Below are 57671 nucleotides of genomic sequence, written 5' to 3'. Positions count from 1 at the left end.
TCATGTTGGGCAGGTCCGCACTCTTCCCGCCAGCACCGGCGATGAGCACGTCGATTCCGCGGTCCTCGGCGGTCTCCGCGTATGCGTACATTAGCTCCGGCGTCCGGTGGGCGGAGACGACGAACGTCTCGAAGGTGAACTGCGCGTCAGGCGCGTCCCCGTAGTCGGTCTGTTCCGCGAATCCGAGTTCGTCCGTGAGCGCGTCGTACGCGCCCGGCCGCTTGCCCTTCCCGCCCGCCATCGTCGGGAGGTCAGAATCCGACCCCATCACGATTCCCACGTCGGGCGTCTCCTCGCTGGGCAGGTCCATCTCCGCCTCGTCGTGGAGCTGGTCGATCAGCGATTGCACCGAGTCGGCGTTGGTCATGTCTGGCCCTCTGCGTGGCGCCGACGTAAGTGTGGGCGATCGATCGCCGCGAGAATCGAGTTCGGGTCCGGGGCGGACCGAAGGCAGTCTGCGACGGGCGCTACTTCCGGAAGGTCAGCTCGTCTCGCAGCGTCCGAATCTCCTCGAGCAAGTCGTCGATTCCGCCTGACTCGTCGGATCCGTCTTCTCCGTCCACCAGGGTCACGTGGCCCATCTTCCGCAGCTCGTAGACGTCGTGTTTCCCGTACCAGTGGAGGTGCGCCCGCGGCGTCGCCAGCACCGACTCCTCGCCGGAGAGGGTCCCCGGCTGGCGCTCCTCGACGTCACCCAGGATGTTGGCCGACACCGTCGGCGCGCGCCGTTCCGTCGTTCCCAGTGGCATGCCCATCACGGCGCGGACGTGCTGTTCGAACTGAGAGGTGTGACAGCCCTCGATGGTCCAGTGGCCCGAGTTGTGTGGCCGGGGCGCGATCTCGTTGAGGAGGACCTCGCCGTCCGTCGTCTCGAACAGTTCGACGCCGAAGACGCCGCGGCCGTCCATCGCGTCGAGGACCTCCAGAACGACCTCACGTGCGCGGTCCAGAACGGCGTCGTCGTCGGTCCGCGGCGGTGAGACCGACTCCCGCAGGATCTCTTCCTCGTGAACCGTCTCGGTGACGGGGAAGGTGTCGCGCTCGCCGTCCGCGCCGCGACAGCCCATCACCGCGAGTTCGCGCTCGAAGTCCACCATCTCCTCGACCATCGCCGGGCCGTCGATGGCGACGAACGCTTCCTCGACGTCGTCGGGCGACTCGACGGGGACGTTGCCGCGACCGTCGTACCCGCCCTCGCGAGCTTTCAGCATCGCGGGATAGCCCAGTTCCGCGCAGGCCTCGCGGAGGTCGTCCGCGGAATCCACCTGCCGGAATTCCGGGACCGGCACGCCGGCCTCGGACAACCGGCGCTTCTGAACGAGTTTGTCCTGGATGGTCCTGAGCGTCTCGGGGTCCGGGTGGACCGGCGTCCCGGTCTCCTCGGCGACGCGTTCGAGCACGTCCGGGTCGGCCAGTTCGATCTCGTAGGTCAGCACGTCCGCCCGCTCCGCCAGCTCGCGGAACGTCGCCTCGTCGTCGAACTCGCCGACGAGGGCGTCGCGGACGACCGGCGCAGCCGGCGGGTCCGGCGTCGGGTCGGTGACGACCAGTTCGACGCCCAGCGGCGCCGCAGCCTCGCCGAGCATCCGCCCGAGCTGTCCGCCGCCGACGACGCCCAGCGTCGGCCCCGGTGTGGAGAGTGTCATGTGCGACGGATTCCGACCTGCGCGCTTAAACGTTGCCTCACGTGACGGCGAAACGTTGCAGGGGGATCGTACGTCGCGCTCGAAAACGGTCCCGCAAACACGTCGAAAGCCCTCGGCCATTTCCGGTCCCGGAAATGGCCTCGCCCTTTCAGTCCACCAGGATGCCGGATTGCCGGTTCAGCGTGAAAACCGGTTGGTCAGGTCGGTGAAAGTCACTACTCGCCCTCGGTCTGGACGTCCTCGTGAATCCAGAACGTCGTCTCCTTGCCCCAGGCGCGCATCTCGTAGGTCGTCCCGGTGTAGGACGATTCGAGCGCACCGGTCGGCACCGTGGTATCGTCGTCCTGGGTGATGATCACCGGCGGCGGGTTCGACTGGATTCTGGACTCCAGTTGCGCGCGTTCGCGCGAACAGTTCACCTGGACGTCGTCCTTGGCGAAGTACCACGGGAACGGCAGCGAGTTGTACCACCGCGCACACAGCGGCCTGGTATCCAGCGAGGAGGAGTCCCAGTCGTTCGGGTCGTCCTTGACGAAGGCGAGGTTGTCGTCGTACGCGTCGCCCTGTTCGCCGTAGTAGAGGAGGACGTCTGTCCCGTTGCCTTCGCGGTCCGCGACGGCGCCGATTGTCTGGAGTTCGGCGCGCGGGTCGCCGCCCGGCTGGGCGTACTGGACGAGGTTGTTGTCGTCGGACTGGTCGTTGACGTACACCGCTGGCACCGCGACGGCGGCGACCTGGGCTCCGACGAGCAACAGGAGGACTGCGGCGATGGCGACGCCCACCGAGTCGTCGAGGACGAACGCCTCGTACCCCCAGTCGAAGATGCGCGCGAGACCGACCGCGGCCGGGATGGAGAGGGGGACCAGCGCGTGGACGACGAGCCAGGCACCGAAGATGTCCGTCCCGAGCGGGTAGCCGAGCACGGAGACGAAGCCGCAGTAGGCGGCGAACATCACGAGGTTGCGCGAGCGCTCGGCGCCGTAGCGCTCGAGGACGAACCCGAAGATGGCGAAGGCGGTCAGTGGCGCCGCCTTCTGTATCATCACCTGGACGAACTGGTCGAAGAAGTCCACGTACACCGCGGCGAGGCCCTCGTCGCCCGCCTCGGTCGAGCGTTCGAACCACGTGCCGAACTCCTCGGCGGAGTGGTTCCAGGTGGCCTGCACCATGTCGACGAAGTTCGACGGGCTGGCGAAGCCCTGCCAGAAGCCGACGGTCCCCTCCGCGGCGGCGGCGGGCGGGTACGTGATTCCCTCCATCCCGGCGCCCCGCGGCGCGTAGAAGAACAGCAAGAGGCCGAAGAGGAGTATCAGGGCCCAGGCGGTGTCGCTGGCGTAGTGGAGGACGAACGAGAGAACCTCGTCCCGTGAGGAGTCGAAGCGGTCGCGGACGCCCCTCGCTTTCGAGCGCAAGAGGTCGTACCCACTGGCGTGGTTTCGGGGCCGGTAGAGCGCCTGGTCGGCCAGCAGGCCGGCGGCGCCGAGCCACGTCAGGACGTACACCGCGGCGTTCTCCTTCGAGGCGAACCCGAAGGCGACGAACGCGGCCGCGGCGTAGAGGTAGCGCGTCCGGCGCGTGTCGTAGAACCGGACGAAGAAGCCGAAAGCGGCGAACATGAACGCCGCGACGAGCACGTCGCTGCGCATGAACCGCGAGTAGTACAGCAGGACGGGGTTGAAAGAGAGGAACAGGGCCATCGCGACTACCTCGACGCGCCGGAGATGTTCGCGGAAGAGGAGCGCCGAGAGGGGCAACAGGCCGCCGACGACGGCGACGGGGACGCGCATGGTGAAGTCGTTGGCGCCCCAGATGGGGAACAGCCAGCGGTTGACGTGCTGGATGAAGGGACCGTGGATGATGCGCCGGTACGCGAACGACCCCGTCTCCTGGTAGTGGACGATCCAGTAGGCGACGCGCCCCTCGTCCCAGTGGGCGATTCGGTCACCCAGCAGGACCAGTCGGGCCAGGAGGGCGAGGAGGGTGATGCCGGCCACCAGGAGCACGACGTCGTCACTGTCGGGCGCCCAGTCGGGGAGGGACCGCTCGCCCGACGGCGTCGACGATTCGGGGCTGTCGGACGCTGCCATACCCGCCATTGACCAGTGGACCCTTTAGAATGCTTCTGGTTTGTCACGCTGGATTTGTAGCTATCTAACACCTAATTCACCACTCGCGTACCGGCAGCCCGTCGGCGGATCGTCGGCGGACCGGCCGGGAGCCTGCCAGCCGGTGCACAACGGTACTTCTTTTAGTTCCGCACACGCCCGGTCGCATATGGTCCAGCTCGGGCTGGTAATTGCCCAGTACGACAAACACGGCGCCGTGATCGACGCGATGGCGCAGTCGGCCAGGGACGCCGCCGAAGAGTGCGACGCCGAAATCGCCGCGGCCCTCGACGTGCCCGGCTCCTACGACACGCCGCTCGCGGCCGACAGGCTCGCCCGTCGCGACGACGTCGACGCCGTGGCGGTGCTGGGCGCGATCATCAGCGGCGACACCGATCACGACCAGGTGATCGGCGCCGCGGCCGCCCAGGGGCTGACCGACGTCAGCCTCGACCGGGACACACCGGTCACGATGGGCATCATCGGTCCGGGCATGAGCCAGGACGAAGCCGAGGCGCGGACGGACAAGGGCGGCGAGGCCGTCCGCAGCGCCGTCGCCCTCGCGGAGGAACTCAAACTATGACTCTCGAATTCGCAGACCGCGTCGGACGCGTAGAACCGAGCGCCACGCTCGCGATCAGCAACAAGTCCGCCGAACTGGCGGCCGACGGCGTCGACGTCGTCGACCTCTCGGTCGGGGAGCCGGACTTCGACACCCCCGAGAATATCAAACAGGCCGCCAAGGACGCGCTGGACGCCGGCCACACGGGGTACACCTCGACGCCCGGCATCCCAGCGCTGCGCGAGGCGCTGGCCGAGAAACTCCACGCCGACGGCCTCACCCAGTACGAGGCCGAGAACGTCGTCGTCACGCCCGGGGGCAAGCAGGCGCTCTACGAGATCTTCCAGACGCTCATCGACGACGGTGACGAGGTCGCCCTGCTCGACCCGGCGTGGGTCTCCTACGAGGCGATGGTGAAACTCGCCGGCGGCTCGCTCGCCCGCGTCGACACCGCCGCCCACGACTTCCAGCTGGCAGGTGCGCTCGACGACCTGACCGAGACTGTCTCGGACGACACCGAACTGCTGGTCGTCAACTCGCCGGGCAACCCCCACGGTGCCGTCTACTCCGACGACGCCCTCGCGGCCGTCCGCGACCTCGCCGTCGAGCACGACATCACCGTGATCTCCGACGAGATATACAAGGAGATCACCTACGACGGCGTCGAGGCCACGTCGCTGGGCACCCTCGACGGGATGGAAGACCGCACCATCACCGTCAACGGCTTCTCGAAGGCCTACTCGATGACCGGGTGGCGCCTGGGCTACTTCGCCGGTCCCGAGGACCTGGTCAGCCAGTCCGGCAAGGTCCACGGCCACTCCGTCTCCTGTGCCGTCAACTTCGTCCAGCACGCGGGGGTCGAGGCCCTGCAGAACACCGACGAGGCCGTCGCGGAGATGGTCGCCGCCTTCAGCGAGCGCCGCGACTTCCTGCTCGACCTGCTCCGGGACCACGACGTCGACGTCGCCACGCCCCAGGGCGCGTTCTACATGATGCCCCAGGTCGACGACGACGACACCGCCTGGTGCGAGGAGGCCATCGACGAGGCCCACGTCGCGGCCGTGCCCGGGAGCGCCTTCGGGACGCCGGGCTACGCCCGTTTCTCCTACGCGAACAGCAAGGAACGACTCGAAGAAGCCGTCGAGCGCCTCGCCGACGCCGACCTGATCTGAGCCGGTCGGCACCGTCGCTCCCCTTCGAAGAATCGCTTTCGGGTTCAGGTTTCGACGAGATTCGCTACGTTCGCACTCCCTGGGAGCACCTGTAGCGGAGTGGGACGCTCACGGTTCGACGACGGTGATCGTGTTCGACGCGCTCACGGTGACGACCAGCCCCTCGTAGTCGAACCGGATCGTCGGCTGCGCACCGAGATCTTCGTTCGTACACAGCGAATCGAGCGCGTCCGGGTCGACGGTCCGGTACAGCGGGTCGAGGTCGGCGGGCTCGACGTCGCGAATCGCCGAGACGACGTCGACGACGGCCTCGCTGGGGTCCCGGTCTCCGACTTCGGTTTCGTACATCTCCCCACCACAGACCGACCCCTCGGGTTGCCTGTCGTCTGTCGGCTGACTCATTGCTGCCACCATCCTCGACTGCCACCTTCCATACACACTCGACCGGAACGACAGGTGAAAAGCATTTTGTGATTGTCTGAATAAATTTCCGGGCTGCATATGGGATCATCTGGCAGACGGAAGCCGGGTCCGGTCACTCGGCGTCCGCCAGCCAGGTGTCGACGACCTGCTGGAGGAGCGCCACGACGTCCGAACCGGTGCCCTCGCTGAACAGCCCCACCTCCGTCGTTCCGTCGACCCAGGTGCCGAGCAGCGCGACGGTGTCGTCGGCGACGAGGAAGCGACTGCGGTCGTTCGGTGGCGTCGCCGTGTCACGGACCGACAGGACCGTCGCGTCCGGGACGGCGGTATCGACGTCCACCGGTCCGGCGTCCCCGACGACGACGATTCGCACCGCGACGCCCCGGTCGTTGGCCGCGTCGACGGCGTCGAGGACGCCCGCGGACGGCGCGTCGCCGACCGAGACGTACGTGAGACGGTCGTTCGCCCCGGCGATCGAGGAACGGAAGCGCCGGGCCACCGCCTCTGTCCCGGTCGCGACGACCAGGCCGCCATCGCTGGAGTCCTCGCCCGGGGCGCCGATAGCCCGCAGACCGAGTTCCGCGACGACCTGCCTGTAGACGTACTCGCGGTAGAACGCGCGGCGAATCCGCTTTGGAGAGACCGGCGTGAACTCCTTGGGATGGGTCTCGCGCACCCTGACGAAGCCCCGGTCGGCGAGTTCTTCGACTGCGTCGTAGACGCGCGTCCGTGGAACCGACGACGAGTCGCTCACCTCACGGGCGGACCCGCCGTCGATTCGCACGAGCGCCACGAGCGTCCTCGCGGCGTACTCACTCAACCCGAGCGCGTGCAGATTCCGAACCGCAGTCGATTGCAGTTTCCTGCCTTCACGTGTCATAGCGCTCCGTGACCGTCCCTGTGCCGCATCGCAGTCACCCTTCGACCGTCCACACCCGTGGTGAACTGGATATATATTCGGGAGTGGTCTCCTTTACGTTTGTGTGATTCCCCGAGTGACGACGTCCTGACACTGTCCTCGTCGAGCCGATCGTGTTCGCGAGAACGACGGTCGCGGTTCCGCGTTTCGGCAATTGCCTGGCACGCCGGAACCTATTCGAACGCGTGAATGTCAAAATGTCCGTGGAAGCGATCTTCGGACGTCCGCTCCGGTGGCGCTCCGCACCAGTGACGGATCGGTTCGCCGCTAGTCCGAGCCCCGTTCCTGGAGAATCCGGTCGATGATGCGTCCCGTCGAGAGCAGGTACTCGTCGTTCGTCTCCCGGCCAGACGCCCGGCGTACTTCGGCGTCGATACCCCGGTCGGCGAGGGCGGCCGCGATCGCCTCGTCGTCGTGGTGCTGGTCGTATCCCAGCGCGACGACGTCGGGTTCGATCTCCTCGATCGGGACGAAGATGTCGTCCGGGTGGCCCAGGCGAGCGTGGTCGACCGGGTCCAGCGCGGCGACCATCTCCCGGCGCTGTTCGTCGGGGACGATGGGCGGCGCCTTGTGGGTGACGTTGGTGGACCGGGCGATGATGACGTGGAGTTCGTCTCCCATCGCCGCCGCGTCCCGCAGGTAGTGCAGGTGCCCCGGATGGAGGATGTCGAACGTTCCCTGGGCGACGACGCGGGAAGTCACCACTCGTCCTCCCGCAGTTCGGCGTCGATGTCCGCCTGGTCGAAGTCGAAGAAGGCCTCCTCCGGCGGGTCGACGTCGAGGACCCGCAGGTCGATCGGTTCGCCGTCGCGGTCGAACGCCTGCCAGTCGTCCCAGCCGTAGGGCGCGCCGACGATGATGTGGACCTTCCCCTTGCCGAACGTCGCCAGGTCGGCGTCGCTCGGCCGCAGGACGCCGTTGGGGTGGGAGTGGACCGACCCCGCGGCGCGCAGATCGTTGGGGACCATGTTCGTCTTGACCGTCGCGCTGACGGGATTCGATTCGGTCCCGGGGATGACGAGGACGTCGGTGAGGACGGTGCCGTCCTCGTCCAGCCCGAGTTTGCTCGCGTCCTCGCCGCGAAGCATCCCCATGTACTCGTTCGGGTGACTCTCCTCCGAGGCTGCCAGCGCGAACTCGAGGGCCGACTCGGCGATGCCGAGGATTCCACCCGAGCGAAACAGCGGCATAGCATCTTTTTCGTGCCGGCCGCTTTCTAAGCGTTCCGACTGGGACGTCGCTATAAGCACGGTGGGTATGGCGGCTTCGTACGTTCGTGCGCTGGGGACGACTGTACGCCGTCGCGTGACCGTCAACAGCAGTAGCGAGCACAGTCACGGATCAGAACACCCAGAGACATACCGAAGCTTAAAAACCCGGCAACGCCGAAGAATGGTCAAATGTCTCCGCCCACTGGCACCGGAAACGGTGCAGAGGCTTCCGAGGCGGAAGCCGTCGTCTACGAACTCGCCGATAGCTGTACCCTCGACGACGTCGAGGAGGGTGAACTGTATCTCGGAACCGTCAACGGCGTCATGGAGTACGGCGTCTTCGTCGACCTCTCCGGGCCGGTCTCCGGACTCGTCCACGCGTCGAACCTCCGCTCTGACCCCGAAGTCGGCGACGAGATCGTCGTCGAACTCGGTGAGGTCCGCGAGGACGGCGACGTCAGCTTCGACGAAGTCGAAATCGTCGAGTACGAGACTCAGTACCGCGCCCACGGTGACGAGGCGGACGTCGCCGACCTGGAGGGGATGACCGGCGAAACCGTAGTCGTCACCGGCGAAGTGCTCCAGATCAACCAGACCGGCGGGCCGACCATCTTCCAGGTACGCGACGGCTCCGGCATCGTGCCGTGTGCCGCCTTCGAGGAAGCCGGCGTCCGCGCCTACCCCGACGTCGAACTCGGCGAAATCGTCCGACTCGCCGGCCACGTCGAGGAGCGCAACGGCGGCATCCAGCTGGAGGCCAACGAGATTACCGTCGTCGACGAGACAACCGCGGCCGACGTACGAGAGGAACTCGACGCCGCCCTCGACGAGGCCGCCGAGCCCGAGGAGATCGAACCCCTCGTCGAGTGGGAGGCCTTCGACAAGCTCTGGGACGACCTCCGCGACGTCGCCCGGCGACTCCGCCGCACAGTGCTGGAAGGTCGGCCCATCCGCCTGCGCCACCACGCCGACGGCGACGGCCTCTGTGCCAGCGTCCCGCTCCAGCTCGCCCTCGAACGGTTCATCGCCGAACACTACCAGGACGACGAGGCGCCCCGCCACATGCTCAAGCGCCTGCCCAGCAAGGCACCGTTCTACGAACTCGAGGACGTCACGCGCGACCTCAACTTCGCCCTCGAGAACCGCGAGCGCCACGGCCAGAAGCTCCCGATGCTGTGCATGCTCGACAACGGGAGCACCGAGGAGGACACGCCCGCCTACCGCAACCTCCGCCACTACGACATCCCCATCCTCGTGGTCGACCACCACCACCCAGACCCCGAGGCCGTCGAGCCGCTCATCGACGAACACGTCAACCCCTACCTCCACGACGAGGACTACCGCATCACGACGGGGATGATGTGCGTCGAGCTCGCCCGGATGATCGACCCGTCGCTGACCGACGACCTCCGCCACGTCCCCGCCGTTGCCGGTGTCTCCGACCGCTCCGAGGGCGAGGCGATGCCCGACTACGTCGACCTGGCCAAGGAGGAGGGGTACGAGGAGCAGGACCTCAAGGACGTCGGCGAGGCGCTGGACTACGCCACCCACTGGCTGCGCTACAGCGACGGCCGCGAACTCATTAACGACGTGCTCAACGTCGACTGCGACGACCGCGACCGCCACGAGGAGATCGTCGAGTTCCTGGCGACCCGCGCCGAGCGCGACGTCGAGGAGCAACTCGACGCCGCCACGAGCCACGTCGAACACGAGACCCTCGACAGCGGGGCCCACCTCTACCGCCTCGACGTCGAGAACCACGCCTACCGCTTTACCTACCCCGCGCCCGGGAAGACGACCGGCAAGATCCACGACCAGAAGGTCGAAGAGACCGGCGACCCCGTCATCACCATTGGGTACGGCCCCGACTTCGCCGTCCTCCGCTCTGACGGCGTCCGCCTCGACATCCCCGAGTACGTCACCGAACTCACCGACGAAATCGCCGGCGGCGGCGTCTCCGGCGGCGGCCACCTCGTCGTCGGCTCCATCAAGTTCGTCGAGGGCATGCGCGAGGAGGTCATCGACGCGCTCGTCGAGAAGATGGCCGACGCCGAAATCGACGAGGACCTGCAGCACTCCGGCGCTCTCTCGGACGACTAGCTGTTTCGGCTAGTTTTTTCGGATCTGCGGTTTCGTTTTCGTCGTGGTGAGTCTGGGTGTGAATTGCTCGGGTGGTTCTTCTGAGCTGGTGCTGAAAGAAACGAGACCGCCAACACCCAGAAAGCCCTCGGCGCGCTCCGGTCCCGCGGCCCACCTGCGCTCCTCGCTGCGCTCCGGTGCTTGGTGGACCGGGGTTCCCGGACCGCACCTCGCCCTTTCAGTCCGCCAGGACGGCACCGCAGCCCTGCCCTTCCCCTGGTCGCGGCATAAACGCCGCTCCCGGCCGGGCGGTTGCCGAGCGGTCAGGAAGCGTGTCGCGCCGCCAGGCGCGACCGGGGAGGCGTGGGGGAGTCAATCGCGAGCGCCTCCGTGCGCGAGCAACGCGGACCCTGGGGGACTGAAAGGGCGAGGCGCGGTCGCCGAAGCACGGACCCGTAAGCACCGCAGCGTAGCGAGGAGCGCAGCGTGGTCCGCGCGAGGCGAGCACGCCGAGGGCTTTCGACGTGTTCATTTTCATGCTCACGGCTGGAAAGTCCACAAACCCTGATCGGTACGTAGCTCACCTGTACTGACCAGTACGTCATCCCTCGAACTCCAGACGCCGAACGACCAGACCGGCCACGATCAGGCACCCCACGACGGCTCCGATCAGACCGACCGGCAATCCCGGCTTCCCACCGTTCCAGTCCGCGTCGAACACCTCCCCGTAGTAGTCGGCCGCCTCGTCACCGTAGAGGAGCAGGATTACCTCCCGATTGCTGGTCGCCGCCTGTTCGTTCCAGTTCAGACTCCCCAGAACGACCCGGTCGTCGTCGATGACGGCGCCCTTCGCGTGGATCTTCTCGTAGCGATTCCCCGGTTCCGCGAGCTTCGCCGTGAGTGAGACGTCCCGGTCGCTCGCCCACTCGTCGAAGCGGTCGGCCAGCGCCTGGTTGTCCTCGCGGTTGTACCAGGCGTTGCCGAGCAAGAGGCGGACGTCGACGCCGCAGCGGGCGGCCCGCCTGAGGGCCACGACGAGCGGGGAGTCCCAGTCGCCGAGGGTGACCTGGACGACGTCAACGGAATCGTCGGCCGAGTCGATGGTCCGGACGAGTCTGTCCTGTGCGTTGTCGGGCGCGACCAGCAGGTCGGCCCGGTCGACGCCGACCCTGGTAGATTCGAACCGCGTCGGATACTCACCGACGGAGCGTTCACCGCGCTCGAACTGGCGTCCGCGCCGGAACTCGTCCCAGGGCTTGGCGTCGCGCCAGCCCGCGTCCGCGCGAAAGGTCGCTTCCAGCCCGTCGACGACGCGGGGCTGGTCGGTCACGACGCCCCAGCCGCGGCTACTGTTCCCGCCCGTGCCCGCCGGCTTCCAGTTTTCGGTCATCACGACCGCGCGGTCGTCGACGACGGCGTACTTCGCGTGGTGGTAGTCGTAACGGGCGTGCTCGCCGCCGACGAGTCGGACGTCGACGCCCGCGGCGGCGAGGCGGTCGAGGAGGTCGGCCTCCCGTCGCATCCGCCCGCCGACCGGCTCGCCCTCCAGCAGGACGCGGACGGTGACGCCACGTTCGTGTGCGCGCGTCAGCGCGTCGACGACCCTGTCGGAGACGAGCGTGTATCCGGCCAGGAGTATCCGCCGGTCGGCGTCACGGAGCGTCTCGACCGGGACGCCGGGGGAGTCGGGGAGGACGAACGCGCGGACCCGACCTGGGCCACCGCGAACCACGGGCCTGTCTGTCGCACCGATCTGGCGCCAGCGGATCCGAGAGTCGTTCCAGGTGGCAACCTCGCCCTCGGGCGCGTCGCGGTAGCGGCGTTCGTGCACGACGGTGGCGTTCGTGTCGGTACCGTTCCGTTCGATCCAGACCTCCTCACCACCGTTCGCCAGCGAGAGCGACGAATCGACGAGTAGCGAGTGGTCGGTCAGGTTCGCAGCGCGTCGATCGTTGGCGACGGCGACGCGCGCGCCGGCCGACGCGTTGGCCAGCGATACCGTCACTTCGCCGTCGGTGAAGACGTAGTCGGCGGGGTCGACGTCGGAAGGCAGCGAGACGACAGCGTACTCGCCAGCGTCCTCGTCGGCGATGGGATTCGGGTACAGTTCGACGATGACGGGTTGAGACCCGACCGGTGTCGCGCCTGGGACGGCCAACGCACCGACGCCCATCGCCGTCGCTGGGAGACAGCTAACGAGGACGAGGGCGACCAGCAGTCTTCGCATCGCGACGGTCTGGTCCCCTCATCGGGGATAAAGGCTCGGAGAGAACGGAACTCGGGATAGTAGCCAGAAACGGGTCGCTCGCAGTTCAGACGCCGGCGGCCTTCTCGGCCTCGGCCTGGACGAGGTACGCGCGGTCGTCGGTGTACTCGCCGGCGACCTCGAGGGCGCGCTCGGTGCCGATCTGGCGAAGCGCCCACGCCGCGGAGGCGCGGACGGTGTCCTCGTCGTCGTCTTCCAGAACGTTCGAGAGGGGCTGGATGGCGCGCGTGTCGCCGAGCAGTCCCAGCGCGCGGGCGGCCATCGACCGAATCTCCGGGTCGTCGGCGTCGAGGCGGTTGGCGACCGGCTGGGTCGACTCCTCGCTGCCCATCTCGCCCAGCGCGCGCAGGACGATCTTCTGGAGCGACGCGTCGCCGTCCCCGTCGATGAAGTCGTGGAGCGTCTCGGCGGCGCGGGGGTCGCCGATCTTTCCGAGGATCTCGATGGGCGCCTTGTTGCGCTTCTGGGCGCGCTGGTGGAGTTCGTCGAAGGCGGACGCGGCGTCTTTCCCCATGTGCAGCAGCTGGTCGAAAACGTACTCCTCGAAGAAGTCGGAGTCGCCGAGCTTGTCCAGCGCCAGCAGGATGGGCTCGACCTCGCCGTCGTTGGCGTAGAGCTTGATGGCGTTCCACTCCGGCGGGAAGTCCTTGCGGTTCTCGTTGGTCAGGACGTCGTAGAACCCCTGGGCCGCGAGTTGCTCCTGGACGGTCAGGTCCTGCCAGGTCTCGGCGGCCTCCAGGTCGTCTTCGAGCGTCTCGGCGGCCTCCAGCAGGGCCGCGATCTCCTCGCTGTCGTCGTCGGGGTCGAGTCCGGAGTCCGCGATGGTCCCGGCGACGGCCTCCAGCGCGGTGGCCGCGTCGTCGGTGGTGTTCCCGGCCGAGACCGCGACGGTGACGTACTCGTCGACGGTCTCGAGGAAGTCTTCGACGGCGGCGATGGCCTGGCCCTCGCCGTCGGCCGTCCACTCGCTGTCGGCGACAGTGGCCTCGGCGTCCTCGACGACGGCCGCGACGTCCTCGACGTACGGGCCGCGCTGGGACTCCAGGTCGTCGCGGAGGTCCGAGAGCCGTGATTCGAGGTCTTCCCGCGGGTCCTCGGCATCCTCCTCGTCCTCGTCCGGTTCGGGCAGGTCGGCGGCTTCGAGGTCGGACTCGATGCCGTCGAGTTCCGCCTCGACGTCGTCCAGGTCCGCCTCGGTCTCCGCTGCCTCGAGGTCGGCCGCCGTGTCGTCGAGCCGCTGCTCGAACGTCACGACGGGCCCTTCGGCGGCGGCCGACTCGTCGCCGTCGGCGTCTTCGGCGTCGTCCCCGTTGCTCATGTGCTTCGATGCGTCTGTCCGGGCCAAAGGCGTTTCTATCCAGTTCGAAGGCCAGGAGGGGTGTGACGGGTCGTGGTCGGACTCCGAGAACTCAGTACTCGGGGTTCTCTTCGGGGACGTCGTCGCGCTGGTTGACGAGGCGGGCGAGCGTGAACAGCGCGTCAGAGAGGCGGTTCAGGTAGGCGACGGCAGTCTCGTTGATCGACTCCTCGGCCGCGAGCGAGACGGCGCGTCGTTCGGCACGGCGACAGACAGCGCGTGCGTGGTGAAGTTTTGCACCGGAGTCGGACCCCCCGGGCAGGATGAAGGACGTGAGCGGTTCGAGTTCGTCGTCTGCGGCGTCGATGTACGTCTCCAGGTCGTCGACGTGGTCCTCCGCGACCTGCGGGTCGTCCTCGTCGGGGTCGGGGTTGGCGAAGTCCGCCTGGACCACGTGGAGGTGGTTCTGGATCTCGCGCAACTGGTCGTCGACGTCGTCGTAGCCCGTGGGCCTGACCGACCCGACGAGCGCGTTGACCTCGTCGACGGTGCCGTAGGCCTCGATGCGACGGCTGTCCTTCGACACCCGGTCCATCGTCCGGAGGTCGGTCTGGCCCTCGTCGCCGCGACCGGTGTAGATAGGCATAGGCTATCGTCGCACGGTACACACTTAGAAGTGCACGCCCAGGGCTTTCGTCCGGCGATTGACGCGGCGCCACGTCACAACTGGCAGGTTTCTTACGCCCGATTAATCATAATACGTATGAAAGTTTTAACCGTTAATTAAAAGCGTTATTAGCTCTTACGGTGAAATCGAGGAATGAGTAGAGCTGGACTACCGGCACTGACTGGCAGAGGGATGGTGGGGGACGACCGAACGTCACCGGGGACGCACTAGACGGATGGTGGGACTCTGTGGGGTACTCGGGACGGATAGTGAACTCCCCGACGAAATGACCGAGTGGGTGACCTGGCGCGACGACGAGCGAACGGATTCGTACGCCGACGAGGACGTCGAACTGGTGGTGTCCTGTCACCCGCGGCTCGCGGGCGACCAGCCCGTCTTCGCGACGGGAGAGGACACACTCGTGTGGGTCTGGGGGGACGTCTACGGCCACGGGAGCGGTGAGGACTACACCCCGCGACCACAGGACGTGGGCACGAGTGCGAGCTTCTGTGCCCACCTGTACGGGGAACACGGCATCGAGATGGTCGAAGCGCTCAACGGCGACTTCGCGCTCGTCGTCTACGACCGGACCGCAGACGTCGTCTCCTTCGTCACCGACCGGGTTGGGACGCGACCCATATACTACGCGCGCCCGGACGAGGATACGTTCGTCTTCGCCTCGAACCTGCAGGCGCTGCCGCATCACCCCGACGTCGACGTGGCGTTTCAGGAGCCGTACTTGCAGGAGTACCTGGCGCTCCGGCGCGTGTTCGGCGTGGAGACGCCGCTTTCGGGCGTTCGAGAGCTCCAGCCGGCGTCGGTCACGTCGATCGACCTCGACGACCTGACGATGAACGAGGCATCCTACTGGCGGCCCCACTACGAGCCGGTGAACAGGTCCGCCTCGTGGTTCGTCGACCGTCTCACCGAGACGCTCCGGACCATCTTCGAGGAGTGGACGCGCGACGACCTCGACTACGGCCTGCTGTTGAGCGGCGGCAGTGACTCCCGCCTCGTCGAGGCCTGCATCGACCAGCCCGTCACCGCGTTCCACGTCACCGACTGGAACAACAGGGAGACCAGGGTCGCGAGGCACGTCGCCGAGACGGCGGGCGACGACTTCCACCCGCTCTACCGGGACGACGTCCACGAGGCCAGGTCCCTCGGAACCACGCCACCGCTCTCGAACTTCAGCGGCTGGTTCGACCAGGCCTACTGTGCGGAGTTCGAGGAAGAGATCCGCGAGGAGGTCGACGTCCTCGTCTCGGGGCTGTTCGCGGACATGCTGTTCGGTGGCGGTCCCATCCAGACCAGGAGTTACTCGCTCGGGCCCGTGGGCAAACTCTCGGTCCCGATCGGTCGACGAGTCGACGACGTGGCGGACTACGTCGCGACCAAGACCGGTGACCGCGGTGAGATACCCTACTTCACGCCGGACCTGTCGCTTTCCGACGTCGTCGCCGACGGTATCCGGCCGACGGCCGACGGCGGCGTCGTCAGCCACGGGGTTCGCTACGAGTCACTGCGTGACCTGGTGATGTACGGCGACTACTACCCGCTGAGCGCCGACACCGAGGCCATCTTCTCGCGAAGCCTCACGCAGATTCGACCCTACCGGACGCCGTTCCTGGACAACCGACTGCTCGACCTCCAGCAACAGGTCCCGGTGAAGTACATGTTGCGACGCGACCTGGTCGGCGCGGGACTCCGGACGGTCGACCCGGCCCTCGCCGACATCCCCCACGCGGGGACCGGCGTCCCGCCGTCGACGTCGTTCCCGGTCGCGTACGTCCGGAAGAACCTGAACGGGCTCTACCGGAAACACGTCTGCGACGAACCCGTCCCGGCCCCCCATCTCGACCACAGGCCGTGGCCGGACCGCCGCGAGTTGCTCCGGGCGTTCCCCTTCGCCATCGACGCCATCCGCGAGAACGAGGACCTCATCCGCAGCCTCCCGTTCCTCGACTACGACGGCGTCCGGGAGACGTTCCAGTCTCACCAGGTGAGCGAGGACAACCATACGACCCTGTACTCGCTGCTGACGCTGCTGGAGATGCCCCTCACCGACCACCTCGCCCCGTCTGGCGACGACGACGACGCGCCGGTCGTTCCGGAGACGCCGACGGCCGGGACGAGGAGCGACGAGGTCGGCACGCGACCGCTCTGAGCCCTCGCCGTTCCCGTTTTCTCGCGGACGAGTGGAGTCGAAGGTGTCGAGCCGAAGGAGTCGAGCCGAACGAATTGAGCCGAACGAATCGAGTCGATGAAGACGAATCGATACAGGCGAGTCTGGCCAGAACGTCGACGGGCTGGTCGGGGACTACTCGATCCGACGGTCTACCGCGCCGGAACTCGCAGTGAGGGCCTGCCTGACGACCGGCAACGGGTCGTCGAGGTGGAGGTAGTCGAACCCCGTCGTCTCGACCCAGGAGCGAGCGATGCCGAGCGCGGTCGAGGACAGCGACGGCCGGTCGACGAGCGAGGAGCGCTTGCGCGCGACGCTGACGAGGTGTTCGAGTTCGCCGAAGAGGTAGTGCGTCCCGACGCCGACCTCGTACTCCGGGTAGATCCGTTCCGGCCGCCCGGTCGCCTGCAGCCAGTACCAGTACGGGAAGTCCGCGCCGGCCCGGGTCGCGCAGGCGAGCGACTGCCACGTCCGCGGGTTGATTTCGACGAGCGAGAACTCACCGGTCTCCGCGTCCTCGATGTACTCGATGCAGGCGAGCCCGTGCCACTCGAGTTCGTCCAGGATGGCGCGCCCGGCCTCGGCCAGTTCCGGGACGTCCACAGTCTCGCGGTAGACCCCGCCGCCGCCGGTGTAGGAGTCCTCGCGAAGCTGGCGGTGCTGGAACGTCGCCAGCGGGTCGCCGTGGTCGTACAGCGCCCCGAAGACGTACTCGTCGGTGCCGTCGACGTACTCCTGGACGATCGGTTCGTGTTGCATCTCCGCGCGAATGCCGTCCGTATCGAGGACCTCAGAGGCGCGGAAGTGGTACGTCGGTTTGGCGATGTGAGACTCACCTGGCCCGAAGGAGTCCACGTACTCGTCGACGAGCAGGTTGTACCGGGACTTGACGATCCGGTCGACGTCCCAGTCGACCGCGTCCTCGAGGAGCCGCGTCTCCGGGACGGCGACGCCGGCGTCCGTTGCGATTTCCGCGAGTCGTTTGCGGTCGTGGACGGCTTTCAACGTGTCGAGCGGCGGGACGACCAGGTCGACGTGGCGGTCGAACGCGTCGTAGAACTTCGAGAGGACGTAGGGGCCCTGCGGGCGGTGCGGGATGATCGTCCGCACCTCCGGCCGGGCGGCGATGCCCAGCAGTGCGTCTCTGTAGGCCAGGACGTCGTGCGACGGCGGCACCCGGACCACTTCGTCGCAGTAGCGCGACGCGGTGACCGGGAGGTTGTCGTCCGAGACGGCGACGATAGTGTGGACGTCGGTCCGACCGAACGACCGGACCGACGCGTAGCCGTGCGGATACCGCGAGGCCGGAACGACCACGGCGTCCCGATCCTCACCCGCCACGGTGCACCCCCGCTCGGTCTTCAGTCCCCGCCTGCAGCCTCGATCCGACCCCCGATTCCACCCGTTCACCGCCTGTGGCGGTGAATTCGATACGTAACCCACCTGATCGTACCATCGATCACCCCTCTATTTTCAGAGCCCTTATCAGTTGTGTTCAATAGAAATATAGAGAATCGAACGTGCAATGTGGCTAATAAACCGTCTACGGCTCGTTAACAGGCCGACGGTAGCTTGGGATAGACGGGGAACCGCAAGCTGCGCCGGGCCGATTTGATATAGCGAAATGGAATTCATCGCTTCCAAACCGGGAGTTTGAACTGCGACGGGGAAAAACGTCCGCTATGGCCCTCGAAATGCAGCATTACTGCCCGGACTGCGGTGGCGAACAGACGTTCTGGCGGGTCGCGAGCACCGAGATGCACCTCGGCGAGAAGGTGAAGTGGAACTGTGGTGAATGCGACTACGGCTTCGTCCGGATCGACGAGACCGTCGACACCAGCGTCTCGGCCTGAACGCCCCGACCCGGGAGCTCGGTACCGTACGGAGCGTTCTCCACAACTCGATCCTGCTCGATAGCCCTCATAGCTGCGCATTTGCCAGTGGGGTAGGATGATCACCACGTGAATCCAAACTGGACCGACGCTTTCGACGACGACTGGGAGCCACCGGTCAGAACGATATAGCTCCGGATAGCCATCGGCGAACACGCACACCAGTCCGACCCCTGTCCCGCCACCCAGCCCACCGAGCCGTCGATCCCGCTGACGCCGACATAGTCGAATGTTGATACGTCGATCGTGGAATATCTGGCGGCGAGACGGTGATCAGCAGGTTTTAACGGGAAAAGTCTCCAAGAAATAACCAATGGCAATCGAAGTACTCGTCGTCGACGAGGAGGCAGACGTCCTCGACATCACCGAGACCTTTCTCGACCGACAGGACGGACTGTCCGTGACTTCGGAGATGGACCCCGAGCGAGCGGCCGAGCGCATCATCGACGGCGAATGTGACGCCGTCGTCAGCGACCTGACCATGCCGGACCTCAACGGGCTGGAACTGTGCCAGCGCGTGCGCGAGGCCGGTCGTGAGGTCCCCTTCTTCCTGTTTACCGGCCGTGACGAGACCGAAATTGACGACTCGCCGGGCAAGGAGTGCGTGACCGGCTTCGTCCGGAAGGGGACGGGCACCGAACAGTACGAGACGCTCGCCGAGAACATCCGGAACGCAGTCGCCTGACCGCCGTCGGGCGGTACACGGCTGGCGTTCACTCTCAACAATCGCAGGCTTCTCTCGCGGCATCACTATCCACCCACGGCTCTCCCGGTACGTCGACGGCATGACCGTTGAAGCGACGGGAGGTGAAGCGCCCCGCCGGCGGTGTCCTCACTCGGACAGTTCGCGCCAGGAGAGCCGCGGGTCTCGTGCGGCCGAGACCTGGTCGATGCGCGCGGCGGCCGTCCGGGTCGGCGCGGACGCGAGCGCGTCGTCGTCTTCGCCCGCGACCGCGTCGAAGGCGGCGGCGAGCTGGTCGAGCGTGTGCTTGCTCTCGATTTCGGTCGGTTCGGTCATCAGCGCCTCCGGGACGATTTCGGGCCACTTCGTCGTCGGCGGGTGGACGCCGTAGTCGAGCATCCGCTTGGCGACGTCGGCGGCGTCCTGGTCACCGGCCGAGGCGACGAATTCGTGGTGGAACGGGCCGAACGGGACGTCGTAGGAGAGTTGCGACGCGAGGTAGTTCGCGTTCAGGACGGCCTTCGCGCTGGCGTCCGCGAGGCCGTCGTCACCGAGGCGCGCGATGTAGGCGTAAGCCTTCAGCAACACGGGCCAGTTGCCCTGGAAGCCGTGGACCTTGCCGACGGAGTCCGCCGGGTCGAACAGTTCGAATTTACCGCCCCGTTCCCTGACGCGGGGCGCCGGCAGGTACGGTTCGAGCCGTTCGGCCACGCCGATGGGGCCGGCGCCGGGCCCGCCGCCGCCGTGGGGCGTCGCGAACGTCTTGTGGACGTTGTAGTGCATCACGTCGAAGCCCATGTCGCCGGGCCGTGCTCGCCCGAGCAGGGCGTTGAGGTTGGCGCCGTCGTAGTACAGCAGGCCGCCAGCGTCGTGGACCAGGTCGGCGATCGCCTCGATGTCGCGCTCGAACAGCCCCAGCGTGTTGGGGTTGGTCAGCATCAGCGCGGCGGTGTCGTCGCCGACAGCGGCCTCGAGCGCGTCGACGTCGACACGGCCGTCGTCGGAGGGGAGTTCGACGACGTCGTAGCCGGCCAGCGCCGCGCTGGCGAAGTTGGTCCCGTGGGCCGAATCGGGGATCACGACTTCCGACCGGTCGTTCCCGTTTGCCTCGTGGTAGGCCTTCGCGACGAGGATGCCGGCGAACTCGCCCGCCGCGCCCGCCGGCGGCTGGAGCGAGACGGCGTCCATCCCGCCGATGCGGCCAAGATAGTCCTGGAGGCCGTGCATGATCTCCAGCGTCCCCTGGACGTACCGCTCCGGTCGGTCGGGATGGACGGCGGCCGTCGGCAGGGCGGCCAGATCCTCCGTCACCGGAGGGTTGTACTTCATCGTACACGAGCCGAGCGGGAACGGGCCCGAGGTGACGCCGTAGTTCATCTGGGAGAGCCGGGTGTAGTGGCGCGCGATCTCCGGCTCGGAGACAGCCGGCAGTTCGAGCGAGTCCCGGGTGAGGTCGTCTGGGAGGACGCCGTCACGACCGTCGCCGTCTCCCCGGTCGCCGTCACCGTCGCCGTCCGATCCGACGTCACCGTCTCTCTGGCCGTCGTCGCCACAACCACCGCCACCGATTTCGACCGTCTTCGTCGCCTTCTCGGAGAGCAAGGGTTCGTACGCCTCGCCGTCCTCGTCGTCGATCCAGCGTGCCTGGTCGTATCTCGTCATCGCGCGACCTCCTCGAACGCAGCGACGAAGCCGTCCGTCACGTGCTCCGTCGTCTCGGTGGCACAGACCTGAATCAGGTGTTCACCTACGGCGTGGACGGCGTATCCCTCTTTTGCGAGGTCCGCGCGCACCGCGGCCGCGGGCTGGTCGGTCCGGGCGACGAACTCCCGGAAGTGGTGGCGGTCGTGAACCGGGGCTTTGACGCCCTCGATCTCGTCGAGTCGCGCTGCGAGGTCGCGCGCTCGCGTGACGCACGTCTCAGCGAGGTCCACCAGTCCGTCCGGACCGAGCCAGGCGGCGTGGATGGCCGTCCGCAGGGCGACCCAGGCCTGGTTCGTGCAGATGTTCGAGGTGGCGCGCTCGCGACGGATGTGCTGTTCGCGCGTCTGGAGCGTGAGGGTGTAGGCCCGTCGCCCCGAGTCGTCGTCGCTCGCACCGACGAGCCGACCGGGCACCTGTCGGAGATAGTCCTCGTGGGTGACGAACAGTCCGAGGCCCATCCCGTAGGCCGTGCCCGTCCCCAGGGTGCTCGCGTCGCCGACCACCACGTCGGCGCCGACGGCGCCGGGTTCTTCCAGCAACGCGAGCGCGACCGGGTCGGATCCCAGGCAGAACAGCGCGCCGTGGTCGTCGGCGAGATTGCCGATTGTCGAGAGGTTCTCCTCGATGGTCCCTCGGACCGTCGGGTTCTCGACGTACACCATGGCCACGTCGTCGTCGAGCGCCTCCGCGAGGCCGTCGACGTCCGCGTTCCCGTCGTCCATCGGGTAGGTGTCGACCGTGATGCCCGGGCCGGCAGCGTAGTTCTCCAGTACCTCCCGTTTTCCTTCGCGGAGGAGGTCCGGAACCAGGACACGCTCGCCCGAGACGCTCCGGACGCGCTGGGAGAGCGTTGCCGCCTCGCCCAGCGCCGTGGCCGCGTCGTAGGTCGAGCAATTCGCGACGTCGAGGCCCGTCAGTTCGACCAGCATCGACTGGAACTCGAACAGCGCCTGCAGGAACCCCTGTGCGACCTCGGGCTGGTACTGCGTGTAGGAGGTGAGAAACTCCGAGCGGCCCGCCAGGTCGTCGACCACGGAGGGGACGTAGTGGTCGTAGTGACCCCGCCCGAGGAACTCAATCACGTCGTCGTTCCGCTCCAGGATATGCTCGACGTGCCGGCGTGTCTCGCGCTCAGAGCGAGCCTCGATGCCGAACTCGTCGTCGAACCGGACCGGCTCCGGGATGTCGAACAGGTCCGCCTCGGTCTCGACGCCGACCGCTTCCAGCATCTCCGCGGTCGTTTCCGGCGTGTGCGGTGCGTAGGGGCTTCCCTCAGACATCAGAACAGCCTCCCGTGACGCGCGTCATTGGGGCGATTTAGCGGCCCGCGCTATTTCACTGTGGCCTTTCGAGTCCTCACGCCGCTCTGCGCAGGGAGTTCGCACGTACCTGAGGAAAACAGGCGACCGGAACGCTACTCGATCTGATCGCGGTAGTCGTCGGGAGAGAGCAGGTCGTCCAGTTCGCTCTCCTCGGATAGCTCCACCTCGATCAGCCAGCCGTCGCCGTAGGGGTCTTCGTTGACCAGTTCCGGCTGGTCGACCAGGTCGCCGTTCACGGCGGTGACCGTGCCGGAGACGGGCGCGTAGACGTCCGAGACCGCCTTGATCGACTCGACGACGCCGAAGTCGTCGCCCGCTGCCAGGTCCTCGCCCTCGCCAGGCAACTCGACGAAGACGACGTCGCCGAGTTCGTCCTGGGCGAACGCGGAGATGCCGATTCGGGCGGTCCCGTCCGTCTCGCGGACCCACTCGTGTGATTCGAGGAACAGACAGTCGTCTGGGACGTCGAAGCTCATCTGTCGAGGAATGGGGTGGCCCTGATACGTGCCTTCTTCGGTTCGCCGCGGACGACCACGCGGACGGTCTTTCCGGATTCGACGGCGTCGGTGGGGAGGTACGCCAGCGCGATGGGGTCGCCCAGCGTCGGACTCATCGTCCCGCTCGTGACGTGCCCGAGGTGCTCGCCGTCGGCGTCAGTCACCTCGTAGCCCTGTCGGGGGACGCCGCGGTCGATGAGCGAGAGCCCCACGAGTTTCTCGTCTGGGCCCTCGGCGTCGACCCCCTCCAGGGCGTCGCGGCCGACGAACTCCGTGTCGAGTTTGACGACGAAGCCGATGCCCGCCTCGTAGGGGTTCCGGGGCTCGTCCTCGGGGTGGAAGTCCTGTCCGGATAGGAGATAGCCCATCTCCAGGCGGAGGGTGTCGCGGGCGCCCAGGCCGCAGGGCTGGCACTCGAGCGCGTTCCAGACCGTCACGGTCTCGTCCCAGGGGCAGACCAGCTCGAAGCCGTCCTCGCCGGTGTACCCCGTGCGCGCGACGAGCGTCTCGACGCCGGCCACCGACCCGTCGGCCAGGTCGAACCGCGAGAGGTCGTCCAGGTCGAGGTCGGTCTCGTCGGCGAGCAGTTCCTCGGCCTCTGGGCCCTGGAGGGCGATCATCGCGTACTGTGTCGTACGATTGTCGACGTCGGCGTCCAGGCCCCAGTCGTCCCGGTGGTCCCGCCAGCGGGCGGCCATCTCGTCGTCGTGGCCCGCGTTCGGGACGAACAGGTAGTCGCCGTCGACCGATTCGGGGAGGCGGTAGACCACCGTATCGTCGATCATCACCCCGTCGTCGCGCGTGATGGCTGCGTAGTGGGCCTCGCCGGGATCGAGCTCCGTCACGTCGTTAGTGGTGAGTAGCTGGGTGAGGCGAGCGGCGTCGGGGCCCGAAACGACGATTTCCCCCATGTGCGAAACGTCGAACTTGCCCGCAGACTCCCGGACTGCAGCGTGTTCGGTCCGGATAGAGTCGAACTCGACGGGCATCTCCCAGCCGCCGAAGTCGGTGAAGCTCGCGTCGGCCCGCTCGTGGGTCGAATGCAGCGGCGGTGACCGGAGGGTCATGGTCGGTAAATCGGTCGGAACCGCCTTACATATTCCCCAAGCCGCCTGGAATCGCCGTTTCACACCGTTCTCGTAAACTGTATACCGCGATAGCAAATATCCGAAAATTTCGACCCCCGGGCCTCTCTGAACCCGGTTCGGGAAGGCCGCTGCGTCGCCGGCGAAAATCTGGACCGTTCTAACGCTGAATCGGTCGAAAACCGGAGTTAGAAGCGATTAATAGCGAATTTCGACCGAAGCGGGAGAGGAGTCTGGACCGAGAAACGAGGGTCGATAGCGGGTCACCAGGGGGCCGAACGCCACGGGAGCCAGCACAGCGGGTCAGCCATGGAGTTCATTGGTCTCTGGCCCGAATACCGGATATGGCAAGTCTTCGCGTCGGTTCGCTGTTCGGCATCCCGATCAAGCTCGGCGCCTCCTTTCTGCTCGTCCTCCCGCTGCTGGCGTATCTCATCGGGACGCAGGTGACGCCGACCGTCGACCTGCTGAACCAGCTCTTCGGCACGGCCATCGCTCCCGACGAACTCACGGACGGCCAGCTCCCCTGGTTCCTCGGCGTCAGTGCGGCCCTCGGGTTGTTCGTGAGCGTCCTCCTGCACGAGCTGGGCCACTCGCTCGTGGCGCGCCGGTACGGACTGGAGATCGAATCGATCACGCTGTGGTTCCTCGGCGGCCTCGCCCAGTTCGCCGAGTTCCCCGACGACTGGCGCCAGGAACTCGCCATCGCGGTCGCCGGACCGGTCGTCAGCGTGATTCTCGGTCTCGCCTGTTACGGGCTCTTCACCGCGCTCCCGGCCGAGCTACCCGCCGCGCTGTTCGTCGTCGGCTACCTCGCCGTCCTCAACGTCGTCCTCGCGGCGTTCAACATGTTACCGGGGTTCCCGATGGACGGCGGACGGGTGCTACGGGCGTTGCTCTCCCGGAATCGGTCACGTCTCCGGGCCACCCGCATCGCCGCGGCGGTCGGCAAGGGGTTCGCCTTCCTCCTCGGTATCGCCGGCATCCTCACGCTCAACCTCTTCTGGATCGTGATCGCCTTCTTCATCTTCGTCGCCGCGACCAGCGAGACCCAGCAGGTCGTCATGGAGGCCGCCTTCGAGGGGCTGACCGTCGGCGAGATAATGACACCCGCCGCCGAACTCGACACGATCACGTCCGAGACGTCGATCGAGGACCTCCTCGACCGGATGGTACGCGAACGCCACACCGGCTATCCAGTCCTCGACGGCGGCACACTGGTTGGAATCGTCACGCTCGAAGACGTTCAGGTGAAGGCACCGAGCGAACGCGACCTGGTAACGGTCGGTGACGTCATGTCGACAGATCTCGTGACGGTCTCGCCGACGTCGGAGGCAGCCAGGGCGCTGAACACCCTCCAGCGCGAAGGGATCGGGCGGATCCTCGTCACCGACGCGGACGGGACTCTGGTCGGCCTTGTCTCCCGAACGGACCTGATGACCGTCTTCGAGATAACGCAGACGAGCCAGGCGCGCTCAGTCACGCCGCGGTCTGCCGACGACTGATAGTGGTGGGCGAGAACGGGGACGGCGCTCGGCCGCACTGGTCTCACCCGGCCGTTCTCACCCGGACTCCTCGCGTTCGGCCCGCGATAGCGGGACGGTCAACACGGGGACGTCGACGCTCCGGATCACCTTCTCCGTCGTGCTGCCGACGAGGTAGCGGTCGAGGCCGCTCCGGCCGTGGGTCCCCATGACGACGACGTCCCCCGGCCGGGTCGTCTCGACGATGGTCGAGGCGGGCGTTCCCTCCACGATTTCGCTCGTCACGTCCAGGCCCGCCCGGCGAGCGCGCCCGGTGACCGAGTCGACGTGTTCCCGACCGATGGTCTCCAGTTCCTGGACGACCTGGCCGGCGTAGGCGTCGGTCGCGCGGCCGACCGTCACGTCGACGACGTAGAGGACGTGGAGCGGGGCGTCGTACCGCTCGGCCAGTTCCAGGGCGTCGGCCGCGGCGACGTCGGCTGCGTCGCTGCCGTCGGTGGGGTGAAGTACGCGCTCGTACATGGACAGCGGTTCACGGCGGAACGGGATAGCGCTGTTCGTCGTTCGAGGGGTCGTCGTCGGAGATGGTGTCCTGACGTGATGGTCGCCGCCTACGCTTCTGGGCCGGGAACGAGGTCCGCCTCCTCGTCCTCGGCGTGGTCGTGAGACCCCAGTTGCATCCGGATGGTGTTCGCGAACTCGTCCGAATCGTAGATACCGCCGATGGTGACGGCAAGGCCACTCCCGTGTCCGGACCTGACGATGACGTACCCGATGCCGAGCATGGACTCCCAGAAGGTCCGGCGCTCTTCGACGCCGCGGACCTTGTCGTGGGGGACCTCGTTGCGGACCAGCGAGATGAAGCGGTACTCCACGAGGACGCGCTGGTTCGTCACGTAGTACTTCGTCAGCGTGTTCTGCCAGTAGCGATGACAGCTCGTCGAGAAGAGGTAGAGCCCGGCAGCGAGCGCCAGAATCGGGTAGATGTACTGAAGTTCCGTGAAGTACAGCAGGTAGGTCCCCACGCCGAGGACGGGGAACGACGCGAACGCTTTGCTAAGCGCGTGGCGAAGCGCGGGAACGCATTCGTCGACGACTCGTTCGCCCTGGCGCAACGTCGGCGACGACGGCGCAGTGACGTACTGGACGTAGACGCCGAGACCGAAGACGAACAGGCCGAACACGGCGAGGACGACGCCGGCCGCGGGCGGTGCCGTGGCCTGTCCGTCGGCGATCGGATACTGCGCCTGAAACGCCGCGACGTACGTTCCGGTCACGACGAAGGGAAGTGCGAGCAATCCGCTCCATACCGCTGGGAGTCCTCGTGCCATTGTTATCCACTGGTCATCTCGTAGAGGATTCCGAGTATCGACGTGGCGATACCGATCAGCGTCAGCGTCGTCTCGTCGAGTCCGGTTCCGCCACAGGGCGTGAGGATACCGCGCTGGCAGGACTCGGTCTCGGTCTGCCCGGACGAAGACCCGTCACCGTCCCCGCGAGCGCCGTTCGTTCGACTGTCGCTGTCGGTGAACGTGGCCGCGTCCGTCGCCGTCTCGGTCTCGAACGGTCCGTGGACCGTGAGCGGGCGCGACTGCAGGGCGGTTTCGCCTACCCAGACGCCGTGGTCCGTCTCGCCCGGGGTTGCCAGGACGTCCCGGCGGTCGAGCGCGTCGTGGGGCACGGTGAAGGTGACTGTCCGGCGCTCGTCGACGGGGACCCGAACCCAGGCAGTGTCGACGGCGGAGCCGTTGACGCGGTAGGCGAGCTGGCCCTCGAAGGCAGCGTCGGCGACGTTCAGCACCGAGACGTTGACGGTCATCGTCTCGTCGGGGCGGAGGTCGTCGCTGGCCCGGAACTGCTGGACGGCGAGCGCCGACGGGTCGGCGCCCGCGCCGCGTCGGACGAGCACCTCCCCGCCGTCGCGAGAGCCGCCGTCGGCGACGACGGCGTGGGTGTGGGTCGAGCCGTTGGCGATAGCCCCGGCGGCACGCTCGAGCCCGTCCGGCCGGATTTCGAAGGCGACACGTTCGCTCTCGCCGCCGGCGACGGTCACCCGCTTCGTCGCGATAGCGACGCCGTCGAAGGCGTAGCTCACGTTCCGCGTGATCGCCGACTCCGCGGGATTGTCGACCGTCCCGAGGACGACGTACGGGTCGCCGCGTGAGATCTCGGTCGGGGCCGTCATCTGCTGAACCGTGAGGTCGACGTCCGGGGTGACGCGGAGCCGCTGGGCGACGCCCGCGCCCGTCGCGTTCCGGACGCCGTGGACGTACGTTCCGGGGTCGAGTTCGGCGGTACTCCCCGTGAACGTGACGCGCGTCGACTCGCCGGCGTCCAGGGAGAGACGCTCCGAGGTGGCGGTACGGCCAGCGAGCGAGTAGTTGACCCGCGCTGTCGCGTCGGCCGTCCCGGCGTTCGTGACGGTCGCCGTCACGGTGACGTCGTCGCCGGCGCGGACGGCTGCTGGCGCGCTGACCTCGGAGATCTCGAAGGCCGATTCGGTCGTCGACGACGACGTTCCCGCTGTCCCCGCCGTGGCCGTCGACGACGTCGTGGTCGCCGTCGCCGTCGGTGAGTCGGTCGCAGTCGACGATTCGGTCGACGTCGCGGTCGGTTCGCTGGTTTCGGTGTCCGACGGGGATTCCGTCGACGCTCGGGCCGACGTCTCGGTTTCTGTTGACGTCGTCGCCGCGGTCGTCGTGGTCGCTGACACGGTGTCGGTCGCAGTGCCTGATTCGTTCTGTGAGGAGCCGCTCTGGGCGAACACCGGGCCACTCGTTGCGAGCTGCGAGTTCGGTTCGTCGGAGCCAATCTCGCCTGGAACGGCGTGGTCAGCGGCGGGCAGGGCGCCGACGGCAGGCGTCGAGCAGATAAGTACCACTGCAGCGATCAGGAGAACTCGGCCGCTGACGTGGATTCGGCGACGGGACGACCCGTCCACGTCACCGCGCTGGCCGGGAGGGGGGTCCAGTTCGAATCGGAGGGCAGACATTTCGGTTCGGTTCGCAACCCCGCGCAGTAGCCGAATAAACGTACTGGTATTCTACCGTTGTCAGGTTCGAAACGGACTGCTTACCACCTGCCTAGTTAACTCCGAGCCGCGGTTCAGACGAGGGGAGTCTCAGCCGTCGCCCCGAGGCCGTCGCCGAACGGGCCGTCCCGGACCGAAAGTGGCTAAGCCGCCGCGGTTAGCAGACAGGTATGGGCCTCCTGGGTCGGTTGCGGAGCGGGAGCGGCGAGACGCGCGTCGGGCTGTTCGTCGACGGTCCGAACGTGCTCCGTAGCGAGTTCGACGTCGACTTCGACGATCTGCGAGCGGCTGCCACCGACTACGGCCGCGTCGCACTCGCGCGCCTCTACCTCGACGAACACGCGACCCCGAACCTGATCAAGGCCGCCGAGGCCAACGGGTTCGAGGTGGTCGTCACCAGCGGCGACGTCGACGTGAAACTCGCCGTCGACGCCACCGCCGCGGCCACGCAGGACCGTATCGACGTCCTCGCCGTCGCCTCGCGGGACACGGACTTCAAGCCTGCACTCGAGACGGCGGCGAACCTCGGTCTCAGGACGGTCGCCATCGCACCCGGCGAGTACGGTCGCTCGGACGCGCTCCAGAAAGCTGCCAACGAGGCCGTGACGCTGGACGAGTGAAGGTGGACCGGGTGAGCGACGACGGACCGTCGAACGGTGACTGACCGCGGAGCGACGGCTGACCACCGAGTCGCTACCGGCCACCGAACGGCGACCGACCACCGCGCGCCGACGAACCGTTTTTCCCGCCGGCTGTCCCACTCACGGGCATGGACGAACTCGACACGCCGGTGCTGGACAACCACATGCACCTCGACCCGGTGAACGGTCGGGGCGTCGAGGCCGCAGAAGAGTTCGCCAGGTTCGGCGGGACGCACCTGCTCGTGCTCAACAAGCCTTCCTGGAACCTCGTCGAGACGGCCACCGACGCCGAGACGTTCCGCGAGGGATTCGACCTGACCGTCGAGGTGACAGCGGCGGCCAGCGAGGTGCTGGACGGGAACGCCTGGCCGGTGCTGGGCGTCCACCCCGCGCTCATCTCGCAACTGGTCGACGACGGCTACTCGCCCGAAGAAGCCCGCGACGTCATGCAGGCGGGGCTGGACGTCGCCGCGGAGTTCGTCGCGGACGGGCCGGCACTGGCCATCAAGTCCGGTCGGCCCCACTACGACGTCGACGACGCGGTGTGGGAAGCGTCGAACGAGGTTATGCGCCACGCCTTCGAACTCGCCGGCGAGGTCGGCTGTGCCGTCCAGTTGCACACCGAGGGCGGCGAGGACTTCACCGAGGTGGCCGACTGGGCCGAGGAGGAGGGACTCCCGCGCGAGCGCGTGGTCAAGCACTACTCTGGCGGCCGCGTTCGCGGCCCCATCAAGAGCGTCATCTCGAACCGGGACGACATCGAAGCGGCGGTCGAGGAGGGCGGCCCGTTCCTCATGGAGACCGACTACATCGACGACCCCGACCGACCCGGCGCGGTGCTGGGACCGAAGACGGTGCCGCGGCGAGTGCGGTGGATGCTCGAAGAGGGGTGGGACGACGCCGTCCGGACCGCGCACGTCGAGACGCCGGCCCGGGTGTACGGCATCGACACCGAAGCGACGCTCACGGACTGAGCCGGTCGGTAGCGGTGTGGTTCCGAGAACAGTTGGGGTCCAGGTGGAGTGAACACCCCGCGTGAGCGGTATCGACCCTGAACGTCTCCTTATGCGGACCAGACGCCTACTGTGTACGCACCCACAGGATGAGTGACGACGACCGGAACATCGCCGAAGAGGGGGCCGAAGCCGTCAGGGACTACACGGAGGACCTCGAGTCCGCGCTGAGCCGGCCCGGCGAGAACCGGATCAAGCGGTGGACGCTGATCGAGGGACGCCGGACGGTCGTGACGCTGGCACTGCTCTGTGCCGTCTTCCTGCTGCTCCTCGGTGGGTCGCTCCTCAGACCGGTTCAGCTTCGCGACCTGTTGACGGAGACGAACACGGTGAAGACCCTGTTCAACACGCTTCTCAGCGGCGTCATACTCCTGGTCTCCGTCGTCGTCTCTATCAACTCGATCGTCCTCTCCCAGGAGATCGGCGACATCGATGCACAGGAGGAGCGGACGTCGGCCTCCCTGGACTTCCGTCGTCGGATCGAGGATTCGATCGAATCCGACGTGACGCCGGCCCGTCCCGGGGAGTTCGTCCGCGTCGTCCTCTATACGATCCTCCAGAAGACGAACGAACTGCAGCGAGTCGCGGCCAACACGCCCAACGACGAGTTTCAGCAACACGTCGAGGACCTGGGCGAGAAGATATCAGCGGACGTCGAGCGGGCGCGAAATATCCTCGGCGACGCCCAGTACGGAACGTTCCGGGTGCTGCTGGCCGGGTTGAACTACGACTACGCGGGCCAGCTCCACACGGTCCGCTACCTGAAGCGGTCCTACGGCGACGACCTCACCGACGAGGAGGTGGACGCGATCGACGAAATCGTCGACTCGCTGGTCTTCTTCACGACCGGGCGGGAGTACTTCAAGTCGCTGTACTACAAGCGCGAACTCGCCCAGCTATCGAGCCGGCTTCTGTACGTCTCGCTACCGGTAATCGTCTTCATCTCGTACGTGTTACTCGCCGTCGACGCGAACCGGTTTCCGGACACGTGGCTGTTCGGCATCCCGCCGCTCCTGTTGTTCGTGAGTTTCGCCTACTCCGTCGCGCTCGCGCCTTACGTCGTCCTCACCTCCTACGTCCTCCGGGCGTCGACGGTCTCGCTCCGGACGCTAGCCGCGGGCCCGTTCATCCTCCGGAAGGGCGACGACGTCGACGCCATCGACTTCGAGGACTACGAGGACGAGATAGAGTGGGAGAGCGAGATGGCCAGCGACGATTGACGACCGGTCGTATCAGCGCCGCCAGAAGCCACCGGTGAACAGCGCGAGCACCGGAATGATCTCCAGGCGACCCACCAGCATCAGGAACACCATGAACAGCTTGGAGGTCGCGGGGAAGCTGACGTAGCTACCGAACGGTCCGAGGAAGCCGAATCCCGGACCGATGTTCCCGAGGGTCGCCAGGCTGGCGCTGGTAGCTTCGAGGGGCGTGATAGCGAGCCCGACCCGACTGGCATCGAGCGCGAGGAACACGGTGCCGACGACGTACAGCACGAGGTACAGCAGGGTGAACCCGAGAACGCCGCGGACGGCGTCCTCGTCGATGACGTGCTTCCCGAGGCGAATGGGCGTGACCGCCTCCGGGTGGGCCGCGGTGAACAGTTCGCGGCGGAGGACCTTCATCACGACCAGCCAGCGGACGACCTTGACCCCACCGCCGGTCGACCCGGCCGAGCCGCCGACGAACATCGCGAACAGGAGGACGATCTGGGACCCCGCGTCCCACTTCGCGAAGTCGCTGGTCGCGTAGCCCGTCGAGTTCAACAGCGACGCGACCTGGAAGGCGGCCTGCCTGAGCGCGTTCTCCAGGTTACCGGCCGTCGTCCCACCGATTTCGAGTGTGGGTGCCGCCCCGAGGAAGAGGAGGACGAACAGCACGACGGAGATGACCACGTTCGCGCCGAGGTACGCCCGGAACTCCGGGTCGCCGAAGAACAGGTCGACGTCCCGGTTGAGCAGGTGCCAGAACAGCGCGAAGTTCACGCCCGCGACGAGCATAAAGGGGATCACGAGCCACTGGACCACTGGCGAGAAGTAGGCGATGCTCTCGGCCTGCGGGGAGAACCCGCCGGTCGGGAGCGTGGTGAACGCGTGGGCGATAGCGCTGTACACGTTCATCTCCGGTGCGAGGCCGCCGTAGTGGAGGAGGAGCAACAGGAGCACGTAGAGAACGGTGAACGCGAGGTAGACCAGCCAGAGGACGCGCGCCGTCTCCGCGATTCGCGGCGTCAGCTTCTGGAGTCGCGGGCCCGGCGCCTCGGAGTCCATCAGTTGCGCACCGTTGACTGCGGCCTCCGGGAGGATCGCGATCATCAGGACGATGATCCCCATGCCGCCCAGCCACTGGGTCAACTGGCGCCAGATCAACAGCGCGTGGGAGTGCCGGTCGAAAGATATCTCGCCGGCCACGGTCGCCCCGGTCGTGGTGAACCCGGAGGTGGACTCGAACAGCGCGTTGACGGGATGGGCCAGCGTCGATGGGGCCGGGTCCATCCAGCCCGCCAGCACGTAGGGGACGGCGCCGACGACGGAGACGGCGAACCACGCCAGCGCCACGAACAATAACGCCTCGCGGGTGCCCAGGTCGTCGCTGTCGTCGACCTGTTCGAGCCCCCAGCCGACCGCGACGGCAACCGCCATCGAGGCGACGAAGACGAGCGTGTCCTCGCCGTAGACGAGTCCCGTGAGTAGCGGGACCACCATGGCGACCGCGAGCCACTTCACGACGGTCCCGGTGAGCGAGACGCTCTGGCGCCATTCGACGTAGATTGCCATCAGGGATCACCGCGGGCCGATGGTGGCGGCCGACGTAACACGGACGCAACGTGCAGGTATCGGGTCATGAATCTATCGACACTGGAGAGCACCGTCGTGCGTGGACCGTGGTGAGCGAGCAGGCACACTCGGAGGAACCCCTCAGAGCAGCTTCGTCGCCTCGTCGATGACGCACGCGTCGAGGAAGCAGACGACGTGGTCGTCCTCGCGGACGACCGTGTCACCCCGCGGGATGATGAACCGTCCGTCGCGCGTTATCGCGCCGATGACGACGCCGGGCGGGAGGTCCTGGACGGACTCGCTGATGGGACGGTCGACCAGGACGCTGTCGGCGTTGACCTCTATCTCCAGGACTTCGGCCTTGTCGTGTTCGATGAGCGCGACGTTCTCCGCGCGGCGCGCGCGGGTGAACCGGGTTATCTCTTCGGCGGTCGCCTCGCGGGGGTTCACCGCGACGTCGATGCCGACGGCCTCGAACAGCGGGACGTACTCGCCGTCCTCGACGATGGCGACGGCGCGCTTCGCCCCGAGCCGCTTGGCCAGGAGTCCCGCCAGCAGGTTCTTCTCGTCGTTGTCCAGGGCGGCGACGATCGTCTCGACGTCGTCGACGTTCTCGCGTTCGAGGAACTCCCGGTCCGTCGCGTCGCTCTCCAGCACGGTCGTCTCCGGGAGGGCTTCCGCTATCTCGCGGGCCCGGTCGGGGTCACGTTCGATGAGACGGGGCTTGAGACCGCGTTCGCCCAGGAGCCGCGCCGTGTGGTAGCCGATGTCGCTCCCGCCGACGACGAGGACGTTCTGGGCGCCCTCCACGTCCGGCGCCACCGCCGCCGCGAACTGCTGGACGCTCTCGCGGGAGCCGATGACGACGACGTCGTCGTCGACCCGGATCCGCGTGCTCCCGGTGGGGATCTCCACGTCGCCGTTCCGGATGATCGCTGCGAACGTGAGCGACTCGAAGCGGTCGGCCTCCTGGACGGTCTGGTCGGCGACTGGACTCGCCTCGCTGATCTCGAGTTCGGCCATGTGGACCTGCCCCTCGGCGAACGTCTCGACGTCCCTGGCCGCCGGGAGCCCGATGACCCGCGCGATGGTCTCGGCGGCCAGCAGGTTCGTCCCGACCATGAAGTTCACGCCGAAGGCGTCCGGCGACCCGCGCCACGTCTCGAGGAACTTCGTGTCGCGGACACGCGCGATGGTGAAACAGTCGTCGTTGATCGTGTTCGCGGTCCCGCAGGTGACGATGTTCGTCTCGTCGTCGTCCGTACTTGCGATGAGGAGGTCGGCCTCGGGCACAGTCGCCTCGAAGAGCGTCTCGAGCGACGCGCCGTCACCCTGGACGGCGAGCACGTCCACGTTGTACTGGAGCGACTCGACCCTGTCGGCGTCGAGGTCGACGACCACGACCTCGTGCGTTTCGGCCAGGCTCTCGGCGATGTTGGACCCGACTTCGCCGGCACCGACGATTACGACTCGCACGGCAGACCCTCCCGTATTGGCATCACCAGACCTACCTCGGTAGTCGATGTTAAAGACCGTGTTATCCAGTCGGCGACCTCCATCGCGGACTCGTCACGCGACACGACCGGACGGGGCCCGTGAGAACCGGGACGGGGCCAGGCACCGTCCGGGAGTCCACCGTCACTCCTCGATTTCGTACCGGGCGATCTCTCCGGACCCGCAGTTCGGACAGGTATCCCGGGGCTCCGCCAGGTCGGTGCCGCACTGTCGACACTCGTACAGCGGCGCGGCGTCGGTCGAGAGCTGACGGATGAGTTCGCGAATCACGTGTTCTGTCAGGGTTCCGCACCGACGAAGGCGGCGAGGGCCTCCTCCGGGTCACCACCCCGGCAGAGGATAGTCACGATGTCGTCCGGCTGTATCACCGTCTCGCCGTGGGGCGTCAGGATGCGGTCGCTACGCTCGATGGCGATCACGAGCGAGTGGTCTTCGAGAATGCCGTCCTGGCCAGCGTCCTCCAGCGTCCGGCCGACGATCGGTGCGTCCGACTGGACGGTCACGTCGACGACGCTCGCGTCCCCCGCGAGGCTGATGAAGTCCGTCGCGCCCCGGGTCGCCCGGTCCTGTTCTGGGCCGAACGCGGCGTAGGGGCTGTTCGTCTCGGTCTGGACGAGGTCCTCGTCCTCGATGTCGATGCCGATCCGGGAGATCGCTCGCGAGATACGCCGGAGGTCTTCGGTGTCCTCTCCCACGGCCAGGACGTGGAGGTTCCGCCGGCCAGTCATCAGTTCACGGACGTTGATAACGCCCGGGATTGCACTGACCTCCTGGGCGAGGGTTTCACGCTCCGAGATGGGCGCGTTGCACATGTAGAGGTTCGTGAGGCGACCGTCGGCGCGCTCGAAGTCGACGGTCGTCGTGTAGTCGCGAATGATCCCGTGTTCCTCCAGTTGGCCGATCCGGTTCCGGATCGTTCCCGGCGAGACGTTCACCTCCTCGGCGATCGTCGGCGCGGACGTGTTCCGGGCGTCGCGCATCAGCTCGAAGATGATCCGCCGGTCGATCTCGTCCAGCCGGTAGTCCATACCGGGGGTATACTCGGCCATTACTTTACACCGCCGTTCCCAGGAAGTTGATCGTCGGAGAATATAATACCACTAGTTCTTTGTAATCCGTAATTAGTCCTCTTCTGATTCAGGATTGCAAAATACTACCGGAGATCTTATATTTGTAGGCACGGTCGACCCGTCATGAGCAACCACATCGAGAACGCACCACTCGACCACGTCCTGGTCCCGGTGGCCAGTGAAAAAGACGCGGCTGCCACGTGTGCGGCACTGAAGCCGTACCTCGGCGAGATCGAGCGCGTCACCGCAGTCCACGTCATCGAGAAGGGCGGCGGTGCTCCCGACAAGGCACCACTCGGAAAGCGACAGGAAGACGCCGTTGAGTTCCTCGGGGTCGTCGAATCGCGACTCGGTGACGAGGTGCCGGTGGACACCAGGACCGCATACGGGACCGACGTCGTCGCGACCCTGTTCGACGAAGCGGCCACGGTCGGGGCGACCGCCATCGCGTTCCGGCCGCGGGGCGGAAGCCGAATCGTCCAGATCCTCACCGGTGACACGGCGAACAGGCTCGTCACCGACGCCGAAATACCCGTCGTCTCGCTGCCCGACCCGGACGAGGGCTGATCTGGCGATGGTGACCCACAGCGAACGGTCACGGAGGGAGAGAGCGTGAGCGACACTGAACTCGCGAAGGACCTGGGGCTGGTCTCGGCGATGACCATCGGTATCGGCACGATGATCGGTGCCGGCATCTTCGTCCTCCCGGGCGTCGCCGCCCAGGAGGCCGGTCCGATAGTGGTAGCGTCGTTCGTCATCGGCGGCCTCATCGCGATGGTGAACGCGCTGTCCGTCTCCGAGCTCGGGACGGCGATGCCCAGGGCTGGCGGCGGCTACTACTACGTCAATCGGGCGCTGGGGCCGGTGTTCGGATCTATCGCCGGCATGGGCGACTGGATGGGGCTCGCCTTCGCCAGCGCCTTCTACTGCATTGGTTTCGGTCAGTACCTCACCACGCTGGTGCCGATTCCGGGCGTCCCGTTCCTCAACGAAATCCAGATCGGCGCGCTGCTGGCCGGCATGGCCTTCGTCGGCGTCAACTACGTCGGCGCCAAGGAGACCGGCGGGATCCAGACCGTCATCGTGACGCTACTGCTAGGTATCCTGACAGCCTTCGCCGTCGCCGGCTGGTTCTCCTTCGATTACGCCACGCTGGCCGGGAGTGACGGCCTCGCCCCGTTCGGGACCGGTGCCATCCTCCCCGGGACGGCGCTGGTGTTCGTCTCCTTCCTCGGCTACGCCAAGATCGCGACCGTCGCCGAGGAACTGAAGGACCCCGGACGGAACCTCCCCATCGCCATCATCGGGAGCGTCGCCATCGTTACGGTGCTGTACGCCATCCTCGTGACGCTGATGCTCGGCGTGGTCTCCTGGCCCGAACTCAGCCAGGACGCGCCCGTCGCCCAGGCCGCACAGCTGGCGTTCCCCGCTTCGATCGGACCAGTCGGTGGCGTCGCCGCCGCTGCGGCGACCATCATGACGCTCGGCGCGCTGCTCGCGACCGCGTCGTCCGCGAACGCTTCCATCCTCGCCTCCGCCCGGATCAACTTCGCGATGGGCCGGGACAAGATCGTCACCAACTGGCTCAACGAGATCCACCCGAACTACGCGACGCCGTACCGGTCGATCCTCGTCACTGGCGCCGTGATCGTCGTGTTCATCGCGTTGCTGGGCCGCGACATCGAGATCCTCGCGAAGGCCGCCTCGGTGCTCCACCTCATCGTCTACGCACTGATGAACGTCGCGTTGATCGTCTTCCGCGAGGCCGACCCCGAGTACGACCCCGAGTTCACCGTCCCGTTCTACCCGGTGACGCCGATAGCAGGCGCACTGCTGTCGCTCGGCCTGGTGGCGTTCATGGACGAGATCGAGATCGCTTTGTCGGGGGTGTTCGTCGTGGTCGCGCTCGGCTGGTACGCCGTCTACGCGCGCACTCGAACACCCCAGGAGGGCGTGCTGTCGTCGTACCTGCGAGACGAGGAGACGAACGTCCCCGGCCCGGTGGTCGACGCCGCCGACGCCGTCGCACCGAACGGCGGCGAGGGACCGACGATCATGGTGGCGCTCTCCAACCCCCGAACGGAGGGGGCACTCGTCACACTCGCCGGGGCCCTGGCCGCCGCGCAAGGAGGGCGCGTGGTCGCGACGCACGTCATCACCGTCCCCGACCAGACGCCGCTCGATGCGGCCAGCGAGCAGCCGGTCGAGGCCGAGTCGGAGCGCCTGCTGGCCGACGCGAAGCGCGACGCCGAGTCTTTCGACGTGCCGATAGAGACGCGATCGATCCTCTCCCACAGAGGGCTTCACGAGGTGTTCGACGCGGCGACGGAGAGCGGCGCCGACACGCTCGTGATGGGGTACGGCGGCAACCACCTCGCCGCAGGTCGGGCCGAGGGGACCCTGGACGAACTCGCTCACGACCTGCCCTGTGACGTCCTCGTACTCGACGGGGAGACGTTCGATCCGGAACGGGTGTTGATACCGACTGCCGGCGGTATCTCCTCGGATCTCTCCGCGGCGGTCGGGGCGGCCCTGCGCGAGACGACCGGCGCGGCGGTTACGCTGCTGCACGTCGCAGACGACGAGACGGAGGGACGGGCCTTCCTGACCGAGTGGGCCGGCGAACACGACCTCGGCGACGCGGCCCTCCGCGTCGAGTCCGGTGACGTCGAAACCGCCATCGAACGGGCGGCGAAGGACCACACGCTCATGGTCGTCGGCGCCACCGAGCGGGGCCTCCTCTCGCGACTCGTTCGCGATTCGCTGCTCGTCGACGTCATCGACGACGTCGAGACGAGCGTCCTGCTTGCCGAACGGCCGCGGACGCGGTCACTCCGGGAGCGCCTCTTCGGTCGCCGCTGAATTACTCGGTGTCCACAGAGCGCTCGAACTCCTGGATCGTCTCGTCGCTGCCCGCGACGAACACCTCGTCGTCGACCTCGATGGTCGCCTGCTCGTCCGTGTGAATCGTCCCGGCCCTGCTGATACCGACGACAGTCCAGCCGCGTTCGGTGTCCCGGCGCGCCTCACCCAGCGACTGGCCGGCGAACGGCGCCGCGTCGGCCCGGACGAGCCGAATCTGGCCGATCGGGTCCATCACTCGCTCGCCGTGGACCTCCGCCGCGGCCAGTCGGGCACACACCCGCTGGACGGAGAGGACGTAGTCCGCGCCCGCCCTGAACGCGGGGAAGGTCTTTTCGGCGTCCGTCACGCGGGCGAGTATCTCGACGCCGTCGGAGAGCGAGCGGGCCATCGCCACGGTCAACAGCGCCGTCGCGTCGTCGTCGACGGTGACGACCAGGGCGGAGGCGTCCTCGATGCCCGCCGCCGCGAGCGTTTCGGGCTCCGTGACGTCGCCGACGACGTCGGGGTCCGACGCCTCGCTGTCGTCGACGGTCGTGACGTCGACGTCGTCGGGCAACGCGTCGACCGCGGCGCTCCCCCCCTCGCCGTACCCGGCGACGATGACCTCCGTGTGCGCCGAGGTTCGTGGCGTCTGGACGCCCGACACCTCACTCGCCAGTTCGTCGATGGCCTGTTCCGGGCCGGCGACGACCAGCACCGTGTTGGGCGTGAGCCGGTCGCGGGGGTCGGGGACCATGCGCAATTCGCCGTCGAACCAGCCGGCGACCAGGGTAAGGTCGGGATGCGCCGCGAGCGGCGAATCACCGACCTGAACGCCGTGAAGCGGACTTCCGCGCCGGACGAGCACCTCGCGGATGGCCACGTGGTCTCCGTCGGAGGCGGCGTCGACCGTCACCGGGGTCGTCGCCTTCTCCGCCAGCCGCCGCCCGATGAGCGCGTGTGGCGCGACGCTCCGGTCGACGCCGATCTCCGCGAGCGCGGCCTTGCGGCGCGTCGATGCCGTGAAACTGAGCACGCGCAGGTCCTCGTTCGCCTCCAGGGCAGTCAGGACTACGCTGGCCGTGCTGTGACCGGCGTCGGTGATCAGCAGCGACGCTCGCTCGATAGTGGCCCGGTCGAGGTCCGCCCGGTCCTCCGGGTCGCCGTTGATGGCCTGGTACCCGTCGTCCGAGAGCCGCTTGGCCTCCTCCTCGTCGGACTCGACGAGGACGTAGTCGACGTCGAGCTGTTCGAGTTCGTCGAGCAACACCTCGGTGTCGCGCTGGTACTCCGCGACGACGACGTGGTCGTTCTTGATCGACAGTCGGTCGTCGAGGTTGAGCGGCGTCCGCTCGAACAGCGGGATGACCAGCACGCGAAGGGTGACGAAGCCGATGAAAACGCCGGTCACCTGCATCATCGCCACGGTGACGTTCATCACGGCCGTGTCCCACGGCGAGTCCGCACCGTACCCCGTCGTCGTCATCGTCTCGATGACGAAGTTGAACGCCCGGAAGACGCTTCTCGGCCGGTCCTCCAGCGTCCGCATCCCGTAGGCGTAGGCGAAGGTGTACGCCAGAACGACCGCAACGAGACCGACGGCGTAAATGACCAACAGTCGCTGGCGGCGTGTGAGATTTCGCGGACTACTCAGGTCCAGGTCGCGTAGTTCGCGCATTCCCAGTCTGCCCGTACGTATCGACGGAACTCTCCTAAACCCTCCGTCACGGCGCCCTGACAGTCGTCGCTCGTCGGCGGTCCGCCGGCGCCGGCTCGCGGGTCGGCGTCGCGACACTCCATCCGGACGTATCGACCGAGTGACCGTCTATACACCGAGGCGGAACAGTTACAGTCTGTCGTGTCCAGCAGTCCCGTATGTTGAGGCCCGCCGGCGACGTTCGTACAGCCGTCTCGCATCGCCGACAGGCAGATCTCCCACGGCCGTCCCACCGGCCCTCTTCGCGCCGGTCCGGGGAGGCCCATGGCTGAGCTCTTCGACCGCGTCCTCCTCCCGGTCGCCGGAGCCGAGGACGCCGCGGCGACGGCCCGTGCGGTCGATCCGCACCTCGACGGCGATATCGTCGCGGTCCACGTCGTCGAGAAGGCCGGCGGCGCGATGGACAAGGCGGGCGTCGAGCAGCGCGAGGAAGCGGCCGAGAAGGCGTTCGACGTCCTGCGGGACGCGCTCGGCGACATCGAGACGGAGATCCGGTACGGGACCGACGTCGCCGACACCATCTTCGCCGCGGCCGACGACCACGACGTGTCGAGCATCGTCGTCACGCCCCGTGGCGGCAGCCGGTTCGTTCGCCTGCTGACCGGCGACGTGGCCCTCGAACTCGTGACCGAGTCGGACCGTCCAGTCGTCGTCCTGCCCGACCCCGGAACCGACGCGAACGCCGACGGAGGTGGCGGCTCGTGATAGGTGCCTCGCCCGACCGTCCGGCGCGGCGGCGACTGACCGGAGGTGAACCGCATGAGTGAGGAGGACCTCGCGAAGGACCTGGGTCCGCTCGCGGCGCTGACCATCGGCGTCGGGACGATGATCGGGGCCGGTATCTTCGTCCTCCCCGGCGACGCCATCGAACAGGCCGGCTCGCTGGCCGTCGCTTCGTTCGTCCTCGGCGGCGTCATCGCTATGTTCACGGCGCTGTCGGCGAGCGAACTCGGCACCGCGATGCCCCGGTCCGGTGGCGCGTACTACTACGTGAACCACGCGCTGGGGCCGCTGTTCGGGTCGGTCGCCGGCTGGGCGAACTGGATCGGCCTCGCGTTCGCGAGCGCGTTCTACATGTACGGGTTCGGCCGCTACATCGCGGCCATCTTCGGCCTCGGCGACGTGATGGCCGTCGGTCCGGTCGCGATTCCGACGGGGAAGAGCATCGCCCTGGTGGGCGCCACCTTCTTCACCGGGATCAACTACGTCGGCGCAAAGGAGACCGGGCGTCTGCAGAACGTCATCGTCGTGCTCCTGGTGATCATCCTGGCCGCGTTCACCCTGCTCGGGACGCTGACCGCCGACCTGTCGAACCTTCCGCCGAGCCAAGGGTTCGGCCCGACGATGGCGACGACCGGCCTCATCTTCGTCTCCTACCTCGGCTTCGTCCAGATTACGAGCGTCGCCGAAGAGATCAAGGAGCCCGGCAAGAACCTCCCACGGGCGGTCATCGGCAGCGTCGGCCTGGTGACGGTCATCTACGCGCTCGTCCTGCTCGTGATGAGCGCCGCCGTCCCGGCCGGATTCGTCGCGGAGGTGTCCGCCGCCGGCGACATCGCCGTCGTCGAGGTCGGTGAGCGCATCCAGGGCGCGTTCATGGGCGGCGCGCTGCTGTTCGGCGGCCTGCTCGCGACCGCCTCCAGCGCCAACGCGTCCATCCTCGCCTCCTCGCGGATCAACTTCGCGATGGGGCGGGACCGCATCGTCAGTCCGGCGCTCAACGAGATTCACGAGCGATTCGGGACGCCGTACCGCGCCATCGCCGTCACCGGCGGACTGATCCTCCTGTTCATCCTGGCGGGCAACATCGAGTTCCTCGCGAGCGTCGGGTCGGCGCTCCACCTCATCATCTACGGATTGCTGAACATCGCCCTGATCGTCATGCGCGTCGCCGACCCGCCGGACTACGAGCCGGACTTCCGGGTGCCGCTCTATCCAGTCGTCCCGATACTCGGTGCCATCACCTCGTTCGCGCTGATCGCCTACATCATCCGCGACGCTATCCTCGTGAGCCTCGGCCTCGCCGGCGCCGCGATGCTGTGGTACGCGCTGTACGCCCGGACACGGACGACGAAGCAGGGCATCCTCTCCCAGTACGTCCTCGACCGGGCCCACCAGATGCCCGAACCAGCAGTCTCCGCCGCGGAGAGCGTCGCGCCAGACGGCGGCACCTACCGCGTGATGGTCCCGCTGGCCAACCCGGAACACGAGAAAGACCTCATCGAACTGGGCAGTGCCATCGCCAAACAGCGCGGCGGCACGGTCGTCGCGACCCACGTCGTCACCGTCCCCGACCAGACCGCGCTCGCGAGCGCGGCCGACCACGTCGACGACCTGGACGCCGACTCCGAACGGCTCCTGAACAGCGCCCGCGAGGACGCCGAGACGTTCGGCGTCCCCGTCGAGACCCACACCATCGTCTCCCACCAGTCGTTCGACGCCATCTTCGACGCCGCCCGCACCCACGCCGCTGACCTCGTCATCATGGGCTGGGGCGAGGACTCCCACGGCTCGCCCGGCCGGGTCGAGTCGGCGTTCGACGACATCACCGAGTCCATCCCCTGTGACTTCCTGGTGATGCGTGACCGCGGCCTCGACCCCTCGCGCGTGCTCGTCCCGACCGCGGGCGGCCCCGACTCCGAACTGTCGGCCGCTATCGCCCGTATCCTCCAGCGGGAGTACGGCTCCGAGATCACGCTCCTGAACGTCGACGACGACGAGGCCGCGGGTGAAGCGTTCCTCGCCGAGTGGGCCGCTGAACAGGACCTCGAGGACGCCACCCTGCGCGTCGAACGGGGCGACGTCGAGCGAGCTATCGAGCGGGCGACCGACGACGCGACGCTGCTCGTCATCGGCGCGACGGAGGAGGGACTCCTCAGGCGGCTCGTCTCGCGGTCGATGGTCCTGGACGTCGTCGACGACGTGGACTGCTCGGTCATCATGGCCGAGAAACACCGCTCGCGCGGCCTGCTCGAACGACTCTTCGGCGGACAGCGATAACACCGACGGTCGAGGCGGCACCACCCTTTTCGCCGTACGGCGACAAGATCGGCTATGGTCGACAGGCCCTCACGCCGAGCCGTGCTCGGCGCCGTGGGAGCGGGCGTCGCTGGGGCGGTCAGTGGCTGTACGCTCAACAACCCCGAGGTGGAAGGCGGCCACCTCTACGTCGAGAACCTGCGGTCGGAGACCTTCGAGCTATCTCTCACGGTGACGGCGGGGACCGACCGGGAGGGTGACCAGGTCGTGAGTGGCTGGTACCGCGTCCCCGAGGAAACGGCACTCCAGTTCCAGGAGGTGATCGAACCCGGGACCAGTTACACCATCACAGTCCACCGGCAGACCGTGCCGCCCGAAGACCGGGTGACGGTGACGGTCCCGACCTGTGGGGGAGACCAGGGAACCCGCGACGTGAGCGTCCGGACCCGCGAGGACGGCATGGGGATCATCCCCTGGGGCTGCGACGAGGACTACACCCAGCAGGAGCTAGAGTACGTCTCGCCCGGGGAGTACGAGATAGAACCACCGGGAGAGACCGAGACGGGGGCGGAAGCGGAGGCGGAGGCGGGGGCGGAGGCGGAGGCGGAAGCGGAGACCTCGACAGAGTCGTGACCCGCCGTCAGTCTCCGTCTGCGTGTTCGAGCGGCTCGCTCTCCCAGTAGGGGTGGTCGTCGACGGTGCGGAAGCAGGCCACCGGATTCTCGTCGTCGGCGATTGCGTGCGGATCCTCGGCGGTGCAGGCCTCGCGGGCGTGGGGACACCGGGTGTGGAACCGGCAGCCAGCGGGCGGGTCGCGGGGCGAGGGGACGTCGCCGGGGAGCGCGTCGACGCGGCGGCCGTACTCGCTCGCATCGGCGCGCGGGACGCTCTCCAGGAGCGCCTGCGTGTAGGGATGTCGGGGATCCTCGAAGATGCGGTCGACGGGGCCCGTCTCGACGATCTCGCCGAGGTACATCACCGCGACGCGGTCGGAGATGTGCCGGACGACCGAGAGGTCGTGGGCGATGAAGAGGTAGGTGAGCCCCAGGTCCTCCTGGAGGTCCTCCAGCAGGTTCAGCACCTGCGCCTGGACAGAGACGTCCAGCGCCGAGACCGGTTCGTCGCAGACGATGAGGTCCGGTTCCAGCGCGAGCGCGCGAGCGATGCCGATGCGCTGGCGCTGGCCGCCGGAGAACTCGTGTGGATAGCGGTCGAACTGGTCGGCCGACAGCCCGACGCGTTCGAGCAGTTCCATCGCCCGCTCCCGGCGCTCGGCCGTCGTTCCGATATCGTGGATCCGGAGCGGTTCGGCGATTGTCTGACCGGCAGTCATCCGCGGGTCGAGGCTGGAGAAGGGGTCCTGGAAGACGATCTGGGCGCGGGTGCGAAAGTCCCGTAGTTCGGTCTCGTCCATCGCGAACACGTCGTCGCCGTCGAAGTACGCCGCGCCGTCGGTCGGGTCGCGCAGGCGCAGCAGCGTCTCGCCGGTGGTCGACTTCCCACAGCCCGACTCGCCGACGAGGCCGAGCGTCTCGCCCTGCTCGACCTCGAAGGAGACGCCGTCGACGGCGCGTACCCGGTCCGGTTCCTCGCCGAGAACGCGGTCCAGCAGGCCACCCCCGTCGACGTAGTGTTTCCGCAGGTCCTCGACGCGGAGCAGAGGATCAGTCATCGCCGGTCACCTCCTCCGGGTCGGGTGAGTCGGCGTCGTCGCCCGACGCCGGTCCGGCCGCGGCGCCGCCGTCCTCGCTATCGCCATCGAAGTAGCCCTCGGGCAGCGCCCGGGACTCGTCGTAGGAGTGGTCGGCCAGCACGCAGCGAGCGCCGTGGCCGTCGCCGCAGTCGAACTCCGGCGGGTGGTCGAGACACTCCTCCATGGCCTTCGGACACCGGTCGGCGAAGTAACACCGGTCGCCCATCTCCGCGTCCAGCAGGCTCGGGACGTTCCCCTCGATGGGGCTGAGTCGCGGCGCCGGGTCCGCCAGGTCCGGGATGGAGCCCAGCAGCCCCTTCGTGTAGGGGTGAACCGACTCGTCGAAGATTGCCTCCAGCGACCCGCGCTCGACGATTTCGCCGGCGTACATCACGCCGACCCGGTCGCACATCCGGGCGATGACGCCCAGGTTGTGGGTGATGAGCACGATGCTCATCCCGGTCTCTTCCTGCAGGTCGTCGAGCAGGTTCAGGATCTGGGCCTGGATGGTCACGTCCAGCGCCGTCGTCGGTTCGTCGGCGACCAGCAGGTCGGGTTCGCCGGCCAGCGCCTGGGCGACCATCGCCCGCTGGAGCATCCCGCCGGAGAACTGGTGGGGGTACTCGTCGGCCCGCTCGGCCGGGTCTGGAATGCCGACCTGTTCGAGCAGTTCGACTGCCCGCGACCGGCTCTCCTCGGAGACGTAGCGCCGGGACGGCAACAGGCTCCCGGCGATGAACTGGCCCAGACCGAAGCCCTGGGTCCGCGAGCGCGTCGACCGGGGGTTCGCGCTCGCGCGGCGCTGGACCTCGACGGCCTCGGCGATCTGCTCGCCGACGGTCAGCGACGGGTTGAGGCTGCTCATCGGGTCCTGGAAGATCATGCTGAACGAGGGCCCGCGTAGCGACCGGCGGATCCGCTCGGGCACGCCGCGGACGTCGACGTAGTCGCCGTCGACGGCCTCGGGGTGGTCGTCCCGGACGTCGGCGGCCAGGTCGGCGTTGCGGTACCACACCTCGCCGGCGGTCACGCGGCCGGGGGACTCGACGAGATCCATCACCGACAGCGCGGTGACGCTCTTGCCCGAGCCGGACTCGCCGACGACGCCGAACACCTCGCCGTCGCCGACGGTGAAGGAGACGTCCTCGACGGCGTTTACCTGCCCCTCCTCGGTGAAGAAACGCGTCGACAGGCCCTCGACGCGGAGCAGTTCGTCGCCCATCAGACGCCACCCCCTTCGCCCTCGATGCCGGGGTCGAGCGCGTCACGGAGCCAGTCGCCGATGAGGTTGATCCCGACGACGGCCAGCAGGATGGCGATCCCCGGAATCGTGGCGATCCACCACGACGTCGACAGGTACTGGCGACCCTGGGCGATGTCGAAGCCCCAGGAGAGGTTCGTCCCCGAGAACCCGAGGAAGGAGAGCGCGCTCTCCAGCAGGATGATGGCCGCGATCTGGATGGTCGCGAGCACGAGGATGGGCGTGATGGCGTTGGGCAGGACGTGCCGGGCGATGACGTACCCGTCGCTGGCCCCCAGCGAGCGGGCGGCCTTGACGTACTCCTCGTTGCTGACCGACAGGGCCTCGCCGCGGGCGACGCGGGCGAACCACACCCAGTTGACCAGGCCGACGACGAGGACCACCGTCCCCGGTATCACCACGTTGGGCGGCATCCCGGGTGCGAGCCCGGCTAGCACGAACGGGTCGGGTATCCGTATCACCGCCCCGCCGAAGAGGCCGACGAGCGCCACGGCCAGCACCAGTGACGGGAACGCCAGCATCACGTCGGCGCTGCGCATGAGCGCGTCGTCGACGCGACCGCCGTAGTAGCCCGCCGAGAGCCCGACCGTCACCCCCACGAGCGCCGCTATCAGGGTGCCGAGGACGCCGACGAGCAGCGACGTCCGCGCGCCGTAGATGGTTCGCGAGAGCATGTCCCGGCCGAGGGAGTCCGTCCCGAGCGGGTAGGTCGCCGTCGCGTTGACCTGTTCGGTCTCGTTGATTATCTCGATGGAGCCGTTGACCATCTGCGTCGTCGTGTTGGTCGTCTCCCGGTCGAAGCCCAGCGGCGGCAGCTGGTTCTCCTCGAGGTGCTGCTCGTGGGGGTCGTGGGGCGCCAGTATCGGCGCGAACGTCGCCACCAGGAGGATGGCGAGGACCAGCACGATACCCAGTTTCGCGAGCGCACTGCCGCGGAGTTCCTTGCGCAAGTTCCGGAGCGTTCGCGGGGAGATCATCGATGCATCACCGCGAGCGAGTCAGTCAGAGCCATCAGTCGTACACCACCTGTGGGTCGAAGCGAGCGTACAGCGCGTCGACGACGACGTTCACGACCACGAAGCCGATGCCGATGACGATGAGCGAGCCCTGGATCATCGGCCAGTCGCGGGCGTGAATCGCGTTGATCAGCGTCGTCCCCAGCCCGGGCCAGGCGAAGACGGCCTCGGTGATGACGGCACCACCGATGAGCGTCCCCAGCTGGAGGCCGACGACGGTGATGACCGGGACGAGCGTGTTCCTGAGCGCGTGCTTGTACCGGACGAGCGTCTCCGGGAGCCCCTTCGCGCGGCTGGCCCGGACGTACGTCTTGCCCAGTTCGTCGAGCATCCCGCTCCGGGTCAGTCGCGTGATGAGCGCCGTGAAGTAGGTGCCCAGCGTGATGGCCGGCAGCGTGATGTGGGCGAGCCACGTGACGAGGCCGGAGAGATCCGCCTCGGTCAGAACCATCGCGAGTGCGGGCACGAAGCCGATGCCGCGCTGGCTCGTCGGGAACAGGCCGAACTGGACCGAGAGGACGAGCACGAGCATGATCCCCAGCCAGAAGTTCGGCGTGGAGATCCCCACGAGCGAGAACAGCGTCGCGCCGTAGTCGACCGGTTCGTGGCGCCGGGTCGCGCTGATCACGCCCAGCGGAATCGACAGCACGACGGCGACGATACTGGCGGCGACGGCGAGTTCGATCGTCGCGGGGAGGCGCGCGAAGATGCGCGCGCTCGCCTCCGTGTTCGAGATGTAGGAGTAGCCCATGTCCCCCTGTGCCAGCCCCCAGAGGTACTCGGCGTACTGGACGTACAGCGGCTGGTCGAGCCCGAGTTCGGCCGCGATCTGCCGGCGCAACTCGTCGCTCGCGTCCAGGGGCGCGATGAACGTGATGGGGTCCCCCGGCGTGACGAATCGCAACAGGAAGACCACAGTCACGACTCCCCAGACGACGAACACGCCCTGCAGGGCCCGCTTGAGTAGGAACCGACCTGTCGACACCTGAAACCACCTCGCGGTCTCAGTTCGGCGACATCGCGTAGGCGTCGATGCGCTCGTCGCTCCGGGCCTGCCAGTCGACGCGGTTCGACACGCCGTAGACGCTGTACTGGCGGTTCAGGTACACCCACGGCGCCTGCTCGTGGAGTAGCTGGTTGGCCTCCTGCAGCAGCGACTCCCGTTCCTCGGCGTCGGGTTCGCTCTGGGCGTCTGCCATCACCTGGTCGACCTCCTCGTTACTGTAGGAGGTGAGCGCGCCGTCGGAAGTCAGCAGCGCCGTGATGGTCTGGCTCCCCTCGAAGGTGGCCTCGCCCCAGCCGAGCAGGTAGAAGGGCGGCGACGTCTCGATGTCGCCGTCGGTGACCTCTCCCGCCAGCGACTCGAAGTCGCGCTGGTTGACCGAACAGCTCACGTTCGACAGCTGGTTGATCTGCTCACCGACGGCCTGGGCGATCTGGACGTCGCGGAGGTACCGGCCGACGGGCGTCTGGAGCTCGATCTCGACGCCGGCGTGGCCGCTGTCCTCGACCAGCTGTTCGGCCTGGTCGGTGTCCTGGGGGTAGGGGTCGAGTTCGTCGTTGTACCCGACGAACCCCTCCAGGGTCGGCTGGCTGGTCTGGTCGCCGAACGTCTGGAGCACGTTCTGGATGATGCTCTCGAGATCGATGGCGTAGTTCATCGCCTGGCGGAACTGCTGGCTCGAGAACGGCTCGACGTCGTAGCGCATCGCACAGAACAACAGGCGCGTGCTGGCCTCGGCCGCGACGTCCGCGTTGTCCGCGTTGCGGACCCGCGAAACTTCCTGGGGCGGGACGTTGACCGCGACGTCGGTCTCGTTCTCGAGCAACTGGTTGACGCGCGTGCTGGCCTCCTCGGCGGAGCGGAACGTGAGCTCGGAGACGTCGGCGGATTCGCGCCAGTAATCCTCGTTGCGTTCGAGGACGACTTCGACGTCCTCCTCGTAGCTGGCGAGTTGGAACGGGCCGGTCCCGTTCATGTCCTGGCCGACGGTGTCCGTCTCCTCGATCCAGCTCCGCTGGACGACGTCCCCGTAGGTCGCGAACACCGAGAAGACGACGGGGTTGAATCCGTCGCTCTGGACTTCGACGGCCCGCTCGCCGTCGACGACGGATGCCCCGGTAACGCCCGCGAGCTGGTCGCTCTGGGGACTCGGCGAGAGCCCGACCTCCTCGTCGACGATGCGGTTGACGCTGTAGGCGACGTCCTCGGGCGTGAGGTCGTCGCCGTTGTGGAACTGGACGTCCTCGCGAATCTCGAACCGGACCACGCCGTCCTCGACGCGCTCGTAGCCGGTGGCGAGCTTCTCGATGACCTCGCCGGTCCGGTCGCGGGAGAGGACCCCCTCGTAGACGTGGAGCGCGACGTTGTCGGTGGGCGTGTCGCGGTGGTTGTGGGGGTCGAGCGTCGTCGGCGCCTGTCCCTGCGTGATGGTGACGGCGAACTCGCCGTCGCCGGCCTCACCGGTGCCAGTCTCGGTCTCGGTCGGGCTCCCGCCCTCGGTGTCCTCGCCGCTCGGGTCCGTCTCGGTGGCCTCGTCGTCGCCGTCGCCGGAACAGCCGGCGATGGCGGCGCTCGCGGCGGCACCACCCGCGAGCTTGACGAACGACCGTCGGTCGACTTCGTGCTCCGTAGACATATGTACCGGATCCATCGGCTACAGACAAAAAGACCGGTGGCTATCGTCGAGAAAGTTCCTTCATTGACAGTTCCCGCTCCCGGGTCCAGTGGCGGATGCCAACGCTTTTCCTCGGGTCACCCCGGGGATTATCCATGTCCGGTGACACCGGCCCCGACGGCGAAGGTCCGATGGCGTGGTGGGACGACCTGCTCGCCGACGCGGACGACCAGGTCGCGGCCTACGAGAAGGAGGGGTGGGACGCCCACGTCCTCCACCCGGGCGACGTCACTCCGCTCGACGGGGCAGAAGGGGACCGCGTCGGACTGAGCATCCTCCTCCCCGACGACGAGTACGAACGCGTCGCGCGGACGCTCGCCGCTGGGGACGCGCTCGAACGGTACGACGTCTATCGCACGACCGCCGCCGGCCACGTCGCACTGTTGCTGGCGCTCGAAACCGGCGACGAGCGGGCGTTCGTCTGCCCCGCCTACTACGCGCTCGACGACGAGGCCGTCGAGGGGCTCTTCACCGCCGCCCGGTCGGCCGGAACGCTCTCCGTCTATCTCAGACGGCTCGACGGCGCCAGCGTCGAAGTAACCCTCGACGAGCCGTCGCTGCTCGCGCCCCCTGCCGAGGAGTGACGCGAGTTCCGTATTCTGCGGCCGCCTAATCGTCGGTCCGCTCCCCGGTGGCGCCCGACTCCGACTCCTCGCGCGGCCGAAGCATCGCCGACGGAATACCCCGGAGCACGCCGCTCGGCGACCGAACCGGTGCGGATTCGCCCGGCCGCGCGGGCCCCGATTCCCGCTCCGGGTGCGCCAGCCAGGGGACGACGATGCGCGCGAACTCGAAGACGACCACGAGCACCAGCGGTCCCAGGAAGAGGCCGTACCAGCCGAACAGCAGCGGGCCGACGATGTAGGCGAGCATGATGGCGCCGACGTGGAGCGAGCGCCCGGAGACGTACGGCCGAAGCAACTGGTCGGGGATGTAGTCGATGACGACGATCGACACCCCGGCGAACAGCACGGGGAACCACGCCGTCGCCGGGTCGGTCACCAGCGAGTCGACGAGCAAGATGACGGCGATGGGAATCCAGACCAGCTTCATCCCGATCACCGGTATCAGGCTCGCCACCCCGGTGAGCAGTCCCAGTAAGACCGGCTCCGGAATCGAAACCACGTCCGGTGCGACGAGATTGAGTGCGACGTACACCACCGCACCGAGCACCCCCGTCACCATCGCGTTGAGGATGTTGCCGAAGTAGACGTTCTTCAGGTCCCGGTCGACTGCCACGAGATAGCGCTCGACGACGCTGCCCCGCGGCGCGAACGCGTCCCGGGCCCACGAGGCCGCCCTGTGGTCGTCCCGCAGCAGGTAGAAGGCGATGACGAGGACGATGAACAGCTGGAGGAGAACGTTGAACAGCAACACGAAGGTGCCCAGCAGCGTCGCGAAGACGTTTCCGACGCCGTTCCCCCCGAGGGTCGTGAGCTGTTCCGGGTCGGCGGCGGCCTGTTCGGCGGCAGCGACGAGGTCCGCCTGAAGCGTCGAGAGGTCGACGTAGGGTTCGACCATCTCGGCGAGTTCCTCGAACCCGGTCGTACTCAGGAGCTCCAGCAACCCCTGGATCGCGATGGCGGCCGTCCATCCGGTGAGGACGAGCACCGGCAGCGCGACCGTGAACAGCGAGACCACCACCGCCAGCATGCGGTTGCCGACCCGTCCATAGATCCTGTCGAACACCGGCCGGGTGACGTAGTAGGCGAACAGCCCGAGCATCACCGCGCCGACGTACTGCCACGCCACCCACAGGAAGGCCACCAGCAGCAGGAGGGCCACGACCCAGAGGACGAGTCTGTCCCGGCGAAATTCGGTGTCGAGCGAGACGCTCACCGAGACCACGCCCCGCCGGAGCCATCGCTGTTCGCCCGGTACGAGCGGAGACGGTCGGTGCGCATTCGTAGAACACCTGGCAAGACGGCCGTCCGATATCTAAGCGTTGACGCAGGCTGCGTGCCGAGTCACGACGTGTACGTACCGAACGGTGACCAGTTGCCGGCCTGGTCGGTGAGTCGTGCGGACAGCGCGCCCTGACGGCCTCCGCGGGCCCTCGGCCGCTATGCACGCCGCGCCGTGCAAGCAGCCCGCGCCAGCCGGTAGCGCGCCCGCCCGTCGAGCGAGGACGGTCCTGGAGAGACGGCAATCTGGCGCCGTCGACTGTCGGTAGGACGATCCAACAGTTCGGTACGCGAAGGTTTCCAGCTGGGCCGCTGAGACGGGGTCACTCCCGATCCATCGCGACGCCGAGAAATGACGGGTCCTCCCGCCGTTTTCAATCGGCAGTGGATCGGTACGTACTCCGCAAGCGGACGTCACCAGTCGACGAACGACCGGCCGTAACCACGTCGAAGACCAGGCGACGAATCCGGAGACGGCGGCCAGACCGGTCTCACGGTCGTGATAATCGCTACACCGAGCTAGGGACTCGTTTCCGCACGGTCCGTGACCTGGCTTCGGCTTCGCGAACGCGACGTCGCTCCGCGTCGTGCCGTCTACTCCGGTGACTGGCACGACGACGGACAGTCAGTCGCGGGTCGGGAATTAGACACTCACCGGTCCGTCAATTCGAGTGGTATCGCAGGTCAAATACCGCGACCCGAGCGCGTAACGGGCGTTACGACGAGTATCATCTGCGTATAACAAATCCGGTCCCAGTATTCCGAACTTTCCAGAGGATGGACTCCGGAGACCTCACAGACGGCGACAGGTATCGATGGTTTTCTCCCGCGGTGCGCGCGCAAACGATCGCTTTCTTGCTGGCGGTCGTGGTCGTGTTCGGCACCGCTGGGACCGCCGCCGCGGTCGGCGGCGGCTACGGCGGGGCGCCCGGCGAAACGTCGAGAGTGGCCGGGCCAGCAGTTCAGTCCGCCGCCAGCGACGACGTGGGCGCAGCGTCGGCGGAGACGGACACCAGCGGTGACGGTCCACCGACCGGCCTCGTCGACCTCGGCGAGAACCAGACCCGGTTCGACGACGAAGCGGGCGACGCGGGGTTCGGCAGATCGGTCGCGAGCGGTGACGTGAACGGCGACGGCACGAGTGACGTCGTGATCGGTGCGCCGGGTGCCAACGGGACGGGAGCGGCGTACGTGTTCTTCGGGCCAGTCGACCCGTCGACCGTCTCCGCGGCCGACGCGGACCTCGTCCTTCACGGCGAAGCGGCGGGCGACCGGGCGGGCGCGGCCGTGGCGAGCAGTGACGTCGACGGCGACGGCGTCTCCGAACTGGTCGTCGGCGCACCAGGCGCGGACGGGAACGGAGCGAACGCCGGCGCGGTCTACGTGGTCCACGGCGGCGAGTCCCTCGCCGGTGAGCGGGCGCTCTCGACGGCCGACACGACTGTCGTCGGCGACGAGGCGGGCGACCGGCTCGGCCACGCCGTGGCCGCGCGAAACGGCTCCGACGACCGGGCCAGCGTCCTGGTCGGTGCCCCGGGAACGGACGACGACCGTGGGACCGCGTACGCGTTCTCGGCGTCGACGCTCCACGATTCGGACGGTGGCACCGCCGCGGAGACGGCCGACGGGTCGTTCGTCGGTGAGGCCGACGGCGACAGAGCCGGCTGGGCCGTCGACTGGAGCGGCGACGTCACCGGTGACGGGAGGACGAACGCGCTGATCGGTGCCCCCGATCACGACGCGGACGCGCACGAGCGAGCGGGTGCGACGTACGTCGTCGAGATGCCCTCCGAGGAATCGACGAACCTCGACTCTGCCACCGGGAAGATCGTCGGTGCCGGGGCGGACGACCGCGCCGGGTTCTCGGTGGCCGGGGCCGGCGACGTCGACGGCGACGGCGTCGGCGACGTCGCTATCGGGGCGCCGTTCAACGACAGCGCCGGTGACGACGCCGGGGCCGCCTACGTCGTCGCCGGGGGCGAAGATCTCCGGGGGGCGGTCACGGTCGAACGAGCCGCCATATCGGTGTACGGCGAAGCGGCCGGCGACCACACCGGCTGGTCGGTCGCCGGCGCCGGCGACCTCGACTGTGACGAACGGGCCGACGTCGTCGTGGGAGCGCCGTACCACGACGCCGGCGGTGCGACCACTGGCGCGGCCTACCTCCTCTACGGTGGGTCCGACAGCGACGAGTTCCGGGCAGCGAAACTCGCCGGGGATTCCCCGGGTGGAGAGGCCGGGTACGACGTCTCGACCGCCGGTACCGCCGACGGAACCGACGCCGACGGCGTCCTGATCGGCGCGCCGGCCACGGGGAACGACTCCCAGGGCGGTTCGGCGTACCTCGTCTCGGGCGCGTGCGAGGCCGACCAGTCGACCGGAGACGACGACGGACCCGCCGGAACGGAGCCGTCCGAGCGGCCGAACGACGTAGACACCGAGACGGAGCGTGTCGGCGGGGACGAGGCCGGCGAGGACGGCGCCACGGGCGATACTGGCGGGGACGACCGGGACGACGCCGACGGCGACGACGGCGACGACGGCGAAGACGGCGAAGACGCCGACGGTGACGACAGCGCGGACACCCCCACTGGAACCGACGACGGTGGTAGCGACGACGGTAGTGACGAAAGGACAGACGAGGAGACCGACGGAGCCACCGAAGTCGCGGACGATGGCGGGACCGACCGGAACGTCGACGACGGGGACGCTACACCTCGCGATGCCGGCACCGAGGAAGGCGACGACGGCAGTGGCGACGAACAACGCGATGGTGACGACGAGACCGGGGCCGGCGACGAAGACCCGGGCGACGACGAGGATCTGTCGAAGTCGCCCGAGGACGACGAGGATTCGACTGAATCGCCCGGGAGCGGGACCGACGACGAGAGTGAGTCGACGCCCGACGCGGGGGAGCAGTCGAGTCAGTCCCAGCGACAGGGAATCTACGTCACCCAGAACCAGTGCCAGACCCAGACCGGTGACGGTCAGCAGGACCAGCACCAGGAACAGGGAGTCACCGTCGACCAGCACCAGGACGGCGACGGCGCCGAGTGGTACCAGTCGCAGGACATCTACGTCGACCAGAGCCAGTGTCAGTACCAGGGAACGGGGTCTAGCAACGACCAGTACCAGCGCCAGTCCCTCGTCATTCGCTTCGCCAGCCAGCGCCAGGGCGAGGGCGGAGACTGGATCCAGACCCAACGCTCGTCTGGCCGGACGAACCAGTCGCAGTCCCAGTCGCAGGACCAGGAGAGCGACGGGCAGTCCCAGCGCCAGATCCAGCAGTTCACCGTCACGTTCCTGAGCCAGGACCAGGAGGCCCCCGCCAGTGCGGACGGCGCGAGCCAGTCCCAGGAACAGACCGTCCACGTCGACCAGGACCAGGACCAGGGTCAGGACGCGGGCGTCGACCAGCGCCAGACGCAGGTCCAGCACGTCTCGGTGGTCTACGCGGGCCAGGAACAGGTCCGCAGCCACCAGCAGGGACAGTCACAGCGACAGTCGGTGAACAGCACCCAGCGACAGGCCCAGGTCCAGACCACCAACGCGACGAACCAGTCACAGAACGGGAGCGTCGCGGTCGCCCAGGGCCAGCGACAGGGTCAGAACGACTCCGACGGAGCGCAAGCGCAGAACCAGACGGTAGCGGTCGACCAGGATCAGAACCAGTCACAGAACAGTTCCCTGGTCACCCAGACCCAGCGCCAGAACCAGTCGGTCGTCGCCGCCCAGGCGGGGAACCAGTCCGGCGGGGCGAATCAGACCCAGAACCAGACGGGAAACCAGACGCAAAGCCAGAACCAGTCGGTCGAATCTGGAATCCAGCAGTCCCAGAACTACACGGATGGGAGCGGTGAGGAGACGCAGAACGCGACCTTCGACGGCGCCCAGAATCAGACCCAGAACCAGTCGGGGACGGGGACCCAGCGCCAGGAACAGTCGATCACCGCGGACCGGAACCAGAGCCAGAACCAGACCGCGAGCGACATCGAGGACGGTTCGGCGGCGAGCGCGACGAACGCGTCGATGGACAATACGACGAACGCGTCGATAGACAACTCGACGGTCGAGTCGACGGACGAAGCGACCGATGGACCGTCGAACACCCCGGCTACCGCATCGCCGGAGGGCGAACCGGGTCCACGGTCGAACAACTCGACCGAGTCCGTCGCCGCGACTGGCACGGAGACGGTGACGAACGGGTCGGAAGCCGAGACGACGTCGCCCCCGCCAGCGACAGATTCGGCCGTCGAGGCGACCGAAACGACGGTGCCGTCGGACTCGACTCCCGCGTCGGCACCGACACCGTCGGACGAACGGACGACGAGGACACCTGCCGCGACAGATGGAGTCGCTTCGACGCCGCTACCGGGCACGACTCCCGAGCAGACGCCAGCCGCGACCAGCGAGCAGACGTCGTCAGAGCGCGACACGTCGACGGAGACGCCGCTACCGACCGACACGCCGACGGCGGCAGAGACGTCGACTGCGACCGACACGCCGACGGCGGCAGAGACATCGACTGCGACCGACACGCCGACGGCGGCAGAGACGTCGACGACGACGCAGACGCCGTTACCGTCTCCCCCAGAGACACCGACGGCAGTCGTGACCCCCACGGAGACGCTGACTCCGTGGAACACGTCGACACCTGCGGGAACGGTCCCGGCTACAGACACGCCGTCCGCGACAGTCACGCCGCCGGCCACGCCCGTCGGCTCGGCGCTCTCGACGCCCTCACTCACGCGGACCGACGCGCCAGACGGAACTGCATATCCGGTGACGACGCCACCGACGTCCGTCAGACCGGCCGAGACGTCGACGGCAGCATCGACCGCACCGGGTACGGAGACGACTGGGACTGGTGGGACGGCCTGAACGCGGAACTGCGATGTTGCTCTGAATTGGTTCGTCAGCGAGCGTTAGCAGAGGGATATCCAGGCGAAGCGCGCCAGAAAAAGTTAGTAAGGTTTCATGTTTTCCCGTAACGGCCGTTACTGCTGGCGGTAACGGTCGTTACAGATCGAATTACTGATTATAACAAAACAGGTGACGGAGCAAGCACACTCCCGGTAGGGTTTCCTACTGAGAATACGATGACATCAAGAACCACAAACGCCAGGCGCCTCCTCACAGCAGCCCTCGTCCTCGTTCTGGGCTTCGGGATGCTGTTATCGGGCGTCGGAACCGTGTACGCACAGAGTGGATCGTGCCAGGAACAGATAAACGTCGTCTCGGGGAGCCAGGACTCCGTCCAGAACGCCTCGGGAGACACGAACGACCAGCAGGGGACGGCGACGGTAGACGGGGACCTGCTACAAAACCAGGATTCTGACGGCGATGGAAGCTGTCAGGCGCAGGCCCAGACCCTCTACTACCAGCAGAACCAGGAGCAGTGGGTCATCGCCGGTGAGGACAACGAACAGGCCTCCGGGCAGGGTATCGTCGTCTTCTACACCCAGAACCAGACGACGACTGGTGACGACAACGACCAGGACAGTTCCCAGAGCGGCACCGTCGGACAGGAGGAGATCCAGTACGTCATCCTCGGAGACGATAACGAGCAGGTGAACGCACAGGCCGCCGCCCAGATGCTCGAACAGTCCCAGTCCATCGGCTCCGGAACCGGGAGCGATAACGTCCAGAACGCCGAACAGGACGACAACGACGTCAGTCAGTTCCAGGTCCAGCTGTCGATCGCCGGTGACGACAACGAGCAATCGGGTGGCCAGGGCGCGGTGCAGGTGTTCACCCAGGAGCAGTCCGTCGACGACGGTGACGACAACGACCAGAACGCCGAGCAGAACGACAACGACATCGGCCAGCAGCAGGTCCAGCTGACGATTTTCGGCGACGACAACGAACAGATCGCCGATCAGAACGCCGAACAGGACTTCGACCAAGAGCAGTCCGTCGACGACGGCGACAACAACGAGCAGAACGCCGAGCAGAACGACAACGACGTCGACCAGCGGCAGGTCCAGCTCATCATCGGCGGCGACAACGTCGAGCAGGACTCGGACACCGACGCCGAGCAGTCCTCGAGCCAGGACCTCGAGATCGACGACGGTGACGACAACGAACAGGACGCCGAGAACGAACAGGACGCCGACCAGGACACGAATCAGCAGGCCGACGGCGACTTCAGCGAACAGGACGCAGACCTGGAGAGCGACCAGGAGAGCGACCAGGAAGCGTCGGTCGACGACGGTGACGACAACGAGCAGGAGTCCGACAGCGAACAAGACGGCGACCAGGACGCGAACCAGGACACGGACGGCATCGCGAACGACCAGGACGCCGAACAGGACGGTGAGCAGGAAAACGAGCAAGA

Annotated in this window: 47 protein-coding genes (1 of these 47 only partly in view); 18 read left to right on the top strand and 29 right to left on the bottom strand. The window is 67.4% G+C overall.

Annotated features, from left to right (window positions below):
- The 3 genes from purE to BM337_RS07035 all read right to left on the bottom strand — a co-directional run.
- Positions 1-367, bottom strand: partial view of a 5-(carboxyamino)imidazole ribonucleotide mutase gene (gene purE, locus BM337_RS07045; protein ID WP_089815270.1) — the 5' portion only. The gene continues 284 nt to the left of window position 1, outside the view; only the first 367 of its 651 coding nucleotides appear in the window; the start codon lies at positions 365-367; the stop codon falls past the left edge of the window.
- Positions 368-467: 100 nt separating this feature from the next.
- Positions 468-1646 (bottom strand): 5-(carboxyamino)imidazole ribonucleotide synthase, encoded by a 1179-nt coding sequence (locus tag BM337_RS07040; RefSeq protein WP_089815268.1) that lies wholly within the window; start codon positions 1644-1646, stop codon positions 468-470.
- A 215-nt stretch (positions 1647-1861) separates the two neighbouring features.
- A complete protein-coding gene (locus BM337_RS07035; RefSeq protein WP_177227236.1) occupies positions 1862-3733 on the bottom strand; it encodes a flippase activity-associated protein Agl23 in 1872 nt (623 codons plus the stop codon).
- 187 nt (positions 3734-3920) lie between these two features.
- On the opposite strand from BM337_RS07035, the gene ribH reads away from it, so the two are divergent.
- Both ribH and BM337_RS07025 read left to right on the top strand, forming a co-directional pair.
- Complete coding sequence (ribH, locus tag BM337_RS07030) at positions 3921-4334, top strand: 6,7-dimethyl-8-ribityllumazine synthase (protein WP_089815264.1); 414 nt, start codon at positions 3921-3923, stop codon at positions 4332-4334.
- Positions 4331-5485 (top strand): pyridoxal phosphate-dependent aminotransferase, encoded by a 1155-nt coding sequence (locus BM337_RS07025; protein ID WP_089815262.1) that lies wholly within the window; start codon positions 4331-4333, stop codon positions 5483-5485. Before ribH ends, BM337_RS07025 begins: the two co-directional genes overlap by 4 nt.
- Before the next feature lie 108 nt (positions 5486-5593).
- Here the strand turns inward: BM337_RS07025 and BM337_RS07020 are convergent, their stop codons facing one another.
- The 4 genes from BM337_RS07020 to BM337_RS07005 all read right to left on the bottom strand — a co-directional run bounded on the left by BM337_RS07020 (position 5594) and on the right by BM337_RS07005 (position 8017).
- Positions 5594-5887 carry a HalOD1 output domain-containing protein gene (locus tag BM337_RS07020; protein ID WP_089815260.1) on the bottom strand — a complete coding sequence of 98 codons (294 nt, stop codon included), beginning with the start codon at positions 5885-5887 and terminating at the stop codon, positions 5594-5596.
- A gap of 133 nt (positions 5888-6020) precedes the next feature.
- Entirely contained in the window at positions 6021-6788 is a 768-nt protein-coding gene (locus BM337_RS20485; protein ID WP_143117650.1) for a TrmB family transcriptional regulator, read from the bottom strand.
- Positions 6789-7094: 306 nt separating this feature from the next.
- Entirely contained in the window at positions 7095-7532 is a 438-nt protein-coding gene (locus BM337_RS07010) for an FAD synthase family protein (RefSeq protein WP_089815258.1), read from the bottom strand.
- Positions 7526-8017, bottom strand: a complete 492-nt coding sequence (locus BM337_RS07005; RefSeq protein ID WP_089815256.1) for a JAB/MPN domain protein-containing protein — start codon at positions 8015-8017, stop codon at positions 7526-7528. Before BM337_RS07005 ends, BM337_RS07010 begins: the two co-directional genes overlap by 7 nt.
- A gap of 210 nt (positions 8018-8227) precedes the next feature.
- On the opposite strand from BM337_RS07005, the gene BM337_RS07000 reads away from it, so the two are divergent.
- Entirely contained in the window at positions 8228-10138 is a 1911-nt protein-coding gene (locus BM337_RS07000) for a Hef-associated nuclease (RefSeq protein WP_089815254.1), read from the top strand.
- Positions 10139-10718: 580 nt separating this feature from the next.
- Here the strand turns inward: BM337_RS07000 and BM337_RS06995 are convergent.
- From BM337_RS06995 to BM337_RS06985, 3 genes are all read right to left on the bottom strand, one after another.
- Entirely contained in the window at positions 10719-12344 is a 1626-nt protein-coding gene (locus BM337_RS06995) for a phospholipase D-like domain-containing protein (RefSeq protein WP_089815252.1), read from the bottom strand.
- A gap of 85 nt (positions 12345-12429) precedes the next feature.
- Complete coding sequence (locus BM337_RS06990; RefSeq protein ID WP_089815250.1) at positions 12430-13701, bottom strand: HEAT repeat domain-containing protein; 1272 nt, start codon at positions 13699-13701, stop codon at positions 12430-12432.
- A gap of 91 nt (positions 13702-13792) precedes the next feature.
- Entirely contained in the window at positions 13793-14326 is a 534-nt protein-coding gene (locus BM337_RS06985) for a cob(I)yrinic acid a,c-diamide adenosyltransferase (protein ID WP_089815248.1), read from the bottom strand.
- A 256-nt stretch (positions 14327-14582) separates the two neighbouring features.
- On the opposite strand from BM337_RS06985, the gene BM337_RS06980 reads away from it, so the two are divergent.
- Complete coding sequence (locus BM337_RS06980) at positions 14583-16514, top strand: asparagine synthase-related protein (protein ID WP_089815246.1); 1932 nt, start codon at positions 14583-14585, stop codon at positions 16512-16514.
- A 153-nt stretch (positions 16515-16667) separates the two neighbouring features.
- Here the strand turns inward: BM337_RS06980 and BM337_RS06975 are convergent, their stop codons facing one another.
- The gene (locus tag BM337_RS06975) at positions 16668-17873 is read right to left on the bottom strand and encodes a carboxylate--amine ligase (RefSeq protein ID WP_089815244.1); all 1206 of its coding nucleotides are present in this window, start codon (positions 17871-17873) and stop codon (positions 16668-16670) included.
- Between the two features lie 341 nt (positions 17874-18214).
- On the opposite strand from BM337_RS06975, the gene BM337_RS21030 reads away from it, so the two are divergent.
- Together BM337_RS21030 and BM337_RS06970 are read left to right on the top strand one after the other, a co-directional pair.
- Complete coding sequence (locus BM337_RS21030; protein ID WP_177227234.1) at positions 18215-18385, top strand: DUF7838 family putative zinc beta-ribbon protein; 171 nt, start codon at positions 18215-18217, stop codon at positions 18383-18385.
- Positions 18386-18737: 352 nt separating this feature from the next.
- A complete protein-coding gene (locus BM337_RS06970; RefSeq protein WP_089815242.1) occupies positions 18738-19109 on the top strand; it encodes a response regulator in 372 nt (123 codons plus the stop codon).
- A gap of 147 nt (positions 19110-19256) precedes the next feature.
- Here the strand turns inward: BM337_RS06970 and gcvPB are convergent, their stop codons facing one another.
- The 4 genes from gcvPB to gcvT form a co-directional block, all read right to left on the bottom strand.
- Complete coding sequence (gcvPB, locus tag BM337_RS06965) at positions 19257-20768, bottom strand: aminomethyl-transferring glycine dehydrogenase subunit GcvPB (RefSeq protein ID WP_143117649.1); 1512 nt, start codon at positions 20766-20768, stop codon at positions 19257-19259.
- Positions 20765-22090 carry an aminomethyl-transferring glycine dehydrogenase subunit GcvPA gene (gene gcvPA, locus BM337_RS06960; protein WP_089815240.1) on the bottom strand — a complete coding sequence of 442 codons (1326 nt, stop codon included), beginning with the start codon at positions 22088-22090 and terminating at the stop codon, positions 20765-20767. Before gcvPA ends, gcvPB begins: the two co-directional genes overlap by 4 nt.
- A gap of 134 nt (positions 22091-22224) precedes the next feature.
- Entirely contained in the window at positions 22225-22608 is a 384-nt protein-coding gene (gcvH, locus tag BM337_RS06955; RefSeq protein ID WP_089815238.1) for a glycine cleavage system protein GcvH, read from the bottom strand.
- The gene (gene gcvT / locus BM337_RS06950) at positions 22605-23696 is read right to left on the bottom strand and encodes a glycine cleavage system aminomethyltransferase GcvT (RefSeq protein ID WP_089815236.1); all 1092 of its coding nucleotides are present in this window, start codon (positions 23694-23696) and stop codon (positions 22605-22607) included. Before gcvT ends, gcvH begins: the two co-directional genes overlap by 4 nt.
- A 362-nt stretch (positions 23697-24058) precedes the next feature.
- Between gcvT and BM337_RS06945 the strand changes: the two genes are divergently transcribed.
- Positions 24059-25219 carry a CBS domain-containing protein gene (locus tag BM337_RS06945; RefSeq protein WP_089815234.1) on the top strand — a complete coding sequence of 387 codons (1161 nt, stop codon included), beginning with the start codon at positions 24059-24061 and terminating at the stop codon, positions 25217-25219.
- 57 nt (positions 25220-25276) lie between these two features.
- On the opposite strand, the gene BM337_RS06940 is transcribed toward BM337_RS06945, so the two are convergent.
- From BM337_RS06940 to BM337_RS06930, 3 genes are all read right to left on the bottom strand, one after another.
- Positions 25277-25720: a universal stress protein gene (locus tag BM337_RS06940; protein ID WP_089815231.1), complete on the bottom strand. Its 444-nt coding sequence runs from the start codon at positions 25718-25720 to the stop codon at positions 25277-25279.
- Positions 25721-25809: 89 nt separating this feature from the next.
- Entirely contained in the window at positions 25810-26529 is a 720-nt protein-coding gene (locus BM337_RS06935; protein WP_089815229.1) for a PH domain-containing protein, read from the bottom strand.
- Between the two features lie 2 nt (positions 26530-26531).
- Entirely contained in the window at positions 26532-28190 is a 1659-nt protein-coding gene (locus BM337_RS06930; RefSeq protein WP_089815227.1) for a CARDB domain-containing protein, read from the bottom strand.
- 209 nt (positions 28191-28399) lie between these two features.
- On the opposite strand from BM337_RS06930, the gene BM337_RS06925 reads away from it, so the two are divergent.
- From BM337_RS06925 to BM337_RS06915, 3 genes are all read left to right on the top strand, one after another.
- A complete protein-coding gene (locus BM337_RS06925) occupies positions 28400-28849 on the top strand; it encodes an NYN domain-containing protein (RefSeq protein WP_089815225.1) in 450 nt (149 codons plus the stop codon).
- 149 nt (positions 28850-28998) lie between these two features.
- Positions 28999-29844 (top strand): TatD family hydrolase, encoded by an 846-nt coding sequence (locus BM337_RS06920; protein ID WP_089815223.1) that lies wholly within the window; start codon positions 28999-29001, stop codon positions 29842-29844.
- Positions 29845-29972: 128 nt separating this feature from the next.
- Positions 29973-31103: a DUF7972 family membrane protein gene (locus tag BM337_RS06915; RefSeq protein ID WP_089815221.1), complete on the top strand. Its 1131-nt coding sequence runs from the start codon at positions 29973-29975 to the stop codon at positions 31101-31103.
- A 12-nt stretch (positions 31104-31115) separates the two neighbouring features.
- Here the strand turns inward: BM337_RS06915 and BM337_RS06910 are convergent, their stop codons facing one another.
- The 4 genes from BM337_RS06910 to BM337_RS06900 all read right to left on the bottom strand — a co-directional run bounded on the left by BM337_RS06910 (position 31116) and on the right by BM337_RS06900 (position 35200).
- Positions 31116-32657, bottom strand: coding sequence for a TrkH family potassium uptake protein (locus tag BM337_RS06910; RefSeq protein WP_089815219.1), 1542 nt, complete (start codon positions 32655-32657; stop codon positions 31116-31118).
- A gap of 141 nt (positions 32658-32798) precedes the next feature.
- Positions 32799-34133 carry a Trk system potassium transporter TrkA gene (trkA, locus tag BM337_RS06905; RefSeq protein WP_089815216.1) on the bottom strand — a complete coding sequence of 445 codons (1335 nt, stop codon included), beginning with the start codon at positions 34131-34133 and terminating at the stop codon, positions 32799-32801.
- Positions 34134-34295: 162 nt separating this feature from the next.
- Complete coding sequence (locus BM337_RS21025) at positions 34296-34442, bottom strand: PhlB family protein (protein WP_177227231.1); 147 nt, start codon at positions 34440-34442, stop codon at positions 34296-34298.
- Positions 34443-34450: 8 nt separating this feature from the next.
- Entirely contained in the window at positions 34451-35200 is a 750-nt protein-coding gene (locus BM337_RS06900) for an Lrp/AsnC family transcriptional regulator (RefSeq protein ID WP_089815214.1), read from the bottom strand.
- Positions 35201-35365: 165 nt separating this feature from the next.
- Here BM337_RS06900 and BM337_RS06895 point away from each other — a divergent pair, with 165 nt between their 5' ends.
- Positions 35366-35809 carry a universal stress protein gene (locus BM337_RS06895; protein WP_089815212.1) on the top strand — a complete coding sequence of 148 codons (444 nt, stop codon included), beginning with the start codon at positions 35366-35368 and terminating at the stop codon, positions 35807-35809.
- Positions 35810-35854: 45 nt separating this feature from the next.
- Positions 35855-38104 carry an amino acid permease gene (locus BM337_RS06890; protein ID WP_089815210.1) on the top strand — a complete coding sequence of 750 codons (2250 nt, stop codon included), beginning with the start codon at positions 35855-35857 and terminating at the stop codon, positions 38102-38104.
- Between the two features lies 1 nt (position 38105).
- Here BM337_RS06890 and BM337_RS06885 read toward each other — a convergent pair whose 3' ends face one another.
- Entirely contained in the window at positions 38106-39764 is a 1659-nt protein-coding gene (locus BM337_RS06885; protein WP_089815208.1) for a potassium channel family protein, read from the bottom strand.
- Positions 39765-40067: 303 nt separating this feature from the next.
- Between BM337_RS06885 and BM337_RS06880 the strand changes: the two genes are divergently transcribed.
- The 3 genes from BM337_RS06880 to BM337_RS06870 are packed head-to-tail and all read left to right on the top strand — an operon-like array spanning position 40068 to position 43415.
- Positions 40068-40508 (top strand): universal stress protein, encoded by a 441-nt coding sequence (locus BM337_RS06880; protein ID WP_089815206.1) that lies wholly within the window; start codon positions 40068-40070, stop codon positions 40506-40508.
- 54 nt (positions 40509-40562) lie between these two features.
- Positions 40563-42803, top strand: coding sequence for an amino acid permease (locus BM337_RS06875; RefSeq protein WP_089815204.1), 2241 nt, complete (start codon positions 40563-40565; stop codon positions 42801-42803).
- A gap of 54 nt (positions 42804-42857) precedes the next feature.
- Positions 42858-43415, top strand: coding sequence for a hypothetical protein (locus BM337_RS06870; RefSeq protein WP_089815202.1), 558 nt, complete (start codon positions 42858-42860; stop codon positions 43413-43415).
- 7 nt (positions 43416-43422) lie between these two features.
- Here BM337_RS06870 and BM337_RS06865 read toward each other — a convergent pair whose 3' ends face one another.
- The 5 genes from BM337_RS06865 to BM337_RS06845 are packed head-to-tail and all read right to left on the bottom strand — an operon-like array spanning position 43423 to position 49391.
- The gene (locus BM337_RS06865; RefSeq protein WP_089815200.1) at positions 43423-44454 is read right to left on the bottom strand and encodes an ABC transporter ATP-binding protein; all 1032 of its coding nucleotides are present in this window, start codon (positions 44452-44454) and stop codon (positions 43423-43425) included.
- A complete protein-coding gene (locus BM337_RS06860; protein WP_089815198.1) occupies positions 44447-45697 on the bottom strand; it encodes an ABC transporter ATP-binding protein in 1251 nt (416 codons plus the stop codon). Before BM337_RS06860 ends, BM337_RS06865 begins: the two co-directional genes overlap by 8 nt.
- On the bottom strand, positions 45697-46713 hold the full coding sequence (locus tag BM337_RS06855; RefSeq protein WP_089815196.1) for an ABC transporter permease: 1017 nt from the start codon (positions 46711-46713) through the stop codon (positions 45697-45699). Before BM337_RS06855 ends, BM337_RS06860 begins: the two co-directional genes overlap by 1 nt.
- Before the next feature lie 34 nt (positions 46714-46747).
- Positions 46748-47737, bottom strand: coding sequence for an ABC transporter permease (locus BM337_RS06850; protein ID WP_089815194.1), 990 nt, complete (start codon positions 47735-47737; stop codon positions 46748-46750).
- 19 nt (positions 47738-47756) lie between these two features.
- Positions 47757-49391, bottom strand: coding sequence for an ABC transporter substrate-binding protein (locus BM337_RS06845; protein ID WP_089815192.1), 1635 nt, complete (start codon positions 49389-49391; stop codon positions 47757-47759).
- Between the two features lie 134 nt (positions 49392-49525).
- On the opposite strand from BM337_RS06845, the gene BM337_RS06840 reads away from it, so the two are divergent.
- Positions 49526-50014 carry a DUF7529 family protein gene (locus BM337_RS06840; RefSeq protein WP_089815190.1) on the top strand — a complete coding sequence of 163 codons (489 nt, stop codon included), beginning with the start codon at positions 49526-49528 and terminating at the stop codon, positions 50012-50014.
- A gap of 25 nt (positions 50015-50039) precedes the next feature.
- On the opposite strand, the gene BM337_RS06835 is transcribed toward BM337_RS06840, so the two are convergent.
- On the bottom strand, positions 50040-51269 hold the full coding sequence (locus BM337_RS06835; RefSeq protein ID WP_143117648.1) for an AI-2E family transporter: 1230 nt from the start codon (positions 51267-51269) through the stop codon (positions 50040-50042).
- A gap of 896 nt (positions 51270-52165) precedes the next feature.
- On the opposite strand from BM337_RS06835, the gene BM337_RS06830 reads away from it, so the two are divergent.
- A complete protein-coding gene (locus BM337_RS06830) occupies positions 52166-56215 on the top strand; it encodes an FG-GAP repeat protein (protein WP_177227228.1) in 4050 nt (1349 codons plus the stop codon).
- Positions 56216-56433: 218 nt separating this feature from the next.
- A partial coding sequence (locus BM337_RS21020) for a putative sodium/potassium/calcium exchanger (RefSeq protein WP_218155516.1) occupies positions 56434-57671 on the top strand: 1238 nt, incomplete at its 3' end.

It is taken from the genome of Halomicrobium zhouii, from assembly GCF_900114435.1.
GTDB classification, from domain to species: Archaea; Halobacteriota; Halobacteria; order Halobacteriales; family Haloarculaceae; genus Halomicrobium; species Halomicrobium zhouii.
Note: the sequence above shows the minus strand (reverse complement) of the source record. Positions and strands in the feature narration are given on the sequence as shown.

Excerpts from the sequence above, each read along its gene's own strand:
- BM337_RS06870 (WP_089815202.1), top strand. The coding sequence starts at position 42,858 with ATGGTCGACAGGCCCTCACGCCGAGCCGTGCTCGGCGCCGTGGGAGCG.
- BM337_RS06920 (WP_089815223.1), top strand. The coding sequence starts at position 28,999 with ATGGACGAACTCGACACGCCGGTGCTGGACAACCACATGCACCTCGAC.
- BM337_RS06900 (WP_089815214.1), bottom strand. The coding sequence starts at position 35,200 with ATGGACTACCGGCTGGACGAGATCGACCGGCGGATCATCTTCGAGCTG.
- BM337_RS06875 (WP_089815204.1), top strand. The coding sequence starts at position 40,563 with ATGAGTGAGGAGGACCTCGCGAAGGACCTGGGTCCGCTCGCGGCGCTG.
- BM337_RS06880 (WP_089815206.1), top strand. The coding sequence starts at position 40,068 with ATGGCTGAGCTCTTCGACCGCGTCCTCCTCCCGGTCGCCGGAGCCGAG.
- BM337_RS06845 (WP_089815192.1), bottom strand. The coding sequence starts at position 49,391 with ATGTCTACGGAGCACGAAGTCGACCGACGGTCGTTCGTCAAGCTCGCG.
- BM337_RS06860 (WP_089815198.1), bottom strand. The coding sequence starts at position 45,697 with ATGGGCGACGAACTGCTCCGCGTCGAGGGCCTGTCGACGCGTTTCTTC.
- gcvPA (WP_089815240.1), bottom strand. The coding sequence starts at position 22,090 with ATGTCTGAGGGAAGCCCCTACGCACCGCACACGCCGGAAACGACCGCG.
- BM337_RS06970 (WP_089815242.1), top strand. The coding sequence starts at position 18,738 with ATGGCAATCGAAGTACTCGTCGTCGACGAGGAGGCAGACGTCCTCGAC.
- BM337_RS06865 (WP_089815200.1), bottom strand. The coding sequence starts at position 44,454 with ATGACTGATCCTCTGCTCCGCGTCGAGGACCTGCGGAAACACTACGTC.
- BM337_RS06935 (WP_089815229.1), bottom strand. The coding sequence starts at position 26,529 with ATGGCACGAGGACTCCCAGCGGTATGGAGCGGATTGCTCGCACTTCCC.
- BM337_RS07005 (WP_089815256.1), bottom strand. The coding sequence starts at position 8,017 with ATGCCGCTGTTTCGCTCGGGTGGAATCCTCGGCATCGCCGAGTCGGCC.
- BM337_RS07020 (WP_089815260.1), bottom strand. The coding sequence starts at position 5,887 with ATGAGTCAGCCGACAGACGACAGGCAACCCGAGGGGTCGGTCTGTGGT.
- ribH (WP_089815264.1), top strand. The coding sequence starts at position 3,921 with ATGGTCCAGCTCGGGCTGGTAATTGCCCAGTACGACAAACACGGCGCC.
- BM337_RS06855 (WP_089815196.1), bottom strand. The coding sequence starts at position 46,713 with ATGATCTCCCCGCGAACGCTCCGGAACTTGCGCAAGGAACTCCGCGGC.
- BM337_RS07025 (WP_089815262.1), top strand. The coding sequence starts at position 4,331 with ATGACTCTCGAATTCGCAGACCGCGTCGGACGCGTAGAACCGAGCGCC.
- BM337_RS06985 (WP_089815248.1), bottom strand. The coding sequence starts at position 14,326 with ATGCCTATCTACACCGGTCGCGGCGACGAGGGCCAGACCGACCTCCGG.
- BM337_RS06930 (WP_089815227.1), bottom strand. The coding sequence starts at position 28,190 with ATGTCTGCCCTCCGATTCGAACTGGACCCCCCTCCCGGCCAGCGCGGT.
- BM337_RS07035 (WP_177227236.1), bottom strand. The coding sequence starts at position 3,733 with ATGGCAGCGTCCGACAGCCCCGAATCGTCGACGCCGTCGGGCGAGCGG.
- BM337_RS07000 (WP_089815254.1), top strand. The coding sequence starts at position 8,228 with ATGTCTCCGCCCACTGGCACCGGAAACGGTGCAGAGGCTTCCGAGGCG.
- BM337_RS06885 (WP_089815208.1), bottom strand. The coding sequence starts at position 39,764 with ATGCGCGAACTACGCGACCTGGACCTGAGTAGTCCGCGAAATCTCACA.
- BM337_RS06925 (WP_089815225.1), top strand. The coding sequence starts at position 28,400 with ATGGGCCTCCTGGGTCGGTTGCGGAGCGGGAGCGGCGAGACGCGCGTC.
- BM337_RS06840 (WP_089815190.1), top strand. The coding sequence starts at position 49,526 with ATGTCCGGTGACACCGGCCCCGACGGCGAAGGTCCGATGGCGTGGTGG.
- BM337_RS20485 (WP_143117650.1), bottom strand. The coding sequence starts at position 6,788 with ATGACACGTGAAGGCAGGAAACTGCAATCGACTGCGGTTCGGAATCTG.
- gcvH (WP_089815238.1), bottom strand. The coding sequence starts at position 22,608 with ATGAGCTTCGACGTCCCAGACGACTGTCTGTTCCTCGAATCACACGAG.
- gcvPB (WP_143117649.1), bottom strand. The coding sequence starts at position 20,768 with ATGACGAGATACGACCAGGCACGCTGGATCGACGACGAGGACGGCGAG.
- BM337_RS06895 (WP_089815212.1), top strand. The coding sequence starts at position 35,366 with ATGAGCAACCACATCGAGAACGCACCACTCGACCACGTCCTGGTCCCG.
- BM337_RS06910 (WP_089815219.1), bottom strand. The coding sequence starts at position 32,657 with ATGGCAATCTACGTCGAATGGCGCCAGAGCGTCTCGCTCACCGGGACC.
- BM337_RS06940 (WP_089815231.1), bottom strand. The coding sequence starts at position 25,720 with ATGTACGAGCGCGTACTTCACCCCACCGACGGCAGCGACGCAGCCGAC.
- gcvT (WP_089815236.1), bottom strand. The coding sequence starts at position 23,696 with ATGACCCTCCGGTCACCGCCGCTGCATTCGACCCACGAGCGGGCCGAC.
- BM337_RS06980 (WP_089815246.1), top strand. The coding sequence starts at position 14,583 with ATGGTGGGACTCTGTGGGGTACTCGGGACGGATAGTGAACTCCCCGAC.
- BM337_RS06995 (WP_089815252.1), bottom strand. The coding sequence starts at position 12,344 with ATGCGAAGACTGCTGGTCGCCCTCGTCCTCGTTAGCTGTCTCCCAGCG.
- BM337_RS06990 (WP_089815250.1), bottom strand. The coding sequence starts at position 13,701 with ATGAGCAACGGGGACGACGCCGAAGACGCCGACGGCGACGAGTCGGCC.
- BM337_RS06915 (WP_089815221.1), top strand. The coding sequence starts at position 29,973 with ATGAGTGACGACGACCGGAACATCGCCGAAGAGGGGGCCGAAGCCGTC.
- BM337_RS07040 (WP_089815268.1), bottom strand. The coding sequence starts at position 1,646 with ATGACACTCTCCACACCGGGGCCGACGCTGGGCGTCGTCGGCGGCGGA.
- BM337_RS06945 (WP_089815234.1), top strand. The coding sequence starts at position 24,059 with ATGGCAAGTCTTCGCGTCGGTTCGCTGTTCGGCATCCCGATCAAGCTC.
- BM337_RS21030 (WP_177227234.1), top strand. The coding sequence starts at position 18,215 with ATGGCCCTCGAAATGCAGCATTACTGCCCGGACTGCGGTGGCGAACAG.